The following is a 57,671-nucleotide window of genomic DNA, read 5'->3' on the forward strand; positions in this document are numbered from 1 at the left end:
TATCGGGTGGGATCAAAAACCCTTGATCCAGATTCGAAGGTCGGTAATCGCGCGCCACCACACGATTATCTCAAACCCGCACCCACCAGCACTCGAGCGAAACACCCTCAATTAAGCAACAGGCTCCAGGGGACGTAATTCCACTCACATACCGTACCCCGGCGGCATCAGAACGGACTTGAGCTCGCAGTAGGCGTCGAGACCCTCCGGGCCGCTCTCTCGCCCGATTCCGGAGTTCTTGTATCCACCGAACGGTGATCCCGGGTCGAAGGCATACCAGTTGATCGCGTAGGTGCCCGTACGGATCTGCGCGGCGACCTCCAGGCCGTGCTCGATGTCGGTGGTCCACACCGAGCCGGCCAAGCCGTAATCGGAATCGTTCGCGATCTTGATGGCCTCGTCCTCCGAGTCGTACGGAATGACCACGAGGACCGGGCCGAAAATCTCCTCGCGTGCAATGGTCATCGAGTTGTTCACGTCCGCGAAGATGGTGGGCTCGACGTACCAGCCCTTCTCCGGCCCGTCCGGCCTTCCGCCTCCCAGGATCACCCGGGCGCCCTCTTCGATGCCTTTGGCGATGTATCCCTCCACTCGGGTGCGCTGCTTCTCCGAGATCAATGGACCGAGCTGTGTCGCGGGATCTTTCGGGTCTCCCACGGCCATCGATCCTGCTCCCGTGACCATGGCGTCGAGGATCTCGTCGTAGCGCGAGCGCGGCGCCAGAATGCGAGTCTGCGCGACACACGCTTGGCCGGTGTTCATCAGGCCTGCCAGCAGAAGCATCGGCATCGTGGACGGAATGTCCATGTCCTCGAGCAGGATTGCGGCAGACTTCCCACCGAGTTCGAGAGAGCACCGTTTGAGTTGCTGCGCTGCGATGGTGCCGATCAATCGGCCGACGGCCGTGCTGCCGGTGAAGGTGACCTTGTCGACGAGAGGGTGTGAGACGAGGTATTCGCCGGTCTCGGCGCCCCCCGGCAGGACGGACAGGACGCCTTCCGGGACCCCGGCTTCGGTGAAGATGTCGGCCAGGAGGTTCGCGCCCAATGGGGTCTCCGGCGCAGGCTTGAGCAAAACCGAGCATCCCGCGAGCAGTGCGGGAGCGAGTTTGTTGACGGCGAGGAACAGGGGCACGTTCCAGGCGATCACGGCTGCGACCACGCCGACGGGTTCGCGGGTGACCGTCGTCTGCCCGAAAGCGCCGTTGCGCGTTTCTTTCCAGGGGAACGTCTCGGCGAGTCCGGCGTAGTAGTTCAGAACGGCGAGCGCGGGTGTCTGCTGAAGCATTCCGATCATGGCTCCCGGTGAGCCCATCTCGTCGGAGATCACCGCGGTCAACTCGGCGCTGCGCTTCTCGATCAGCTCCGCCGCGCGCGCGAGAACCTGTGCTCGTTCGGCCGGAGTGGATCGGGCCCACGGGCCGGAGTCGACTGCCGCGCGCGCGGCAGTCGCCGCGGCATCGATGTCGGCGGGAGCAGCGACAGGGGTTACCCCTACGCGCTCTTCGGTGGCAGGTGAGAAGACTTCCAGCGTCTCCTCGGTCGACGGAGCGGTCCAGTGCCCGCCGATGAACAGCGTGTCGAAGTCGGTCATGGAATCGAGACTAGAACACGTTACAGAAATTGGGAAGGTGCCTTCTGCCCCCGTGAGTGTTCGGTGACAGAGGAACGTGCCTGAACGCGCACGGGCGGCGTAGCCGCAAGTACGGCCGCACCCGTCAGCGTCCCGACGGCACCGAGGGTGGCCGGCACGATCCGGAGCCCGTCCAGGAATTTCAGCCGAGCATGCAATGCAGCCGACTCCTGGATCGGGTCCCACAGCGGAGGCCCTGCTTGAGCGAAACCTCCGCCGATGACGACGAGGTTCACGTCCACCAGCGCTGCGGCCGAAGCGATTGCCTGGCCAAGCGCGACCCCCGCTCGCTGGAGTGTGGTGATCGCGACGACGTCTCCGTCGGCCGCGGATTGCGCCAGTTCGGCCCCGGTGGAACCCGTCCAGCCCTGTTCCCGCGCCCACCGAACGGCAGAAGGGCCGCTCGAGACGGTCTCCACGCACCCGAGCCCTCCGCACGTGCAGGGCGTCGTCGATCCCGGCACGACGATGTGGCCGATATGGCCTGCGTTGCCACTGCGGCCGTGCACGATCTGGGCGCCGAGTACCAGACCGCCGCCGATGCCGGTGGACACGACGAGACTCAGTACATCGTCGACGCCTTGGGCGGCACCGAACTTGTGCTCACCGAGGGCCGCGCATCCACCGTCCATTGCCAAAGAGATCGTTGCATCCGGAAACTGATGCTGTATGGATTCGGTGAGATCGAAGCCGTTCTTCCATTCCGGAATGTTGATCGGGGCCACCGCGCCCTTGGTGGTGTCGACCGGGCCCGCGCATGCGACGCCGATCCTGTCGATGTCGGTGCCGACGGACACTGCGTCGAGCAGTTCCGAGCATGCCTTCCAGATGTCGGCCACCGGCGTCGGGACGGTCAGTGGTTCCCCTGGCCTTCCGTCTTCGCCGACGACGGCCGCGGTCATCTTGGTTCCCCCGATATCCAGTGCCAGCGCAGTCATCATTCCAACGTACTGGCTGCCCGAACTCCGTTTGCCCGAAAGACGAGGACGAGGTTGCTCGCGAACACTTCACGGACAATCGGAACTTGGATGATCCACCACGCCCAGCGGGGGTGGTAGCGGGGAAATGCGGCAAGCAGTGATCCATTGGGAGTTGTTCGCGCCCAACGTAATCCGTCACCGGCGCCGACGTCGAACAGTGACTCACCGAACCGGTTCTTGGGTTCGTGGCCGTGTGTGCGGCGGTATCGGCGAGCGGCGTATTCGCCGCCGAGGTAGTGCCACGGTCTGGTCTCGTGGCCACCGAACGGGCCCCACCACAGCGTGTACGAGAGCACCATCATTCCGCCGGGCTTGGTGACCCGCAGCATCTCCTCGGCCATGTTCCACGGCTGCCGGACGTGCTCGGCGACATTCGAGGAGAAGCAGATGTCGACACTGTCGTCGCGGAAGGGCAACGACATCCCGGATCCACGGACGCTGCCGTGAACAGTCAATCCGGCGGCGTGCATCTCGGAGGCGTCGGGTTCGACGGGTACGTATCTCGCTCCACTGTCGTGGAAGACCTCGGCGAAGTAGCCTGGACCGCCGCCGACGTCGAGCACGACGCGATCGCGTAAGGGGTCTCCCGTCATGCCCTCGAACAGGTCGCCGATCAACTCGACGGAGTCACGGGCGAGTGCGCCGTAAAAGATGTCGGGTGCGGTCTGCTCGTGGCCGAAGTCGCGCAGAAGGCTCACGGATCGACGCAGCGTTGCGCGCCGCGCGAACAGTTGTGTGACGGCATGCGTCGGCGCCGAACGACCCCCCTTTGCACTGCGCACGAGGAAGAAGACTAGGCGAGGGTGCCATGTCGGACCTTTGTGGGTCCGGGTGAACCGTTAGGGTGGTCTTCCAGTTCGTGTTGAAATGACACACATACCGAATGCCACATGACCGAATGCCGCGATGGGGGGTCGGAAGCTTGCGCGAGGTGCTGTTGCTCTGCTGGCGCGATACCGGCCACCCTCAGGGTGGTGGGAGTGAGCGCTATCTGGAGCAGGTCGGTGCGGGTCTGGCTGCTCAGGGTATGAAGGTGACGTTGCGGACGGCGTGGTACCCCGGGGCTGCCAAGGAAGAGATGGTCGACGGCATCCGGATCAGTCGCGCCGGCGGCCGGTTGAGCGTGTATCCGCGGGCTCTCGCCGCGATCGTTGCAGGCCGGCTCGGTTTCGGATCCTTGCGCGGCATTCGCCCCGATGCGGTCGTCGACACCCAGAACGGCATTCCTTTCTTCTCCAGGGTTGTCACCGGAGCCCCCGTGACGCTGTTGGTTCACCATTGCCACCGTGAGCAGTGGCCGGTCGCCGGGCCGCTGATGGCCAAGCTCGGATGGTGGCTCGAGAGTGCCGTCTCTCCCCGAGTTCATCGTCGAAACCAATATTTGACGGTATCGCTGCCGTCGGCGGACGAGTTGGTGGCACTCGGCGTGGATCGAGAGCGTGTAGCGGTGGTGCGCAACGGCGCAGATCCGATCCCCGAGTCGACTCCGGTCGACACCAGAACTCCCCATGCGTCGTTGTCGGTGTTGTCGAGGTTGGTTCCGCACAAGCAGATCGAGGACGCCCTCTCCGCCGTCGCTGCGCTGCGGTTCCGGATTCCCGGCCTGCACCTGGACATCATCGGGGGCGGCTGGTGGGAGGAGAACCTGCGCGAGCGGGTCGCCGCCTTGGGCCTCGACAGTGCCGTGACGTTCCACGGGCATGTCGAGGAAGCCCGCAAGCACGAATTGCTCGGCCGATCGTGGGTGCACGTCATGCCCTCACGCAAGGAAGGCTGGGGTCTCGCGGTCATCGAGGCGGCGCAGCACGGCGTCCCGACCGTCGGCTATCGCAGTTCCAAGGGTCTGACCGACTCGGTCATCGACGGGGTGACGGGCGTGCTCGTCGGCTCCGAGGGCGCCGAGCGCGACGTCCAGGCGTTGACGGATGCCGTCGGCGAGCTTCTTCTCGACGACTACATGCGCGCTGAGCTGGGCGAGAAGGCTCGTGTCCGCTCGCGAGAGTTCTCGTGGGAGCAAACCTCCCACGGGGTGCGGAGTGTGCTGGCCGCGTCGGTGGCGGGCACACACATATCGGGGCTCGTGTCAGGGCCCGTTTCTGCGAGATCGCATCGCCCAGCCGAGCCCGCTCATCAGTAAGACCAGCCAGGCGGCGTGCGCGGCGACAACCACTCGCTTGTCCTGCGTGCTCGGCGTAGCACCGGGGATCTCGTAGAGAGCCAGCTCGTCGTCTTCGTAGGTGACCGTCAGCGGATCGAGGGTCTGCGCCGACATCCCCATCTCTCCCGGTGTGTTCTTTTCGACCAGGACCCAGCCGACGCCGAGATCGCTCAGTCGCTCTGCGCTTTCACCGTCGAGAAGGACTGTTTCGACGTCCTCGGCACGCGTCCCTTCGCCGTGTACCGATCCGCCGGCCACGAGCAGCTCGCCGGTCTGCAGTACGTCGAGGGGCAACATCCGCGGCGCCGGATCGAGGACAGGCGCCTTGCCGCTGTACGGGAAGATGCGGAACATGCCTGCCGGCATGACGGCAACGTCGCCTTCCTTGCCGTCGAGCTCGGCGGCAACGGACTCCCACGACGACGGGTACTCGACGGGTTTCAGCTGGTTCCCCACGCCCCACACGAGGTCGGGGAGCGCGATGAGGACAGCAGCGATGGCCACCGCAGCAGGAACCCATCGGTTCCGAAGCCTCGTGCCGGCCCACGCGACGCCCGCGACCGCCGCCAGTGCATAGAACGGCATCGCCAGCGCCACCCACTTCTGGGCGTCGCGCAGCAGTCCGGCGCCCGGCACATCGGTCGCAGCCCATTCGCCGAGGTGCAGACCCGGCCCGGTTGCTCCGAGCGCGGGGGCGAGGACTGCGAACACGGCCGTCGCGGCCAGCGCCACGATCACGGGATTTCTTCGACGACGCCACAGCGGAACAATGCCCAGCGCGACCACCGCGAGCAGCAGGACGGTGCCCATGACCGCGAACACAGATGTACGCGAGGTCGGGACTGCATCGGAGTTCCAGATCCCGCCGAGGCCGGCGAGGCTCCCCAGAGTGCCGAGTCCCGGTTCGGCGCGGGCCGCGAAGGCGGTGACGCCTGCCGGATCGGTTCCGCTCGTGCCTCCGCCGGACATCGCCGTCGCAACGAGCCACGGGAGCGAAGCGACCAGGAACAGTCCAAGCGTGAGCGGCGCCTTTTTCCGCCCTGCGCAGACGAACGCCGTGACAGCGGCCAGAATCGCCCCCGTCGGAGTAAGCCCGGCGACCGTGAGGCAGACCGCAAGCCATCCCCATCGACCGGTGCGGCGAAGCGAGAGCGCAGCGAGGACGGTCCACGGGAGCGCGGCGTATCCGACGAGCAGACTCCAGTGCCCCTGCACCAGGCGCTCGGCGACGTACGGATTCCAGATCGCCACCGTCGACGCAACGAGCAGTGCAGGCGTCCCTGCGGTAGGCAGAAGTGCCTGAGACATCTTCGCCGCACCCCAGCCCGCAAGCCCCAACGCCAGTAGCAGAATCGACTTCACGACGATGCCGCCGTCGACGACCGTGGACAGCGCTGCCATCACTGCGTCCTGCGGAACCGCACGAGCTGCGGCATCGGTGGTGCCCCACGCGGAATCGGTGAAATAGGAACGCGGAGTGCTCACGGCATCGCGCAGCAAAAGATAGCCAGGGCCGAGAAGAGGGCCGAGTACCGAGGCGGAGAGCACCAGACTGTACAGCGGTGGCGCCAACCCGGACCTCGACCACGCCATGATCGGCACCCTATACCGTGGGCGCATGCCTACACGCGCCGTCGCCACGTCCGCGGTGGCGGGCATGACGATGGTGACGATCGGGTCGATGACGGCCAACGCCCTGTCGTATCTTCTGCAACTTCCTGCGAGCCGGATGTTGGGAGTCGAGGGCTACGGCGAATTCGCCTCACTCCTCGCCGCTCAGCTGGTGTTGGCCGTGTCAGCGCTGGCGTTGCAGTCCGTAGTTGCACGTGAGGTGGTGCACGGCCGCAGCCGGGAGTCGTTGCGCGCGCTCGGGTATCGGTGCGCCGCGGTGGTCGCAATGCTTGCCGTGCTGCTTGCCCCGGTAGTGGCATTCGCGCTCGACACGACTGTCCTGGCGGCGACGTCAGCCCTCGTCGTCGCACCTCTGCTGGTACTTCTCGCCGCTGAACAGGGGTTGCTGCAGGGGTCGGGACAGTTCGGCCGGTTGAGCGTCGTCCTGGCCTCCGCGGGTATCGGCAAGGTGGTCCCGGCGGTGCTCGCCTTGCTGTTGGGTGCAGGCCCCGGTGTAACGCTGGCAGCGAGTGCGCTCGGTACGGGAATTGTCGCAGTGGCCGCGCGCCTCCTGGATCGCCGCGTCACCGATTCGGCGAGTGACGGTAGCGCCGGCTCGGTAGGGGTGCGGTTCGGAGTCGGTACCGTGCTTCGGGCGTCCCAGGTGCAGTTGGCGCTCATCGCACTGTCCTCGGTGGACCTGATGCTGGCTCGCGTGCAACTGAGCAGCGAGGCCGCAGGGCTGTACGCGTTGGGCGCTGTCGCGACCAAGGCGGCGTTCTGGCTCCCGCAGGCCGTCGGCGTCGTGCTGTACCCGCGGATGGCCAATCCGGCGCACTCGGCCAAGGCGCTGCGATCCGCAATGGCCGTCGTGGGCGGAATCGGCGTCGTCCTCGTCCTCGGCTCGGTGTTGGCGGCATCGCTGATTCCTGTTGTGATCGGCGACGACTACAGCGCTGTGCAGAGCTACATCTGGATCTTCGCGCTGCAGGGTGCGTGCTTGGCTCTGCTTCAGAGCGTGTTGCTGTGGGCGATCGCCGGTGAGCGGACACGTCTGGCGCTTCTTGCGTGGTTCGGCTTGGCCGTCGAAGTGGTGCTGCTCGTGTTTCTCGCATCGACGTTGGCGCAGTTCGTCGTGGTCGCAGCATCCGTTGCCGCGGCAACCACCGTGGTGGTGAGCGTGGCAGCGCTCAGCAGAAACAACTGGCTCAGCAGAGGTAACTGATCGCCCCAGGCGCGGCCCTCAGTGCACTGAGCGATCTGGATGAGGCGGAAACACGAAAGGCGCGGCCCGTGTGGGCCGCGCCTTTCGTGTTCTGCACATCTCGTGTTTTGCGCAGGTCTTACTCTTTGGAGAGGTTGGTCCTCGGGATGACTTCGGTCTGATCCGTTGTCCAGTCGCGATTACGTGGCTCGGTCGGTGCTGTGGCCGCGCCGCCGCCGGTGCCGCGAGGTCCGCCGGTGTCACGAGGTCCGCCGGCATGCACCGGACGTGTAGTGCCGCCGCGCAGTCCGAGGATGATTCCGGCGATCAAAGCGATGACGCCGAGGATGCCTGCGATGATCGGGATGGTGCGTCCGAACAGCGACAGCTTGTCCTGACCGTCCTTCGCCTGCTGAAGCTGGTACTCGACGGTGTTCTCGTCGAACGTGATCGGTGCGTTCAGTACATCGACCTCGGCAGTTCCTGCTGTGCGCGAGTAGTACTGGTGGATCTGCTCTTCACCCTTGACGACGACGCCGGTCTCAGGTTCCACCCACACCGCGCGAGAGTTCTCGTAGAAGCGAGTCATCGTGACGGGGGCTTCGCCGCCCGCGACGCCCCACGTGGACGCGGGGAGAGTGACCTTGTTGGTCGGCAGGTTCACGACGCCGGAGAGGTCGACCGGGCCGACGGTCTGCTCGTACTTGTAGACCTTCGTGCCGTTGATCTCGGTCTCTTCGACGAAATCGATGTCTTTCGTGGCCCGAGCGTTGATATCGAAGTAGGGGTACGACTTCTGCTCAGCGTTGAACGGGAACTTGTACTGCAAACCGGTGTGCGCAACTTCCTCAGCCGGCTTGTCGCCCTGAATCTGAATGGTGCCGACCGGGTTCTCCACGGGCATCGAGGTGACGCGGTCGATGGTGACGCGGTCGACGCTGGCAGTGAGCAAGCCGGTATCTCCCTGCTTGTCGCTGCGGCGCAACGTCTGACCGGCCTGAAGCGTCATCTCGTCGGAATTCGACGGATCCTCGACCGTGACGAAACGCTGCGACACGAGGTTGACGTTCTTGTCGACGACGGCTTTGCCTGCGGCAAGCGATGCAGCGTTGAGCACGCTGCCGGTGCCGTCGGAGACGGTTGTGACCTCGAGGTCCAGTGGGGTCTTCTCGAGGCGGGAGACCGTATACGTCGGAATGAGGATGGCCGCTACCAGTAGGAATGCGCCTAAACCAACGAGTGCGAGGGCAAGTATCCGACTCGGCCCTGAGCGCTCCGCCATGTGAGAATCTCCTTAGTCGTGTTCTCGGCGTGCCGCTGCTTCCACCCCCGTCAGATGAGCGCTGGGTAACGCATCATCTGGAGTGTCCGATTGGTATCGCCACGTCGCAGGTGACAGTAACAGTGATCACCCTCCGCAGTCGCGGGCACGCCCGACGATGGTCGAGTTTCATGATCGGTATGCGAGTTTCATGATCGGTGTGCGGGAGCGACGGGCCTCGGCGTAGCCCCGAGATGCTTCACTGGTGGTGAGATGAACACACCGACCGAATCGCTGCCACGTGCTGTCGTACCCCTTCACGGGTTCATCCCGTCGCTCGAGGGGATGCGCGCATTCGCGGCCATCGGCATCATCGTCACGCACGTTGCGTTTCAGACGGGCGCGGCGAGTTCACCGGTGGTGGGGCGCATCTGGGGACGTTTCGATCTGACCGTTGCCATTTTCTTTGCGCTGTCAGGATTCCTGCTGTGGCGCCCGCATGCTGCGCAGGCCAGAGGCCAGGGCAGTGCGCAACCAATTCTGAAGTATCTGTTCTCGCGTGCTGTTCGTATTCTTCCCGCGTACTGGGTCGTCGTGACGTTGGTGCTGATGTTCCTGCCGAACACCGGCGGCGGCTGGCGGGTGTGGGCGGCGAATCTGTCGTTGACGCAGGTATTCGTGCCGTTGACGTTGACCGAGGGCATGACTCAGATGTGGAGCCTGTCGGTCGAGGTGTCGTTCTATCTGCTGCTGCCCCTGGCCGGTCTGCTGATGGTGGGATTGCGCGGGGAGGCCGCCCGCTATCGGGTACCGGTGCTGACTTTCGTTGCCGTGGTGACACTGAGTTGGGCGTTCATCCCGGTCTCGACCCCGGAGGCAATCCATCACGACAACTGGCTACCCGGTTACTTCCCGTGGTTCGCGGCCGGAATGTTGCTGGCGGAGTATTCGACCCGCCAGCAGACATGGCTGCATCGACTGGCTGCGCACCGGTTAATCGTCGCTGCAATCGCGTTCTCGGCTTTCGTATTGTCGGCCACGCCGCTTGCAGGCCCTCAGGGGTTGGTGAGGCCGGAGCCCTGGCAGTTCGAGGCGAAGATCGTGCTCGGTGCGGTCCTGGCGATGGCGTTGCTCGCACCTCTTGTGCTGGCCGACCGGCAAAGGCGGCACTCTGTGTTGGAGCACCCGGTCACGCTGGCGCTCGGTCGCTGGTCGTACGGAATCTTCATTTGGCACCTCGTGATCCTGGCAATGGTGTTCCCGGTCTTCGGCGTCATCCCGTTCACGGGGCATTTCGTGCTGGTACTGAGCGTTACTCTGGCGCTGTCGATCCCCGTGGCTGCGGCGAGCTATGCACTCGTCGAGGAGCCTGCGCGGCGGGCAGCGCACTCACCGCGACGGCGGTGAGAGCCACCAGCGCCGCCAACTGAATCAGGTAGGAGTGCCCCACGTATCCATCGGAAGCGCGCCACGGGCCCTTGGAGAGCAGGGCCATCGCAAGCAGAGTCCCGACGCCTGCTGTTGCTGCGAGCGCTCGGGCGGCAACGTCAGGTCCGTAGCGTCGGGCGGTCACGACGGCAGCGAGTGTGATCACTGCCGCCACCGCGGCACCTGCGATTCCCGCGATAACAGTGGTCGCAGCGATCAGGGCAATCCAGCCGAAGACAGTGCTGCGCCAAGGACGCGGCGCGGGGTCCTCGGAGGTACGGCTTCGTCGGAAGGCGAAGAACGTCAACGGAATCAGCAGGAACAACCCGCCGAAAATTCCCAGTCGATACCAGGTGTCGGTGGGGAAGTCGAGAGCAACCGAGGTGATCCCGGCGGGCACAATCCAGCCCTGCTGCCATCCGTTGACCGTGACGGCTTTCAGCTTCGAGCCGTCGGGCGTAGTGGCTCGCCAACCGACATTGTTGCTCTCCGGTACGACGAGCAACTGCTCGGTGTTCTTGCCGCGCAGCGTGATCTCACGATGGTCCGCAGTCCACGCCGTCGTCGAAACGGCGACAGGAGCAGAGCTCGTGGGTTCCACCGCGGGAACGGGCATGGTGCGCAGTCGCATTCCGTCGACGAAGAATGCCGCGCCCGGATCAACGACGATGTCCTGCTTGCCCTCGGGCAGTGGGATTGGATTGAGTGTCGCGTTCGGAACCGGGAACGGTCCCTCGCATATGGTGGCCTGCAGTGGCTCGCCGGAACGAAACCGATCTTCGGTGGCGGTGACCGATGCTCGGATGGTCTGTCCGGCGATGGACATGATCGGCCCGACGTCGCAGCCGACAGTGATCAGACGATCCGTCTCCCGTGGGGTGCCGACTTCGCGGCCGCCGGACAGTACCGACACTTCGGCGAGTCCTGGTGGCTGCGGTAAGACGAACCCGAGCGAGTTCTTGTCGAGGACATCGTCCCAGTCGACGACGGACACGGTGATGCGGTCGGTGACATGAGGGGACAGGGCGATGGTTGTCGGCTTCTGAGGGTCGACCTCTCGGACCTGCGGCCCGGCACCGAGATTCACCGCCACCGACGTCGGATGTGCGGGCAGATTGCCGAGGCTCGGGGCCAGGGTGAGTCCGTCCACCAGCGTTGGTTCGGGGAGCGTGATGGTCAGTGTCGGTGAGGTTCCGGCGCGCTTCTCGATGCTCTTCTCGGGGGCAGTCCACGAGGTTCGATTGTCGCCGTCGGTTGCCGCGAACGCCGAACCCTGCAGGTCTCCGACGTCGGACGCCCCACTCGCTGTCGGTCGACCCTGCTGAGAAACAAAGGCTTCGAGCTCCGGGCTCTGTCGTGTGCGCAACGTCAGCTCGGGGAGCACTGCGGTACCGACCGGCACGGACAGGGTCCGCGAAAACCGGCCCAATTCCTCGGGCGCCATGGAAAGTACACTGCTGCAACGAATTCGGTCGGTGGTGTCGAGGCATCCCGGTCGTCCGGGGAATTCCTGGCTCAGTTCCCATCCTGTCACGTCCGCTCCTGCGGGGGTGGCAGGGAGGACGGCGCGGTGCACGATCGACACCGCCTGCGGCTGATCGCGATTCGAGTACTCGTCGACCGAGAGTTCGCTGATCCCGAACTGGCTACCCCTCGTCCCGTCGACCGTCGATTTGGCGGTGATCCGCACCCAGGAAGTCTCCCCGCCGGGAAGGGACACCGTCAGTGGATCGCCGGGCTTGTCGATGCGGGCGGCCGTGCTCCCGTTCGGAGTGGTCACTTCCAGCCATTTGACCGGATCGCCGATGGTGCCGGAGCTGGTGCGCAGATGCAGCAGTCCACCGCTGATGGGGTTGTCGAAGTCGACCTGAAGCCACTGGCCCACTGCGCTTTCGATGCCATTGCTGACCCAGCTCGTTGCAAGGTCTCCATCGACAACGGCGGCAACGCCGCTACCCGGTTTGGTTCCACCGATCTGCGTCGAATCCGATGCGGAGCTGGACGCAGATATTTTCGCGCCTTCCCATTCCCCGTCGACGGTATCGGCGCCGTAGACCGGATAGTCAGCAGCCAGGTTCATCGATCGACGAGGTTCGTCTGCCGACCGAAGTGCCGAATTGTGGCTGTCGACCTGGCCGAAATCTGTCTCGCGGTTCATCGGAGTGTCGGTGACGGTGACAGCAGGGACCGCAATATCAGCCGCCGCAGCGTCGGACGCGAGGATCACCGGACCCTGCGGCACCGGACCCGGTACACCGTTGCGGCGTTCCTCGTTGAGGCGTTGTACCGATTCCGGGCCGCCTTGGACGAACGGGACGCGATCGAGATCGGTGGCGTAGGGGCCCGCCACTTCTGCAGCGCTGCCGACCGAATAGATTTCGACGGCCGGATACGGCGGACGTAGATCACCGTCGACGGTGATGCCTTCGACGGTGCCCGGCGCGATGTCTTCGCCGAACTCCGCGACCTTCTCGAGTCCCGGCGAGCCGTCGAGGGCCGCGTGGACCTGCACGGGACGGGTCGAACGGGACGTCTCGGGGTCGAGATCGTTACGGACGACGACGTAGTGAATACCCTGTCCCAGTAGGGTATCGGCGAGTCCGGCAGAGGGCCTGCCGTCGGCGATGAGTCGTTGGACCGAGTCCAGTGCGCGGATCGCACCGGGAGGGGTGAGCGGAACCGAGTCGCGCACTGCCCATGGCGTCGTGGCGAGAGCTTGGAGCGGCTCGTCGCGGGTGAGTCCCCACGTCTGAATCGCGAAGGGCGCGCCAGGCACAACAAGTGCACGCTTCGCGTCGGAGCCGTCGGGCGAGGTCCCCGACGCGTGGTCGGTCAGCCAGTCGGCGGCCTCGTGCCAATATGCCGGGATGTCTTCGTACGCGCCGCGAGGTGCGAGCTTGCCGGTCCAGGCGAGTGAAGTGGAAAACGTCAGTGCAACGAGAACCAGTCCGGCGACAGCGACCATCTTGTCGCGTTCGGGATGCGTGATGGCCGGTCGCCATGTTCGCCCGGGAACCGACCCGGGCAGCGGAACCCTGGAGAGTAGATGAGCGATGCCGAGTACCAACGGGATACGAACCAGCGGTTCGAGCTTGTGCACGTTTCGCAGCGGCGCGCCTGCAGAGTCGAGGAAAAGCCGGACGGTATCGGCGACGGGTGATCCCAGCTCGCCGACATATCCTGCAGTCAGGCCGACGACGCCGACTAACAGGACGATCGTCAGACGTCCGCGACCGGGCATCGAGCGCATGGCGAGCCCGACGAGACCTGCAGCAGCGACAGCGCCGGTCGCGATCACGGCAGCGGGCTGTGTCACCAGAACGGCTCCCGCTACGCGCTCGGGGGAGACGAACGGTGTCCAACTGCTGGTGCCGCGCAGGATTTCGGCCAGCGAGGCCCACTGCGTCGTCGTGCCCGAGGATTCGATGTAGTCGAGAAACGGCGGGCTGACCCGGCCCAGCAGCAGTAGTGGAACGATCCACCACAGCGTCGCGAGCACCATGAAGCCTGCCCACCAGCCGGAGAACACGAACCATCGTCGATTCGGGCGATGACACAGCACCCAGATCACGCCGACAAGACAGGCCGCTGCCGTCGCGACGGCATTGACTGCACCCATCAGTGCGACAGCGAGGGCCGACTGAGCGGCGAGTGTGCGGGTCCCCCAGTGGTGCGGGCGAGTGCCATCGGCGGTAGCGGGGCCGAAGGCTCGAACTATCGGAATGAGCACCCACGGCGCAAGCATCATCGGCATCGTCTCGGACGAGATGGATGCCAGCGTGGTGATCACCCGCGGCGAGAGCGCGAAAGCCGCCGCAGCGATGATCGTCGAACTTCTGCTGCCGATGCCGAGAGCTTCGGCGAGCCGGATGATTCCCCAGAAGCCCGCGATCAGCAGGAGCGCCCACCAGATTCGCTGCGAGATCCACGGCGGAATCGACAGCACTTCACCGAGCGCGAAGAATGCCCCATGCGGGAAGAAATATCCGTAGGCCTGATTTTGCACCTGGCCGAGTGGGGCTTGCGAGGTCCATTGATGAGACGCGCGCGCCAGAAAACCCAATGGATTCTGCGTCAGGTCGTACTTGGTGTCCGCGACGATGTAACCGGGAACCTGTAGAAACGACAGTGAGAAAGCCAGAACCGAGACGCCGAGCAACCACCTACGACCGAGTGGTTCGGAAGAGATCGAAGCAGGAGCGTCAGCGGCTGCCGTACTCAACCTGGTTCAGCAGCGAGGAATCGGCGTTGCCCGAGCGGTCGATGTCGGGACGAGTATTGTCCGACGCCGCAGCGGTGACTCCGAACACGACTCCAGCGCCGAGCACCGCGCCGACAACCGCAGCAATTACTCCCGGGACAGCGAACTTCATCTCGGTTCTCCACTTTCGTCGACAGCTACCAGTGCGACGGCCACATTCCCCCGCGCGCGGCTCACGCTATCACCCGGGCGGCGCGATGCCCCGAGGCACGCGCACCTACTTGCCGGGAGGAACGATGAGCACCGGCCGGTGACTGTGGCGGAGCACATGGTCGGCTACCGAACTTTGGAGGAGAGAACGAAGCCCGGTAGTGCCGCGGGTTCCGGTCACGATGATGTCTACGTCGAGGTCGTCGGCCTTCTCGACGATGGCACTCCAGATTGCGGTGGTGCATTCGGCGCAGTGGCCTTCGACGACGAGACCGGCTTCTTCCGCGAGCCGCACGCCCTCGAGATTGGTCACCTTGGCGTCGGTGAGGGCTACGTCCTCGGCGGCGTCGTCGGGAACCCATTCGGGTTGCATGACGCCCGACAGCCCGGACATACGTGCGGCTTGGCGCACCATGGGTTCCCAGGCGGTGACCACTATCGCCCTCGACGTCGTCAGGAATCTTCCGGCGTATTCGATTGCGCGTTTGGCGTTGTCCGAACCGTCGTAGGCGATGAGAATCAGATCTGCAGGCATCTGTGTGTCCTTCCTGATGTCGCTTTTGTCCAAGGTTATCGCGTGAGGGCCGCGATTCGGGGATGGATCGCGTGCATATGCGTGGCTCGGCTACGGTCGGTTCCATGTTGAAGTTCCGCTCGCCTGTATCTGTCGTCGCGTTGGTCGTGGGAGTCGGTTTCGTGGCCGGTTGCAGTGGGAGCGGTACCGAATCGACGACGGCCGCCCCGGCGCCGGTCGCGGAAACGACCACCAAGCCGACGACGACGGCGGTGGCACCTCCTCCTGCTCCGGTGGATGCGTGCGCCACGTTCGTCGGGACGCTGAGCGAGCGGCAGCGTCTCGCGCAGCTACTCACCGTCGGCGTGGCCGGGACGGCCGATGCTGTCGACATCATGGCGCGCGAGCAGGTGGGTGGCATCTTCGTCGGCAGCTGGACGGACACCTCGACGCTCGGTGAGAAGGAAGTGCCGCAGATTGCCGGCGCCGCCGCAGTGCCGCCGATGGTGACGATCGACGAGGAGGGCGGCCGTGTCTCCCGCGTCGAGGATCTCCTCGGTTCCGATCCGTCGGCGCGCGAGACGGCATCGACGATGTCGGTCGACGAGACCTACCAGATGGCATTGGAGCGCGGCCGCGGATTGAAGGGTCTTGGTGTGACCGTCGACTTCGCCCCTGTCGTCGACGTGAGCAGCCAGCCCGACGATTCGGTGATCGGCGATCGGTCCTACTCCGACGACCCTGCGGAAGTTGTCGAGTACGCGGGCGCCTACGCCCAGGGGCTGCGCGACGCCGGGATCCAACCCGTCATCAAGCATTTCCCCGGCCACGGTGCCGGTTCGGGCGATTCGCACACCGGTGCTGTGACAACACCTCCGCTGGACCAGCTGATGCAGTCCGATCTGGTTCCGTTCGCTCAGTTGTCGCAGACCGGGGTCGGCGTCATGGTCGGACATCTCGACGTGCCGGGGCTCACGCAGCCGGGCGAACCCGCCAGCATCAGCCCTGCTGCGATGTCGCTGCTGCGCGAAGGTGTCGGCTACGGCGCAGCACCCTTCACCGGGCCGATCTTCACCGACGACCTGAGCGGAATGGCAGCGATCACCGATCGACTGGGGATCGTCGTTGCCGTCGAGGCAGCATTGGTTGCCGGAGCCGACGTCGCGCTCTGGTTGACGACGGACGACGTCCCTCAGGTTCTCGACAATCTGGAGGAGGCAGTAGCCTCGGGACGGTTGCCGGCTGAGCAGGTCGACCGCTCCGCAGCAACGGTCGCGCGCTTCAAGGGCGCGTGCTGAATGACCGACACGTGACGCATGCCTCCTTACTAGGGAGTAAGGTCATTTGTTCGGCTCGTTCGTGTTCGACGAGTTTGTGTTCGACACTGTTCGGGAGGACTCATGGCTGGCGGTACCAAGCGACTGCCCCGGGCCGTGCGGGAGCAGCAGATGCTCGACGCAGCGGTCGATGTCTTCTCCGACAACGGGTTTCATGAAACGTCGATGGATGCGATCGCCAAGAAGGCGGCCATCTCGAAGCCGATGCTCTATCTGTATTACGGCTCCAAGGACGAGCTGTTCGCGGCGTGTATCCATCGTGAAGGCGTGAAGTTCGTCGAGGCCCTGACTCCGGCTGCGGATCCCAATTTGACCCCGCGTGAGCAGCTACGAAGCGCGCTCCTCGGATTTCTGGGGTTCGTGGGGGAACACCGCAAGTCCTGGATGGTGCTGTACCGGCAGGCAATCGGACAGACGGCGTTTGCATCGCAGGTGCAGAGCAGTCGTGATCGGCTCATCGAGCTGACCGCCGGGTTGCTGGAAATGAGCACCAAGGATCCCGATGCTGGTCAGAACTTCGGGCTGATGGCCGTTGCCCTCGTCGGCGCGGGTGAAGCTGTTGCGGACAGAGTTGCAGGCGGGGAGATCGAGGTCGACGTGGCAGCGGATCTGCTCGAGAACCTTGCGTGGCGTGGTCTGGCGGGAAAGAAGACTGCGCAGACGTTGTAGCTTTGGAGACCGAATGAGGCATTCGCTCACAGTTGGGACCGAAGGCGTCATTCGGTCACTCGAAGTGACCACATGACGCCTTCGGTCCGCAAAACCGAGCTACCGCAAGGTCCCGGTGAGGTGCGGGTACCCCTTCTTCGGGTTCTTGAGGGACAGGTCCCATCCATCACCGACGGCCTCGGCGTACACGTTGACCGTTGCGGGAAGGATGATCGGCTTGCCGAACCGAACGGTGTAGGTGACCTTGTCCGGGATTCGACCTTCGACGATCTGCAGTACCGCTGCCGCGCTCCACATTCCGTGAGCGATGGTCTTCGGGAATCCGAAGGCCTTGGCGCCGAGCGAAGATACGTGGATCGGGTTCCGGTCGCCCGAGATCGACGCGTACCGGCTGATCGTCTTCTGATCGACCCGGAGTGTGCGCGTCGGGGGCGGCGGAACCTGATCGGCGGGCGGTGTCTCCCGCGGACCACCGGACAGCGATGTCTTCTGCAGGCTGAGGAAGGTGGAGGTCTGCTTCCACACCAGTTCACGCCCGACGCTCACTTCGCTGATCACGTCGACCAACAGTCCCTTGCGGTGTTCCCGGAGGTTCTCCGCGTGGACTCGTATGTCCAAGGGCTCGGAGGACGAGATACTCCGCTGCTGTTCGATGACGTTCTCGGCGTGCACGGATCCGATTGCCGCGAACGGAAAGTCCTTCGAGACCATCAGTTTCATCACCGTCGGGAACACGAGCGTGAACGGGTACGTCACCGGCAATGTGTCGCCGAAACGCAATCCCGTTGCACGGCAATATCCCGCGAGATTGTCCGGGTCGACGCGCACGCCGCGCAGTTCGTAGACCGTAGTCGGCACGGACGAAGACTTCGAGGTGAGGAACGGCACCGCGCCGAGCGCAGCCGCTGCATAGATCTCCGACGTCTTGGGCTGCTCCGTGAGCTGTACAACGGTCATGCGCCGAGGAGGCTCTGTCCGCACACGCGGACGATCTGACCGGTGACAGCGTTGGATGCGGGGCTCGCGAAGTAGGAGACCAGCTCGGCGACGTCGACGGTCTGGCCACCCTGCAGGAGTGAGCTCATGCGTCGGCCTGCCTCGCGGGTGGCGAACGGAATCGCGGCTGTCATGGCGGTTTCGATGAATCCCGGTGCGACTGCGTTGATCGTGATATTGCTCTTCGCGAGAACCGGTGCCGATGCCTGCACCAGGCCGATGACGCCTGCTTTGGAGGTGCCGTAGTTGGTCTGGCCGCGGTTGCCTGCGATGCCTGCGATGGAAGACACGTCGACGACGCGGCCGCCTTCTTTCAGAGCACCTGTCTTCACCAGATGGTCGGTGATGCGCTGCGGGGCCGCGAGGTTGACGCCGATCACCGAGTTCCAGCGGCTTTCGTCCATGTTGGCGAGGGTCTTGTCGCGGGTTATGCCGGCGTTGTGGACGATGATGTCCGCGCCGCCGTGACGCTCGAGCAGGTGCTTGGACAGAACCTCGCCCGCGTCCTCGGCGGTGACGTCGAGGGCGAGTGAGGTGCCGCCGACCTTGTTCGCGGTCTGTGAGAGTGCTTCTCCGGCAGCGGGAATGTCCGCGGCGATGACGACCGCGCCGTCACGGGCGAGAACTTCGGCGATGGTGGCTCCGATGCCGCGGGCAGCACCGGTGACGACGGCTACCTTGCCGGCGAGAGGCTTGTCCCAGGATGCGGGTGCCTCGGAGTCGGCGTCGCCGACGGCGATGACCTGGCCGTCGACGAAAGCGGACTTGGCCGAGAGCAGGAATCTCAGGGTGGACTCGAGGCCGGAGAGGCCGGTGGAGGCGTTGGGTGAGACATAGACGAGCTGCGCCGTCGCGCCTCGCTTGACCTCTTTGCCGACGCTGCGGGTGAATCCTTCGAGGGCGCGCTGAGCGATGTGCTCGTCGACGCTGGAGGTCTCGTTCGGCGTGGTTCCGATGACGACGACGCGCGCCGACGGTGCAAGATTTCGGATGACCGGTTGGAAGAACTGGAACAGCTGCTCGAGCTCGGCGACGGTGCCGATGCCGGTGGCGTCGAACACCAGGGCGCCGTACTTGTCGTCGTGCGCCTGCGCCTGGGGGTAATCGGCCAGGAGTGCGCGCAGCGGTTCGACGAGGCGACCGTTTCCGCCGATGAGGACGGGGCCGGCCAGCGGTGGTTCGCCTGCCTTGTAGCGGCGCAGCTTCTCGGGCTGCGGCAGACCGGCCTGCTTGGCGATGAAAGCTCCCGGCGCTGATGCCAGGAACGTCGAATAGAGGTCTGGGGCTCCCTTGGTGGCTGCCACTGTTCTGCCTTTCATGAGGCGCCTACAGCACCCCGTGCGCGTTCGGTTACGGCGGAGCGTAACTGGGCACGCACGGGCGCAAAGCGCGCGACCGGGTGTCGACAACCAACTTACTCGCCAGTAAGATGAAACTCCACCAGGGCCATTCTCCACAATGTTGGAGACCACGATGTTGGGAGACGTCAGTGACAAGCAGGCAGCTACGACCGGTCGCAATCGTCGGTGGCAACCGCATCCCGTTCGCGCGCTCGGACAAGAAGTACGCACTGGCGTCCAACCAGGACATGCTCACCGCCACCATCGATGGGCTGGTCAGCCGGTACGGCCTGCAAGGTGAGCACCTCGGTCTGGTCGTTGCCGGTGCCGTGCTCAAGCACAGCCGCGACTTCAACCTCACCCGCGAGACCGTTCTCGGCAGCGCGCTGAGCCCGTACACCCCGGCCTACGACATCCAGCAGGCCTGCGGCACCGGCCTTCAGTCGATCATTGCTGTCGGCGACGCCATCGCATCGGGCCGCATCGATGCTGGTATCGGCGGCGGCGTCGACACCACGTCCGACGCTCCGATCGGTGTCAACGACGAACTGCGCGAGTTCCTGCTCTCGCTCAACCGCGCGAAGTCGACGACGGACCGCCTCAAGCTGCTCGGCAATGTTCGTCCGTCGATGCTCGGTATCGAGATTCCCCGTAACGGCGAGCCCCGCACCGGTCTGTCGATGGGTGACCATGCCGCCATCACGGCCAAGGAGTTCGGCGTCCGCCGCGAGGACCAGGACGAATTGGCCGCCGCGAGCCACAAGAACATGGCTGCCGCTTACGACCGCGGTTTCTTCGACGACCTGGTGACGCCGTTCCTCGGCCTCACGCGCGACGACAATCTGCGGCCGGGATCGACGGTCGAGAAGCTGTCGACGCTCAAGCCTGTGTTCGGCACCAAGCTGGGCGACGCCACCATGACGGCCGGCAACTCGACGCCTCTGACCGACGGTGCATCGGCTGCGCTGTTGTCCACCGACGAGTGGGCCTCCGAGCGCAACCTGCCGGTTCTCGCGCACCTCGTCGACTCGGAGACCGCCGCCGTCGACTACATCCACGGCAACTCCTCGTTCAAGGACGGACTGTTGATGGCTCCGACCTATGCCATTCCGCGTCTGCTCGCTCGCAATGGGCTTACGCTGCAAGACTTCGATTACTACGAGATCCACGAGGCGTTCGCATCCGTCGTGCTCGCGACGCTGCAGGCATTCGAGAGCGACGAGTACTGCAAGGAGAGGCTCGGCCTCGACGGCGCGCTGGGATCGATCGATCGCAGCAAGCTCAACGTCAACGGATCCTCGCTCGCCGCAGGACATCCGTTCGCTGCGACCGGCGGACGCATCGTCGCCTCGCTCGCCAAGATGCTCGCCGAGAAGGGATCGGGCCGCGGCCTGATCTCCATCTGTGCGGCCGGTGGCCAGGGCGTCACTGCAATCATCGAGCGCTGAACCACCCGAACCACGAGCGCTTCGTGAGAAGCGGCTCGAAACTGGGGGCATACGGTCGGCGGATCCGTCAAACGAGGGGTTTACGGATCTGCCGACCGTGCAGCTTTGTAGTGTTCGATTCGAGTGGTGGGGTCCCTCTATTCCGGAATTCCGCTCGCAGGCGGCGTCGATTCCTCTCCCGTGTATTCCTCTACGGCCGAGTCGCCGATATCGGTCTGCAGCACCGGCGTCAGGTACTCAGGCTTACCGTTCTCGATCTGGAAGACGCTGGCTCCGGAGATTCCGAGGTGGCTGGTGTCGGAGTAGCGGAACGGCGCCAATTGTGGTCCGGCGAAGTCCATTCCGCCGTCCGCGATAGCAGTGACGATGCCTTCACGCGTGGGATTCTCGCCTGCGGCCTGTAGGGCTTGAACGAACGCGTAGGCCTGACTCATTCCATAGATTCTGTAGTTGGTGAGTGGTTCGCCGGTCCCGTTCTGGGCCCATACTTTCTGCCACAGCTGCGTCCATGCGTTGTCCGGCGAGTCGGCGCCGGGAATGTACTCGAGCGAGATCATTCCTTCCAGCGACTGCGCCCCGTCGGTGACAGCGCCCTGGGAGAACCGTCCGAGTAGCGATCCGACGAGGTCGACGTCGGATCCGATGGAGCTGTAGAACCATTCGGGCTTGTAGTTGAGACGCATCGACGTCAGCTGGCTCAGTGCGGTGTACGAGGGCACGTTGAACCCGAGCACCAGGTCCGCTCCTGCGCCCTGAAGTGCAGCGATCTGCGGTGCGACGTCGGTGTTACCGGAGGTGTAGCGCACCACTTCGACGATCTGGTCGTCGAGATATTGGCGTACGGCTTCTTCGCTGTCCCGGCCGAGGTCGTCGTCCTGAAGGAACAGGCCAACCTTGGCGTCGGGACGATTCTTCGTCACCCAGTCGCCGATGATTTTTCCTTCGACCTGATAGTCGGGCTGCCATCCGAAGGTGTTGGGGTACTTGTCCGGATCGTTGCCCCACATAGTGGCCCCGGACGAGACGAAGAGGTCGGGTACACCTTCTTCGTTGAGGAAATCGATGACGGCGCTGTGGGTTGCGGTGCCGAGCCCGCCGACGACGGCGAACACCTCGTCCTGGAGAACGAGTTCGTTGACGACCTGGGTCGTGGTCGTCGGGTCGTAGGAATCATCGCGTACGAGGTAGTCGATCTTTCGGCCGTTGATCCCGCCTGCGGCGTTGACGTAGTCGAAGTACGCCTGTGCGCCGGTGGGGATCTCGCTGTATCCGGGGGCTGCGACGCCCGTCAGCGGGAAGTGCGCGCCGATCTTCACCGAGGAGTCGGTGATGCCGACGGTCGATCCTTCCGTCGACTCGGTCGCCTCGTCACGGCCGCCTGCCCCGCAGGAGGCCACCAGTGCGACCGCGGCTGCCAGGGCAGTGATTCTGAGCGCCGGTGATCCGAACCTTGTCATTTTTCCCCTTTTCTTGTGATGCGCCATGTGGAAAAAGTGCCGACCAATCCCGACGGAGCGAACAGGATGACCAGAACCGTGAAAATTCCGGTGACGAGTGGTGCAAGCTCGGCCGACTGCAGGCTTGTCAGTCCTGCGTCGAGGCCGAGGTTGGTGACGATCGGCGGAATGTATGTCAGCAGCGCTGCGCCGATGAGAGCTCCTGTCAGCGAGCCCAATCCGCCGATCACTACCGCCGAGAGCAGCGTCAGTGACAGCGTCAGTGTGAAACCGCTCGGCGCTGCGATTCTGGCGGCCATGGCCAGGACGGCCCCGGCCGCGCCGGCACATGCAGCGCTGACCACGAAGGCGAGGATCCGGGCGCGTGCCAGATCGATACCGGCCAACTCCGCGGCGATCTCGTCATCGCGCACGGCGCGCCATTGCCTGCCTGTTCGGCTCGATGACACACCGGCCAGTAGAAAGAAGACCAGTATCAGCAGTATCCAACTCGTGTACGACACGAATTTCGTTGTGCTGAAGTCATTTCCGGTGATGAAATACATGATGTCGTCGAGAATGGGCGGCACAGTCGGTGCGGGTACGACGAGTCCCTGCTCGCCGCCGAGGTAGTCGGAGAAGTACAGCGCGAGACCCGGCACGGCGACGGCCAACGCGAGTGTGGCGCCGGCGAGGTAGGGTCCGCGCAATCGAGCTGCCGCGACTCCGACGATGATGCCGACGATGCTGGTGGTGATCACCGCGGCCAGGATGGTCAGCGGCACAATCCATCCGGCATTCTGTGAGCGCAATATCAGCGCTGCTGTATAGGCGCCGACTGCCATGAAGGCTCCGTGACCGAGAGAGAGCTGCCCGTTGATGCCGGTGAGGATTGTCAATCCGCCCGCGGCGATGGCGAGGTAAGCCACCGAGGTCAACTGGCTCTGACGGAACGTGCCAACACTTTCGAGAACCAGAATCACGACAACGAGTCCGATGAGGGCGCCGAGGAGATGGCGCCGTACGGGTGTTCGTGTCAGCCTCGATATCGACGACGGCTTGGGCGTGGGAGCGGCGGGTCGATCGGTGACGGATGCGCTCATGTCAGACCTTCCTCGCCACGGCGGCGGCGAACAATCCACTGGGTTTGGACAGCAACACCACGATGAGAATGAGGAGTGCAGCGAACGAGACGAGGTCCTGGCCGAGGTATCCGCTGACGAAGCTGAGACCGATACCCATCATCAGACCCCCCACGACTGCTCCACCCGGTGAATCGAGACCACCGAGAACTGCTGCGACGAAACCGAACACGACGATCGAGTCCATGTAACCTGGATGCACCAGCGAGCCGCCGGCAATCAAAATGCCGGCGAGAGATCCGACTGCGGCGGCCAACGCCCATCCGAGAGTCAGCATGCGCCCGACCCGTACCCCGAGCAGTTTGGCAACCTCCGGCTCGAACGCGCTTGCGCGCATCTTCAATCCGAGATCGGTGAACCGGAACAGCAGTACCAACAGGCCGAGCACGACGAGAACGGCCACCACTTTGAACACGTCGTAGCCGGTGAGTGCGATGTTCAAGTCGCCGATCGTCTGCCCGGTCAGACCGAAAGGGGCAGGGAAGGATCGGAATTGACTTCCGAAGATGATCGCCGCCAGCGCATGGATGACGATGAACAGCCCGAGCGTGAGGATCACCGGATTGATGTGCGAGGAACTGTCGACGAATCGAACGACGAGCCGTTCGATGACAGCGCCCAGGACAAGGCCGCTGACCAAAGCTGCAGCAAAGCCGATCCAGTAGGAGTAGCCGGCGTCGATGACCACGAGTGCGATGTACGTGGTGATCATCGCCATCGGTGCCTGGGCGAAGTTGACGATGCGGGTGGAGCGCCAGATGAGAACGAGGGCGAGCGCGAAGGCTGCATAGATCATGCCGGTCGTCACGCCGTTGAGAAGGATGGTGAGCAATTGCTGCACGTGAATCGGCTTCCTTTCTGCTCTTGTCAGAATCCGAGGTAGGCGTGTCGGAGGGCGTCGTCGTCGGCGAGGGTCTCGGCGGGGCCTTCCACGGCGACCTTTCCGAGGTCGAGAACGACTGCGTGTTCGGCGATGGACAGGGCGCTTCGGGCATTCTGTTCGACGAGTACGACAGTCATGGACTCGGTTTCGACCAAACCGCGCAGGGTGTCGAATATCTGCGCGACCACTTTCGGTGCCAGGCCGAGCGAAGGTTCGTCCAACAGGAGTACCGACGGCGTCGCCATGAGTGCGCGTCCGATGACGAGCATTTGACGTTCTCCTCCGGAGAGGGTGTGCGCCGAGGATGCGCGTCGTCCGTTCAGTGGCGGGAACATGTCGTAGATCCGGTCGAGCGTGACGGCGTCGTGACCCCGGTGGCGGCCGAGTGAGCCCAGCCGCAGGTTCTCCTCGACGGTCAGTTCGGCGATGACACCGCGTCCCTCGGGCACGTGTGAAAGCCCGTGGCGCGACATTCGATCAGGTGGTACTCCGACCAGTTCTCGGCCGCCGAGCATGATGCTTCCGGAGGAAGGGCGCAGTAGACCGGAGATTGCGCGGAGCAGCGTCGTCTTGCCTGCTCCGTTGGCTCCCAGTACGGCGGTGACTGCGCCTGCTCCGATGTGCATCGACACTGCGTCGAGTGCTGTGACCGGCCCGTAGCGAACAGTGAGGTCTCGAATCTCCAGCTGCGCCGTATCAATTGTCATGTGTTACTTCGTTTCCCAGGTAAGCGGCCAGAACTGCGGGGTTCTCGCGAATTTCGGCGGGTGCGCCTTGCGCGATGACCTTGCCGAAGTCCAGCACCACGATTCGGTCGCACACACTCATGACGAGGTCCATGTGGTGTTCGACGAGCATCACCGAAGCAGGTTTCAGTGAACGAATGAGGTCCGCGAGTTCGTCCATCTCGTCCGAGGACAGACCGGATGCAGGTTCGTCGAGCAGGATCAGGGACGGCTCGCTCACGAGGGCGCGAGCGAGCGCGACTCGCTTGCGCACCGCGTAGGGCAGGGAAGGTGGATACCGGTGGGCACAGTCGTCGATGCGCAATTCTTGCAATGTCGACATCGCCCGCGCTCGGACCGCTGCGTCATCCGCGGAACTACTCGGCAGTCCCAGCAGACCGGCGAAAAAGCCCGAGCGTGCGGTTCGGTCTGCGCCGACCATCACGTTGTCCAGGACGGTCATCCGGTCGAACAGTCCCAGGCCCTGCAGGGTCCGGCTCATGCCGAGGCGCGGCAGATGGTCGGGTTTCAACCGATCCAGCGACGTGCCGTTCCTGGTGATGGTGCCTTCCTGCGGATGAACCAGCCCGCACGCGACGTTGAACAAAGTTGTCTTTCCTGCCCCGTTCGGCCCGATAACGCCGAGGACTTCCCCGGCGCGCACGTCGAGACCGACATCCGAGAGCGCGATTATCCCGCCGAAGGAGACGTCGATCGCGGTCATGCCGAAAACCGTTGACGAGGCTTCTGTCGTTGTTGCCAAAGTGACCCACCTCACGTTCTGTGTGCGTTCACTATGGTTGCTCCGCACAACACGCGATATGGACGCAGTGCACAAGATATTTGGGTCGCGGGATACCAGGACCAGTCAAATCACCCACAAAAGTGGGCGAAGTGCGCAAAGCTGGGCGAGTGAGTGGGCCTGAGGTGAGCGCGCGTCGAGCCGATCGGCAGACCATCCAACAGGCGTGGGCGACACTGCTGTGCCGCGCCGATGCGATCGCAGACTCCATCACCCTCGCATTGATCGAGCAGGAGCCTGCCTATCTGGCGTCGTCCGCCCCCGATATCGCAGCCGAGATCAGGCGCAGCACCCGCGACCACATCCGTCAGGGCCTGCGTACGTTGGCCGGTGCCCCTGCGGCGACGGATTCCACGCATGAGGTGTGGCGCCGCACGGGCCGTGAGCGTGCACGCCAGGGAATCCCGATGGAACTGGTCCTCAAGGCCTACACCCTCGGCAGCCGAACGCTGTGGGAAGAGCTGATCCGCGAACGTGAACGGCACCGAACGGTGATCGACGAGCGGCTTCTTCTCGTTGCGGGTCAGCAACTCTGGCGTGCTCTCGACGCGCAGTACGAGACGCTCGTCGATGCCTATCGGCGAGAGAGCGCCCGAATGCAACAGCGTGATCTCGCGAATGTGCTGGCAGTTCTGGACGGCCTGCGATCGGGACGCGGCGGCGATCCCGCCTTCGAGGGCGAGGTGCGATCCACCCTCGGACTGTCAGCATCGCAGGACATCGGTTGTGTCGTCGGAATCGTCGACGATCAGGGGAAGCCGCCGCTACCGGCTCCCGAGGATGCGCTCGATCAGATCGGTGCTCTCTCGCACTGGAACATTCGCGACGGCTACCAGTTCGGCTTGGTGGCACTGACCTCCGCGACGTGGCACGCCGTCGTCGACGCCCTGACGCCGCGAGCCGCGGGCAAGGTGGGCGTCGCGCATTCTCCCGATGGCGTGTCCTCTTTCGCGGCAGCGTATCGGCTGGCGTCACTCACCGCGGAGACCTTTCCCGACGGGTGTGTCGGGGTGGCATTGGCGACGGACCGACTGCCTCGCGTCATCATGGCTGCTGACGATCGATCGTCGGATCTGCTTGTCCATCACGCGCTGGGGTCGATGTGGACGCACCCGGAACCGCAGAGAAATACGCTGCTGAGCACGCTTGCTCACGTGCTGGCCAGTGATGGTTCCCCGACCAACGCAGCCAAGGTTCTCTACTGTCACCGCAATACCGTGATCTATCGGATCCGTCAGATCGAGGACCTCACCGGCCGGAGTCTCACTGATCCTCGAGATCGGCTTTTGCTGACCTTGGCCCTGGTCAAGACCGGCCATTGGGAGAAGGCCGTCGGCACCGATTCATTCGGCTGAATGAATTCGCGCGACTTCCAACGACCGGTTGTAACGCATCACAATTGTCGGCGATAGTCGTAGTGGCTCCACACTGCTGCCCGACCCCCGACCCGGCAGCAGTGTGGAGCCACCTTTGTTTTCGTCGCAGCTCGGGTCTGGAGTCGGTATCCGGCACAGTCTTTGCGTAAGCTCGGCCCGAAAGTGATGCAGAAGGAATGTCGGGGGTTGGGGAGGGCTGGAACGTGAGCGTCGGTGGAGACGGCATAGGTAAGCACGAGAAGGAGCCGGATCCGCCGGAAGGCGTCACTTCGTCCACCGAGGATTCCGTCACCGAGCATGTTGCGCCGTACGAGGCGGTCACCGAGGTCATGCGTGCGATCGATCCGAACGGGCCGCCTCCGGGCGAGCACACAGACATTGTCGCTGGTCCGGACTCCGATGGCCACGGCGTAGATGCTGACGGCGTGGATGTTGCTGACGGCGTGGATGTTGCTGACGGTGAAGTCCCGGCGGACGAGCCTGCTGTCGAGGATTCGGTCGGCGGCGACGTTGCTGCCGAAGAACCGAGTCCCGACGGGAATGCCATTGCCTCAGCTCCCGGACATGTCGAGCCCGAAGGTGGCGAGCCTGCCGCACGGGACGCAGGCGAATCGGTGGTCGACCCAACGGCGCCGACCGTCGCGATGCAGGCTGTGCCGCTCGGCCCCGCTGCGGTACCGCCGTCTGTTGGTGCCGAATCTGGCGAGCAGCCTCCGGCTGTGTCGTCACAACCTCCGGCTGTGTCGTCGAGGATGAAGATTGCAGTGCTCGCGGGCGCTGCGGTGGCGATCCTCGGTGTTTTCTATGCAGCCGACATGCTGTCCTCCAGTGGTTCGGTTCCGCGAGGCGTCACTGTCGCCGGCATTGCGGTCGGAGGCCTGAGCCACGACGACGCCGAGGCACGGCTGCGGTCGGAGCTCGGCCTTCGCTTCGAGCAGTCGGTGGAAGTCGATGCAGGCGAGCAAAAACTCGAGCTCGTTCCTGCTGCAGCGGGTCTCGGTGTGGATTGGACGACAACACTGGACCGGGCGGGGACCCAACCGATCAATCCGTTCAGTCGAATCGCATCGTTCTTCTCCGACTCCGAGATCGGCGTGCAGTCGACGGTCGACGAAGCGGCTCTCGATAGGAGTGTCGAATCCCTACGCGCGCAGACGGATCGACAGCCGTCGGAGGGGGATGTCGTCTTCGAGGGCGCGCGTCCGGTGGGCGTGACGCCTACTCCGGGCCAGACGATGGACGTCGCCGGTGCGCGTACCGAGATCGAGTCGAATTGGGCTTTCGGCGCCGTCGATGTGCCCGTCGAGACCGTCGATGTCACCGTCCATCAGGACGAAGTGGATCGTGTGCTGGCCGAGGTCGCGTCTCCTGCAGTGGCCTCGCCCGTGGTGTTCACCGGTCGCAGCGGCGCCGACGCGGCGCTGACGCCCGAGAACATCGCGGGGATCATGTCCTTCGAACCCGAGCGCGACGGTGCGCTCGCAACTCGGATCGATACTGCCGCTGCCACAGGGATTCTCGCGCCGCAACTCGCCTCGACCGAGATTCCACCGAAGGATGCATCGTTTGCACTGGGCGGTGGAGCTCCGAAGGTGGTGCCCGGTGTTGTCGGTGAGTTGGTTCAATGGCCCCGGACGCTGGAGCAACTGCCGACGTTGCTCGCCTCCGCCGACGTCAGGACGATGGAGGCCGTCTACGACCAGGTTCAGCCTGCGCTGACCACCGAAGGCGCGCAGGCGCTCGGCGTCGAGGAAGTGATCGGCGAATATACAACGGGTGGTTTCGAATACGCGTCCGGTGTCAACATCGGGCTCACCGCGGACATCGTGAACGGTGCGCTCGTGAAGCCGGGAGAAACATTCTCGCTCAACGACTACACCGGGCCTCGTGGCACAGCTCAAGGCTTCGTGGAGTCGGGAATCATCGACAACGGTCGGCCCGATCGGGCGGTGGGCGGAGGCATCAGCCAATTCGCGACGACCCTCTACAACGCCTCCTACTTCGGCGGCATGGACGACGCCGGGCACACCGAGCACAGTTACTACATCAGCCGGTACCCGGAAGCGCGTGAGGCGACGGTCTTCGAGGGCGCGATCGACTTGAAGTTCACCAATCCCGCCAAGACTGGCGTGGTGATCGAATCGTTCGCTACGAGTTCCGATGTGACGGTTCGGCTCTGGGGCACCAAGACGGTTGACGTCGAGTCCTCCACCGGCGCCAGAACCAACCCGACGAGTCCCAACACCATCACGCTCCCCGCGGGGGCAGGGTGTATCGCATCGGGCGGAGGACCTGGCTTCACCGCCAGTAACACCCGGGTGATCACGGACATCGCTTCGGGCAACGAGGTGTCCCGAAACACCCGAACAGTCAAGTACGACCCGATTCCGATCGTCAAATGCGAGTCGCCCGAGCCGGCACCCAAGCCTGCCGACGACGCACCGGGCGCTGACCCGCCTGCTGGGGGAGAGTAGTCACGATCTTCGTGATTCTGAACCTGGACCGATCGGTGTCGGAAGTGTTGGCTGGTTGGAGCAAGAAATACTCTGATCGAAGGCAGGCACATCATTCCGGCACCAGGGCTGTACTCGATCGGTACCACTTTCGCCGTGGACACTCGTATCGTTGATTATGCGCGGCGATGGGGATCCGTCATCACAGTCGCAGCGGACGCACGAAAGGTAGCCTCGGCATGACGCTCACACACACCGATCTCGATCAGGCGACGCTTCGGCAGGCCTACGGTCAGTTCCCGAGTGGTGTCGTAGCCATCGCCGCCGAGATCGACGGAGTTCCTGTCGGGCTGGCCGCCAGTAGTTTCGTTGCCGTGTCGATCGAGCCTCCCCTCGTAGCCGTCTGCATTCAGAACACGTCCACCACCTGGCCCAAGCTCGAAGGTGTCGAGCGAATCGGTGTCAGCGTTCTCGGCGAGGCGCACAACGACGCAGCTCGCACCCTCGCGGCGAAGACCGGCGATCGCTTCGCCGGACTCGAGCTGCAGACCACCGAGCAAGGCGCGGTGTTCATCGAAGGTGCGACCACGTGGCTGGAGACCACTGTCGATCAGCAGGTGCCTGCCGGAGATCACTTGATCGTGCTGCTGCGCATCCATTCGCTCGAAGTGACGAGTGAAATAGACCCCATCATTTTTCACGGAAGCAAGTTCCGCAGGCTGCAGGCGTAGGAGGGACCGTTGTGGCTGGCACGTGAAGGCGAACGACGACGGCCGCACCCGATGGGTGCGGCCGTCGTCGTTACCGAAGCAGAATCAGAATGCTGCTTCGTCGAGCTCCATGACGTCGAGATCGACGCCTGCCAGGATGTGGCGCGTTGCAGTGAGCTCGGGCAGCACGTTCTTGGCGAAGAACGACGCCACAGCGACCTTGCCTTCGTAGAACGACTTGTCCTTGCCCTGCGCGCCGTTGTCGAGTGCCTTGATGGCGATTTCGGACTGACGCAGCAGCAGCCAACCGATGAGCAGGTCGCCGAATCCCATGAGGAAACGCACGGATGCCAGACCGATCTTGTACAGCTCGGTCGGCTGCTCCTGCGCCGCCATGAGCTGCTGGGTCATCGTGGTGACGATGGCCTGCACGTCTTCGAGTGCCGTCGCGAGCAATGCACGCTCAGCCTTGAGGCGTCCGTTGCCTGCCTCGCTGTCGATGAACGACTTGATCTGTCCTGCAACGTGAGCAAGTGCAACACCACGGTCGCGAGCGATCTTGCGGAAGAAGAAGTCCTGCGCCTGAATGGCGGTGGTGCCCTCGTACAGCGAGTCGATCTTGGAGTCGCGGATGTACTGCTCGATGGGGTAGTCCTGCAGGAAGCCGGACCCGCCGAGCGTCTGCAGCGATTCTGCGAGCTGACGGTACGCGATCTCGGAACCGACACCCTTGACGATCGGAAGCAGCAGGTCGTTGACGCGGTAGGCGATGTCCTCGTCGGCGTCGGAGACCTGCTTTGCGGTAATCGCGTTCTGATGAGCAGCGGTGAACAGGTACACCGCGCGCAGGCCCTCGGCGTAAGCCTTCTGAGTCATGAGGCTGCGGCGCACGTCGGGGTGGTGCGTGATGGTGACGCGGGGTGCGGCCTTGTCGGTCATCTGCGTCAGATCGGCGCCCTGGACGCGTTCCTTGGCGTACGCGAGAGCGTTGAGGTAGCCGGTGGACAGTGTGGCGATTGCTTTGGTGCCGACCATCATTCGAGCGTGTTCGATGACGTCGAACATCTGCGCGATGCCCTTGTGGACCTCGCCGACGAGCCAGCCCTGTGCCGGAACATCGTGGCCGCCGAAGGTGAGCTCACATGTGGTCGACGCCTTCAGGCCCATCTTGTGCTCGACGCCGGTGACGAACACGCCGTTGCGTTCGCCGAGTTCACCGGTCTTGAAGTCGAAGTGGGTGTCGGGGACGTAGAACAGGCTCAGGCCCTTGGTTCCCGGTCCGGCGCCCTCCGGGCGCGCGAGTACGAGATGCATGGTGTTCTCGAACAGGTCGTCCGAGACCGCTGAGGTGATGAAGCGCTTGACGCCTTCGATGTGCCAGGAGCCATCCTCCTGCTTGATCGCCTTCGTGCGTCCCGCGCCGACGTCGGATCCGGCGTCGGGCTCGGTGAGAACCATGGTGGCGCCCCACTGGCGCTCGACGATGACCTTGGCCCATTCCTTCTGCTCGTCGGTGCCGTTGTGGAATAGCACGTTGGCAAAACCCGGGCCGGCCGAATACAGGAACGCTGCTGGGTTGGCTCCGAGGAGAAGCTCGTTGAGTGCCCAACCGAGAGTCCGCGGGGCAGGGATGCCGCCGACCTCTTCATCGAGGCCGACACGCCACCATTCACCGTCGTAGAGCGCCTTGAACGACTTCTTGAAGGCGTCGTTCAGCTTGACGGTGTGGTTTTCGGGGTCGAATACCGGCGGGTTACGGTCCGAATCGGCGAACGATTCGGCCAGCGGGCCTTCGGCCAGGCGTACCACCTCGCGCAGCATGTCTCGGGCCGTCTCTGCGTCCAAGTCGCCGAACTTGTCACCCGAAAGGGACTCTTCGAGCCCGAACAGCTCGAAGAGGTTGAACTCGAGATCCCGAAGGTTGCTCTTGTAATGGCCCATTGCTCGTTCGCTCTCCAGTCGGTGTGGTGCGGTCTCAAAAAAAGTACCGCCCAAGTTCTAGCTACTCGTCGGTAACATAGCGCTATATTACTCCCGATCTTTCCCGGTGCCAAGGCCGGACTTACTGGCGAGTAGCAACGCGTCGATGGCGGTACCGCTGTCGGTGGTTCGGTGGCGATTCTCGCAGAGGTGTACGACGGCTTCGCTCCCGACATCTACTGCCAAATCCTCTGGCGCATAAAATATTTCGGGATCCTGCGGGCCTCCCACTCCGTCGTCGATGTTCATCGAATGATGGCCCAGAATCATGAGGATTCCATCAGGTTTCAATGCTCTGATCGCGTTCCGGATTACTTTCAGGCGTTGCTGATGGGGCAAATGTAGATACAGAACGAGAACCAAGTCATATTCGGGTTCCGGTGTCACCGATGTCACGTCCGCAAGTACCCACGTGAGCCGTTCGCGAACAGATTTCGGTGACGATCGAGCAATGCGATGCCCCTTGGTCAGCCCGACGGCCGAAAAGTCGACGGCCGTCACTTCCCAGCCACGGGTGGCGAGCCAGAGTGCGTTCCGGCCCTCGCCGCACGCGAGATCGAGAGCGCGACCACGCGGACGCGACGTCGCGATTTCCACGAGAGTCGGATTCGGCGGAGCGCCGTAGACGAGGTCCTTGGCCGAGTACTTTGCATCCCACGCGGCGGCATCCATGTGAGCGATGATGCCGCGTCGCGGCCCGCGCGCGCGAAGGAGGTGCCCGCTACTGCCGCGGGAGGCAAGTCAGAGCGTCGCGCGCAACAGAAGGACGTTGTAGTTCTGGTGGACGGTCGCAAGGAAGTACAGGTCCCGTCCCGACGACCAGGGATGGATGTACGGTGCGTACGCGCTCGGTATCTGGCGGGTGTCGACCAGCACCTCGGGTGCGCTCCACGGGCCCACCGGCGACGGCGAGCGACGCATCACGATGGAGTCGAACGGATCCGTGGTGAGCATGAGGTATTGACCGAAGTACTGGTTGTACGCAACGGATAGTTCCCCGACACCGTCGACGATCGGCGCAGCGACGTTCGGGTCGTTCCTGATCCACTCGTGGCCGTTCCAGTACTCGTACTCGGCGAGGTTGAGAATGTCCTTCTCGGGGACCCGCGAGACGTGGCCGAAGTTGTTGCGACCTGCCGGTGTTCCGTACTCGTAGACGAAGCCGCCGACCTTCAGGAACGCGTTCTGTTGGAAGTTGCGGTTCCCGTCTGCGCTCGGACGTTGCGTCTGGGGTGCGGGTGCCCAGCTCTCGCCGTTGTCACCCGACACCGCCAGCCCCGAGTAGTTGGTTTCCCACTTGCCCGCAGCGCCCCAGTTGTTCACCGACATCAGGCTCATGAACTGGTTGGGTCCGATTCCGACGCCTGCCGTCGGAATCCTGCTGATCTCGACAAATGGGATCTTGGGGCTCGGGACGACCTCTTTGGACTGACCGATCGGGTCTCTGACGATGCTGTCGAAGTTCATGCCGTCGGCAAGGTTGGTGTCTCGGCTGCGAACGATTGCGTTGCTCCTCCACGACCAGAGGCTGCCCTGCAGCAGGTTGGGGAAGCCGAGTCCGGCGGTGTCTCCGAAGGCCGTGAGGATCTCGCCGTTGCCGTTGTCCCACATGATGCCCAGATCGGTGCCGAGCATGTTGTAGGTCTCGGTCCTGTTCGGACTTCCCATTCCCGTGGCCTGGGCAACGGCGACGGTGCGGCCGCCGAGTTGTGGAATTCCGAAGACGCCGTTGAGTCCGGGGATGGGGTTGACGGCATTCGGGTTTGCCGCGGCGGGACCGGCCACCACCAATGACGTGGCAAGAACAGCAATGAACACCGATGTCGAACGTTTCACGAAGCCCCATGACTTTCCGGACGTGCGGTCTCGAACCGCCGGAATCATAGCCCACGCGTGCTGTTTGGAGGGTATTTCAACGGCCTTGAGTTTTGTTCTGGAGTGGGCGGCGTCCAGCGTTGATTTTCTGGGGCGCTAATCTGGTCTCGTGAGCGCAGAATCGGACACGTACCTGGCCAGGGACCTGTCGGTCTCGGCGATGCGCTTGAATCGCAGGCTCAGACTGCGTCACGTCAACGACCGGATTCCCGTCGCGCAGTTGTCGATTCTGACCACGATTTTTCGTGAGGGCTCGCTTACCGCCGGTGAGTTGGCAGTGCGGGAGCGCATCAAACCACCGTCGATCTCTCGGTCGTCACACGCTTTGGTGGAGATGGGCTTGCTGAAGCGGGTTCCGCACGCCACCGATCGTCGTCAGGTGGTGTTGACACTCACCGACGAGGGTCGACGTGTTGCCGGTGAGGACGTGGCCGCACGTGAAAAGGTCTTGGCCGACCAACTGGGTTTCCTGACTCCGCAGCAGCGCACCACGCTTGCCGAGGCGTCGAACATCTTGATCGGGATCGTCGAACGGGTCCAGTGAACCGTTGTCAGTCGTGCTGAACGGCTTCGTCGAGTTCGCTGGAGTCCCAGTTCAGCGTGGATCCCAGTTCTTCGCGGTCGGCACGCCTGGACACACGACCCAGTACGACGGCCACCATCAGTGCCACCGCCAGCCAGATCGCCGCGCCTATCAGTACCCCGCTCACACGTTGTTTCTAGCACCTGGTTCTGTGAAAAAGCGGAGAAAGCGACTAATGGATTGTTGCAATACGGTCCTGGAGCGATAACCGATTGGAAACGAACCATATGTGTCGTCCCCGATTGGACTCGGCTACGAATGCGACAAGGGACTCGCTGACCTCGGTGAACCGGGTGATGACACCGTCGATGATGAGCTGTAGCCGGTAGTCCGTCGGCTTCGAAGCCTGGTGCCGGTTCTGACCTGTCAAGAACAAAGCACCTTCATCGGCTTCCCTCGACGAAGGTCGCGACGAGGCGGAGGACTTCTGCGACATCCTCGGGCCCGCCGATGGCGACGACTTTGAGCGCGGACGATGCTTCGTCGTAGGCAGTGTCTATTTTGAGGCGCCTGGCGCCGGGACTTCGGCCCATCGCCGACGCGGACAGGAACGTCGCGAGTCGAGATGCCGCAGGTGGATCGATGTGTGCGACGTCGACGATGCTGGTGACATCGATTTTTATCGTGTCGGCGGGAGCTTCGCCGCCGGTCAGGGCTTTGAGTCCCTCGGGGGTGATGCGATATTGCTTGCCGATGCGGACTGCGGGTAGCCGCCCGTCCTGGATGTAGTTGCGGACAGTGCGGACATGCAACCCGAGCAGTTCGGCGACCTGCTCGGCGGTATAGAAGTCATTCCCCATAGTTCCCCAAATTACTTTGTTCAGGGCCCAATTGCTTTGTTCAGAGAGTCGTGCGGAGCCTTCAGCGTCCCGTGACGCCGTCGATACTCTCGCGGAGCAGATCTGCATGACCGTTGTGGCGCGAATATTCACCGATGACATGGACGTACACCATGCGCAGCGACATGGGCTCCCCGCGCCAGAGGAACTCGAGGTCCAGCGGAAGCGTGCGAACGGCGTCGCGGCACAACTCCCATTCGGAGCGCAGTTGATCTACCTCGTCCGCCGCTCGCGCGGGATCGAGATCCTCGAAATCCGTCGGGTCGCCGGGGCCGCCGTACAGGTTCGGTACATCTTCGCCAGCCGACCGGATACGAAACCAGATGCGCTCCACTTTCGCGGCATGTCGGACAAGTCCCTGTAGTGACAGCCGGGACGGCGGAAGCGCACGGCCGGACAGTTGCTCGGCCGTCAAGCCGGCGCAGATGTTGAGCAGGGAGTGCCGTTGAGCCTCCAGATACGGGATCAGAATGTCGCGATCGCTGCCGGTCATGGGGCCGTCCGGCACATCGACAGCCGGTGATGTCCACGTCATGGACCCATCATGAACCACGCTTGTCTGCAGGTCCATGCTCACGAACCCGAGGACGCGCTCCGCAGCGCAGCAACCCGGAAACGACTCTGTGGCGCGCACAGTTGGGCCACCGCGTTCATGTCGTCCTCATGGTCGACGTCACGCAGTACGGGAAGTGATGCCACTCGTGCTCCCAGCGCGTGTAACGCCGCCAGGGTGTTGGCGCCCGTATCCGGGTGCGACATCGGCACATCGAGCAACCCCTGCGCCAGCGCGGGGTCGGGAATGCCGAGTGCCCACCACCCGCCGTCCTCGGCCATGCCGAGGACGGATCGGCCCGGCTCGGTCAGCAACCGAGCGGACGAGTTCAGCAGGGCCGCGCTGACCTGCGGTGTATCCATACCGATCTGAAAGACCGGATTGCCCGCGGCATCCTCGTGCGCGTGGACCAATCTCTCGGCGAAGCCGTCGCCGCGTTGTCTCACGACCGTATACGAGGCCAGGACCGACTCCAGTTCGCCGCGGCGACTTGCCAGTTCGAGATCGCCGGTCAGCGCAACGACACGGATCTCGAAGTCGGCGGCGATCACAGCGTCGAGGGTGTCGAGCAGTGCGGCCGCGGCGATATCGGCGGCGGCGGCGTCACCGAGGGTCTTGGCCAGACGTGTCTTGGCGAGTCCAGGGACAGGCGCCTTCGCGACGACGAGTGCGGTGACCTTCACGAGAGGACCTTCCAGAAGTCGCGGACAGCAACGATGGTGCCTTTGACCGAGCCCGAAACCTTGGATGTTCCCGCAGTTCGGGGGCTGTAGGTGACCGGCAATTCGACGACGGTCCACCCGGCCTCGGAGGCGAGGACCAGCAGTTGCAACGGGTAGCCGGAGCGGCGGTCGGTGACGTCGAGGTCCAGAAGTGCCTGTCGGCGCACCGCCCGCACTGCACCCAGATCATGCACCGGCAACTTGTATTTCGTGCGCAGGCGCAGGGAGAGAATTGCATTACCCAGGCGTGCGTGGAGCGGTGAGTTACCGGAACCTCGGCGGCCAACCGCGAGATCTGCATTGTCGAGTGCGGCGACCAGCGGGGGCAGATCCTGCGGGTCCATGGATCCGTCGCCGTCGAGCACACAGAGTATCTCGGTGCCGGCGGCGAGAACTCCGGCGTGGACGGCAGACCCGTAACCGGGCACGGTCTCTCCAATGACCGTGGCACCATGGTCTTTCGCGACCTGGGCAGTCATGTCGGTCGAGTTGTTGTCGACGACGATCACTCGGTATCCGTCGGGTATTCGAGCCAGTACGCCGGGAAGTGACCCCGCCTCGTTCATGCAGGGAATGATCACCGTCACCTCAGACACGCGGCGCACCCGTGCCTTCGGCGTCGCGCAGAGGTGCCGTCGCGAACTCGCGTAGTCCGTCCGACGGCGAGATCGACGCGGTGAACCCGATCTTGGTCCGCGCGAGTTCTGGGCTCGCGACGATATGCCGTACATCGCCGGAGCGGTACCTGCCCGTGATCTCCGGATCCGGCCCGCTGCAGGCATCGGACAGGACGCCCGCGACCTCGCCGATGGTGATCGGCTGTCCCGAGGACACATTCAGTGCGGTGAATCCGGGGAGCGCGGCATCGATGGAGAGAACGTTCGCGGCAGCGACGTCGCTGACATGGACGAAATCTCGTGCTTGGTTTCCGTCTTCGTACACCTGGGGCGCTTTCCCGGCTTCGAGTGAGGACCGGAACATCGCTGCCACACCCGAGTACGGGGTGTTCCGTGGCATGTGTGGGCCGTACACGTTGTGGTAACGCAGCGCGGTCACCGAGCCGCCGGTAGCGAGAGACCATGCGAGGGCGTAGTTCTCCTGAGCAAGTTTGCTGGCCGCATACGTGCTGCGCGGCTGCAATCTCGAATCCTCTTCCACGAGCGCCCAATCGAGGATCTCGCCCGTGACCGGGTCGGTGTTGTCGAAAATGCCGGTGTCCAGCGAAGTTCGTGGTCCGGGAATCACGATGTCGCCGGCCGAGTTGCGGTACTTGCCCTCGCCGTAGACCACCATCGACGATGCCAGCACCAACCGCGTGCATCCTGCTACGGCCATGGCGGCGAGCAGTACCGCGGTGCCGTAGTCGTTGTGACTCGCGTAAGCAGGGGCATCGGCCGAGTCGACACCTGCACCGACGACAGCAGCCTGATGACAGACGACGTCGACGCCCTTCAACAACTCCACAAGCGATTCGTGGTCGCGAACATCGGCACGCGATATGCCGCCGACTTGGCCGGAGGAGCCATGGGCAGAGGTGCCATGGGCAGAGGCGAGCATCGCGTCGACGGCCACGACGTCGTAACCCTCCAACGCGGACATGATGTGTCCGCCGATGAATCCGGCTGCGCCGGTGAGAAGTACGCGGGTCATGGTAGCCCGATCGGAAGGTCGACACCCGCATGGACGTTGCACGATTCGCACGGACCCATCAGCGCGGACCCGATCGCCCCTCGCACCAGTGTCTTGAGCGGTTCGATGTTCTTCTTGAATTCTGCGAACACATCGATGGCTCGAACGCCCTGTCCTGCTTCGATTCCGGCGTCGAGATCGGTGACCAAAGCAATCGGGGTGTAACAGAGTTCGAGTTCGCGAGCCAGCACTGCCTCGGGATGGCCGGTCATGTTCACCAGCGTCCAGCCCTGTCGGGCGAACCACTGACTCTCGGCCCGGGTGGAGAATCGGGGGCCTTCGACCACGACCATCGTTCCGCCGTCGACGACGCCGTCCTGAACAGCGGCGGTGCGCAGATCCGCGCAGTAAGGATCGGCGAACTCGACGTGAACGCCGCCCTTGTCGAAATACGTCTGCGCGCGGCCACTCGTGCGGTCCACCAGTTGGTCGGGCACGACGATGGTTCCCGGTCCGAATTCCGGGACCAGGCTACCGACGGCACACGGCGCAAACACGCGCTGCACGCCGAGCATTCGCAGAGCCCACATGTTCGCCCGGTACGGCAACGTGTGCGGCGCGTACTCGTGGTTCGCCCCGTGCCTCGGCAGGAATGCGACAGACCTGCCGCCGACATCGCCGATGGTGATGGGCCCGCTCGTCGAGCCGTACGGAGTCTCCACTTCGACCGTGTCCGCGTCGTCGCCGAAGAACGAATAGAAGCCGCTGCCGCCGATCACGGCAATATCGGCTCGGTGATGCGTTGTCATGGTTCCATCCTCTTGCTCTGGTCATTGCGCAGGCTCCACTCTCGCCCACTGAGTGATTCCGCGGTCTTCACTCTTCTATGCTGAGTGTGAGTAGAACGCACAACGTTAGGTGAACGCTATCCGGTACTGGAGAGAAGCCGTTGCAGCTGTGCTTGCTGTAGCGCTCGTGGCGGTGGCGTTTGTAGTCCCGTACATGGGAAACGAACTGATCACCCCGATCATCGACCGCACTCCGCAGCAGGTGCGCGATTTTGCGGACGCGGCACCGCTTTTCGGGTTTCGTGAGATCCACTTCGGCTGGGGCACACCGTTCGCGATACTGATCGCGGTCGCCGGGGTTCTGTGGGGTCCCGAGGTTGCGCGTCGATTGTCCTGGCGTCGGTTGCTGCTGGCGACGTGGGCGACGTCGGGTGCGTGGACGATGTCGTTGGCGATGATCGACGGTTGGAACCGTGGATTCGTCTCCAAGCTGGCCTCCACCGACGAATACCTGCACGAGGTTCCCGGGATCACGGACATCCCGTCGACGTTGCGAGGTTTTTCCGATCGCATCCTCGATTTCCAGGCCGACTCGTGGACGACTCACGTATCCGGACACCCGCCAGGGGCGCTGCTGACGTTCGTGTGGCTGGATCGGCTCGGATTGAGCGGCGGTGCGTGGGCCGCGGCGCTGTGCGTGTTCGTCGGGACCAGCGCAGCCGTCGCCGTCATCGTGGCTGTGCGCGCCCTGGGCGACGAGACGATGGCGCGTCGGGCAGCGCCGTTCGCCGCGTTGGCACCGGCAGCGATCTGGCTGGCCGTATCGGCGGACGCCTTCTACACCGGCGTGGTGGGGTGGGGCGTCGCTCTCCTGGCGATCTCGACGAAGAAACATCGGTGGCCTGCGTCGATCGCAGCGGGAGTGTTGCTGGGGTTCGGGATCTACCTCAATTACGGACTGGTGTTGATGGGGCTGCCTGCCCTGGCCGTCCTCATCGCGGCACGGACGGTGTGGCCGCTCGTCGGTGCCGTCGTGGGCGCGCTCGTCGTCGCGGCGATCTTTACCGCCTACGGCTTCTGGTGGTTCGACGGTTACGAGTTGGTCCAGGAGCGTTACTACCAGGGCATCGCAATGGATCGGCCGTTCGAGTACTGGGGATGGGCCAACATCGCGGCACTGTTCTGCGCACTGGGTGTCGCTGTGCCCGCGGCGTTCCCTCGCATCTTCACACGGGTGCAGCCGATCAACTTGCTGGTGATCGCCGGGCTCGCGGCCGTGGTCATGGCGGACCTCAGTCAGCTGAGCAAGGCGGAGACCGAAAGGATCTGGTTGCCGTTCGCGCTGTGGATGTTGCTCGCACCTGCTGTGTTGCCGCGGCGGACGCACAAGTTCTGGCTTGCGCTGCAGGTGCTCGCGGCGCTCGCGATCAATCATCTGCTATTCACCAACTGGTAAGTGCGGCTTCGCCCCCCGTGCGCGGAAAAGCACGCTCCGTCGTCACTGTTCACGCACGGGGGCGGAGCGCATGTACGCGAAATAGCGGCCGTGGATGGGCGCGATGTCGACGACGGTCAACCCTGCGGCCCGCGCGAGCCCTGCTGTCGCGGTGGCGCTCACACTCGCCCACGCGAACCAGTCGCCGACAGTCGTATCGGTCTCCCAGCGCACGGTTTGTGCCTGCACCTTGTCCGATCCCGGCGAGTCGACTTCGGCGATCACCGCTCCATCGGGACGAATCAATTCTGCCGCCCGGCGCAACAGACGCACCGGATCCCCGCCGATGCCGATGTTGCCGTCAGCCAGCAGAACGCACTCCCATTCACCGGCATTCGGCAGCGGGTCGAAAAGGTCTCGAAGTACTGCGTGCCCACCGCGGTTGAGCGTCAGGTCGACGGCTTCACGCGAGGTGTCGACTCCGAGGGCCGAAATGCCGCGTCGGGCGAGTCCTTCGGTGAGTCGACCGGGCCCGCACCCCAGGTCGAGCGTTGGCCCCGAGCATTGACTGATCATTCGGCTATCGGCGTCACGATCTTCGGTGCTCGACGCCTCGCCACCCATCCAGCGGGCTGTGGGTAGAGGATCGCGCGTTCCGTCGGATCGGCCGATCCAACAGGGAAGGCCGGTTGATGCCCGGCGAAACAGCTCGTCAGCCGTCACGGTCACATTGATCTCCTGTGGTTCGTGGAAGACTCAGCGCCCGAACCGACGGAGAGCGCAAGGCGGAGCGCATATGCGAGTGCGCTGACGCCGAAGAAGCATGCGATGAGAGCCAGCCAGCGGCCGAGATACGGATCCTGCGTCAATCCAGTTGCACTGGTGAAGCTTTCCGAGCCCTGCGCGATGATCCCGGGGAAGAAAACGACGAATGTCAGCGCGGTGCCCATCAACGGGATCCGAATGTAGTTGAGCGGCGACACCGTCCACGCAATCCGGGGTGAACGTCCGCGGAGCGCGTTCATGCCCGACGTCAGGGATCGGTCGGCGAGCGAGTACAGGGGAAAGAGAACCAGATCATGGGCGACGACGGCGCCGGCGAACCAGACTGCGATGGACTGCCACCAGACATTGCGGTTCCAGAAGGTTTCGATGCCGGCCACGTACACGACATATCCCACGAGGGCCGCGGCGAAACACATGGCAAGCAAGTGCAGGGGATGCGCGCCGTAGAAACGGGTGAAGAGGAGGCGGGTTCGCTGAACTGTGTGCATCATCGCGCACTCCTGTGCTCGGACTCGTTTTGGTGCGAACCTGTCCTGGCGTGAGTGGAGAAGCTGGCTGGACGAGGGGAAGACACTCGACAAGGCAACGAAACGGGGAGGTTCGGGATAGTTCCGGTGGTTGGTGGATCAAGGGGCCGGGCGCAACGCAACCGACCGCGCGAGGCCACCTCGGAAGGTGACCCCGCGCGGACGACTGCGTTCATCACACAGCTGCGATCATCAAGCAGTGGCGACGGTGATGGTCGCAACACCTACGAGTAGGCCGGGGGTGACAGCGTCAGTCTTGAACGTGTCGTTCAGCAGGCCAGCGGCGGTCTCCGAGATCTTGACCTGGGTTCCCTGCAGGATGGCCGTGCTGTTCGGGCCGGTTGCCAGCGGGTTCAGGGTGCGGCCGTCGAGGTCGAAGAGAACTGCGTCTTCGGCGGCGACGGCGCCGTTGACGGTGACCGTTCCGGTGAGTACCGAGGTGCCGGGATCGATGTCGAAGTCGGTCAACTCGACGACGGTCTCACCTGCGGTAAGGGACAGACCGCTTCCGTTGTGCATGATTTCACCCTGGACGTAAGGGTCGACCGTGCCGGGCTCCCAGTACTTGACGTTGCCGCCGGTGATCGGGAAGCTGATGGAACCGTCTGCGAGAGTAGCGGTTCCGACGACGCCGGGGGTGAGGCCGAGGGTGGTCAGCGCGCCGGTGAATCCGGGATCGAGGGCAACAGCGGTGCTTACGCCCTTGCTGAGATCGGCGACCTCGGCGGCAGGCTCCGGCATCGATTCTGTTGTCTCGGCCGCTGCTGCCGAAGTGGTGCTGCTTTCGGTGCTGGACGAGTCGTCGCTGGAGCATGCGGCGAGAGGAACGAGTGTCATCGCACCAATTGCGGTGGCGGCCATAACTTTACGGATAGAGATCATGTCGGATCTACCTTTCGTTGCTCATGTCTTGAGCGTTGATGGTGATTCGCCACCAGTCCGGTTCCGGATGGGTCCGATCCTGGACTGTTCGGCGGGGGGCGAATCTTTCGGCGTGAAACGCATGCAATTTCCCGTCGTCCCCCGAGGTTGTGGAGGAAATCGCATTGGTAGACAAAGAGTCTCACGCTGCGAGGTCGACCGGTGAGCATTTTGGCAAAGGTAGTAGGCCCGTGATCGGTCCGAGACCGTTCGGTGACAGTGCTGTTACCTTTGGTGTTCGGGCGGCCCTTAACCGGACATCCGGTTTTGTTCGTGGGTATCGGCTATTCGGGACCGAATGCCCCATGTGGTCACTCCGGGTGACCGAAGGGGGCATTCGCCCACTTCGGGCGGCAGAATGAGGCATTCACCCACTCTGAGTGCCTGAATGAGTCATTCACTCACTAGCAGTGACCGAATGAGGCATTCGGTACGCCCCAAGCGACCGAATGAGACATTCGGTAGGGACCCGGGCACGAAAAGTTGGCCCAGGCGCGGCGGCCTCTGTGGCGCGGCGCGATCGAGGATGTCGATCCCGGCGCCGAGAGTCGTCCGCCGTCGAATCGGGCTCGAGTCAAGGTTTAGCCACCTGCGGATAGATTCCTCGTCGGCCGAGCAATCCTCGGTCGGCCATGTCGCGTTTGGCGACGAAAGCCATTGTGATACTGCAGGAGCAGACCGAAAACCGGTCTGGAGGGTCTTTCATTTTGACGACGGGCGACCGCGACACAACTGACTCCACAGGGTGTTTCCACTGCGATTCTTCCGGCAGCGGGCACGATGTACGGATCTGCTTGCAGATGCGCTGGCGCCCGTGGTTCTGGTCTGTATCGACACCGGTGCGATGGAGGCACTCGACCTGGTGCAGAACGTAGGTGCGCTTGCCGGACACCGGCGTTCTCACACTGCGCGGGTAGGACGACGCGGGCTGCCCGCTGACTTCGGCTAGGCGTCGTTACCCTGGTGCACGCAATGCCCGCGTGCCGTGGGTGGCGCAGGGGAGATACGACGTACTTGACCAGGAGAGTGCCGAATGACCGTCACACGGACCGTTGCCGATCTGAAGTCCGCCCTGGGCAGCCTGGTTCCCCCTGTTCTCCTCGACGTCCGCTGGGCGCTGGGAGACTCCGAGGGGCACCAGCATTACCTCGATGCGCACATTCCCGGTGCGGTGTTCGTCGACCTCGACACCGAACTCGCCGAGCACGGCGCTCCCGGGCTGGGGCGCCACCCGTTGCCGTCGATCGAGAACCTGCAAGCAGCAGCGCATCGGTGGGGCATCACCGCTGGAGTACCCGTTGTGGTCTACGACAACACCGGCAACCTGGCCGCCGCGCGGGCGTGGTGGCTGCTGAAGTGGGCGGGCATCGAGCAGGTCGCGCTGCTCGACGGCGGACTGAATGCATGGACCGAGGCGGGGTACGACACCGCTTCGGGCGAGGAAACCGCAACCGCTGCCGGGGACATCGAACTCAGCGCAGGTCATCTTCCTACTCTGACAGCGGATGAGGCTGCAGCGCTGGCTGATTCCGGCACTCTACTCGATGCCCGTGCGGCCGAACGGTACTCGGGTGAGACCGAGCCGGTGGACCCGAAAGCGGGACACATCCCGGGGTCCGTCAGTGCGCCTACGGCGCAGAACATCGACGAGAAAGGAAAGTTCCTGTCTGCCGAAGTATTGAAGGAGCGATTCGGCGATGTGGGTGCGGTGGGCGTCTACTGCGGTTCGGGTGTGACGGCGGCGCACCAGGTTGCGGCGTTGGCGATCGCCGGTATCGACGCAGCACTGTTCCCCGGCTCGTGGTCGCAGTGGTCCAACGATCCGTCTCGTCCGGTGGCGACAGGTACCTCGCCCCGATGACGGTGTTCGCCGAAGAGTTGGACGCGACTTCCGGTATCGGGCCTTCTTCGACCCCGAAATGCTTGCGGCACAGACCATCGACCGTTCCGGGCGGGAACCGGAGGGCGCGCCTGCCGATGGCCGACGCGCTCCCCGGCAAGGCAATCTAGCGCTTCTGAAGAATCAGATCCGCCGCTTTCTCACCGATGAGCACGCTCGGCGCGTGGGTGTGCCCGCGAATAATGGTCGGCATGATCGACGCGTCGGCCACCCGTAGGTTGTCGACGCCTCGTACCCGGAGGTCAGGAGCGACGACGCTGGTGGCATCGTTGCCCATGCGGCAGGTGCTGACCGGGTGGTACAGCGTGTGCGCGTTTCGTTCGAGCGCTTCGGTGAGAAGGTCGTCGGGGTTGCCGCGCGGTCGAACAATGTCCCCGAGGTGACCCTTCAAAGCGGGCTGCTGGGCGATCTCGGTGCAGACCCGTAGACCTTCGATCATCGCCGCTCGGTCGATACCGCCCGGATCGCTGAGGTAACGCGGTTCGATAATCGGCTTGGCCAACGGATCGGCGGACTTCAGGCTGATCTCGCCGCGACTTCTGGGTCGGAGTAACACCGACCCGATGACGGCTGCGTGTGCATCGGGAGCGATGAGTCCCTCGTCGAAGAACGGTGCGGGAGCGTAGATGAGCTCGAGATCGGGGTAGTCGAGTGTGTCGTTGCTCTTGATGAATCCGTACGCCTCCGCGACGTTCGAGGTGAGCATTCCGCGTCGACGGGCGAGGTAGTTGATCAGTTCGGGGATCTTCTCGGCGAAGAAGAGCGAGTCGTTCTCGACGCTCCAGCCGATCAGTGCCGACAAGTGGTCGGTCAAGTTCTTGCCGACCTCGGGGGAGTGATGCTGCACGTCGATTCCGTGCGACGCCAGCTGCGTGCTGTCTCCGATTCCTGAAACCATGAGAAGTTGAGGCGAATTGATTGCGCCGCCGGCGAGGACGACTTCCCGTGCAGCACGGACGGTGTGCGTCGAACCGTCCTTGACGTACTCGACTCCCACGGCCGCGGAACCCTCGAAGACGATCCGGACTGCCTGTGACTCGGTCAGTACGGTCAAGTTCGCACGTTTTCTGATGGGCTTCAGATATGCGTCCGCTGTACTCCAACGCGCACCACGTTTCTGGTTCACCATTGTCTGCGAAAAACCCTTGGGTTCAGCAAGGTTCGCGGTCTCGACTGGGTAACCGGCTTCGCGGACGGCGTCCAGGAACGCAGAGGTGAGCGCCCTCGGGCTCCGCTGATGGGAGACCACCAGCGGACCCGCTGTGCCGGCGTCGAGAGCTGTCGTCCCCTCGATGCTTTCGATCTTGCGAAAGTACGGGACGATATTCTCGAACGACCACGACGAATCGGACAGTGATGCCCATTCGTCGTAGTCGGCAGCGAAACCGCGGACCCACATCATCGCGTTCATCGACGAGGACCCGCCGAGCATCTTGCCGCGAGGCCAAAAGATGCTGCGGCCCTTCAGCTCCGGCTGAGGTTCGGAGTCGTAGTTCCAGTCCACTTCGCTGCGGAAGAGTTTGGAGAACGCGGCAGGGATGTGCGCGAACTTGTTCTTGTCCGCCGGACCCGCTTCGAGTAGTACGACGGTGTTGCGTGGGTCCGCGCTGAGACGGTTGGCAAGGACAGCGCCAGACGAGCCGGCGCCGACGACGACATAGTCAGCGATCGATGTTTGCGACATCGGATCATCCTCGCAGTGCAGAGGCGAAAATGGCAGGAAGTTTGAACCATGAAGGATTTCCGGCGAAAGCCGTCAGCAGTCGTCCCGTGGTCGCAGCAGTCTTGTTGGTGACGAACCACGGCGGCTTCGGCGAGATCGACAGCTCGCCTTTGACGAGCGAGCGCGGTGACGGTCGGAACGGTCCTCTCACCACCGTGCGTTCGGCACCGTCGATGAGCAGTGCGTTGTGGACGATTCCGATGCCACTCTGGACATCGTCGACAGTGTGGCCGGGGAACGCGCCCCAGGTGGCGGCGGGACTGAGGAATCCGAGGCCGGTCCAGGCATTGATCGCCACGGTTCCGTAGCGCAGGTCGGCGACGAGATCGTCGAACGTCGAACCAAGCGAGCGGAGGGATCCGGGGTGCGCGACGATGTTGACTCCGAGCGTTCCGACGAACGTGTCGTTGACCGTGTCCACCGCTCGGCGAAGGAATTGTTCCCCCGTGTAGGGAAGTTCGACGATTCCCAACACCGGTGCGAAGTACTCGGTGTTCAGCAGCGCGGTCTCGTCACCGGGGTCTATGTCTTCGATGAGGACGCGGCCACCGCCCACCTTGCTCGCCTTCGGATAGCTGCGGAGCGCGGCCTCGACGCGGGTGTCGCTGCCCGGGTAGTAGGCACGGCGGGTGGGTGCGGCGGCAAGCGCGGCCTTCACGGCAGCGACGAACTCGTCGCGTTGCTTCCATTCCGAGGACACAACGAGGACCTGCGAGGCGACACAATTGTAGCCGCCGTTGTGAAGGCGTTGTGTGGCAACGTGTTCGGCTTGGAACTCGATGTCGGCGCGGCTCCAGTCGCCGGGCACCACGATGGTGGGCGATACTCCGCCGAGCTCACTCGTCATCGGCTTGCGCAGGATCGGATCGTTCGCGGCCTTCCGTTCGGCCCCACCCTCTCCCGGTCCGAACACGATGGTGTCGTGGGTGAGTGCGCTTCCGGTCATGTGCACATGGTCGACGAGGTGATGCCCGGTCAGGTAGGTGCCGGTCTCGGCGCCGCCGGTGAACACGCGGACAGCCCCGATGGTGATGAGCGGCTCGAGCACCTTCCTCAGTACCGGCAGCATCGGATCGGTGATCGGATTGAGCTTGAGCGCGACGACGCGGTTGTTGGCGATCAACTCGTACAGGGTGTCGAGCGGCGCGATCGACATGATGTTGCCTGCGCCGAGGACGACGCCGATCCCGCCCGTCTTTCTCGGGGACAGCTGAGCGAGGCCCGCTGTGCGTTTTGCCGTCGCCTCGTCGATGCCGGGTTTCAGCCACACCTGAGCGCTGAACCCGCTGAGCAGCAGGTGATCGAAGATTCCGTGGGGGAGAACCTGAACTGTGGTTCTACCGCCGGGAGCGTGGCCGAAGTGGGCGTCGTCGAGCGGTCCGGCGCCTGCCTGAAGTCGGTTGAGGGTCTCCGCGAGAACATTGAGGCCGCCGGCGAAAGCGTACGGGCCGGAGATCCACTCTTCCCCGACGAGTGGTGACTTCGGGTCGAGCCCTTTGATCGACGACGCGGCGTCGACCCACTCATCGGCATGCGTCACCGTCAGGTCTCGGACGCGTTCGATCAACGCACGGCGATCGCCGACGGTGATCTGCGCCCATGTCTTCTCGCCGGCTTTCAGCTCGGCCAGCGCAGAATCGACGGCTGTGCGAGCAGCGGCGTCGGTGGTGTCGGCTACGTGCAGGTGCTGGGATGCGATGTGCTCGGTCAACTCGGCTTCGCCCCTTCATGTAGATCGGCGACTTCCTGTAAATCAGTGTCGTGTGCTGTGATTGTCGTCCCGCAACCGGTGTCGACGCCATGGGCCGGTGCTGTGGATGTGATGTCGCGTCTTGTGCGGCCGCACACTGCAGACTGTGGCGTGAGCAACATGCAGGGGTTTAGTCTCGTGGGATGGTGACGACCACTCCAGCTACCGCAACCAGTGCTTTCGAGCTGGCCGCTCCTCTATTGGACGAAGTGCCTGCACTCGGGGAGGAATTGGTTCGCCGCATACTGTCGGCCGAACACGACTATCTGGAATCGACCCGGCTCAGCCCCGAGCAGTTGCACGACGCCTGCACCTCGAATCTCGCCGAGATGATCGCCGATCTTGCCGGCGTTCGTCCCATTCGGCTCGACGCCGCCAGGGAAGCGGGCCGGCTGAAAGCCGAGCAGGGTGTGCCGCTCGCGGCGCTCCTGCATGCGTTTCGGTTGGGTGGCCGACTTGTGTGGGAAGCGCTGGTGGAGCGTGCCGAGCGGGATGCGACTCATGCATTGCTCGAGATGGCGGCACAGGTGTGGGCGCTGGTCGACGTCTCGTCCGATGCGGCAGCCGAGGCATACCGGATAGGGGTCGATGCTCGCGCCGCTCATGACACCGATGCGCGGAGGCGGTTGGTTCGGGCGCTGTTCGCAGATCATGACTCGAATCCCGGTGCCGTGGCCGACGCACTGCGTACCTTTCGAATCCCCGATCGAGGGAGCTTCGTCGTCGTATCCGCAGACACGCGGTGCGGGGATATGGCAACCCCCGGGGTCGATTCGGTATGGGACGGCGCGGTCGACGGCGTGTTCGGATTGCTCTTCGCGCAATCCGCGTCTTCGTTGTCCGTCGCCCTCGACGGTATCGCTGCCGAACGCGACAACATCGGCGTCAGCGCGATGTTCTCGGCGGCGTCGGGCACGCCGGCGGCCGTCGAGCAGGCCCGTATGGCGCGTGTATGTGCGAGTGTCGACGATGCAGCCCTCACCCGTTACGAGAACGTGCCCGTTCCTGTGCTCATCGCGCGAAGCCCCGGTGCGAGCACTATTGCTGCCCAGCAGATCCTGGGTCCGATCCTCGACCTACCGGAGGAGGAGCGCGGCAGTCTTCTCGGCACGTTGGATGCGTGGTTCCGAGCGAAGGGGTCTACAAGCGAGGCCGCGGCGGCGCTGCACTATCACCGCAATACCGTGCTGCATCGGCTCCGGAGAATCGGTGAGCTCACCGGCCGCGACTTTCTCGATCCCGCGGCGGCGTCGGAATTGTTCGTCGGACTTCGTGCGTATCAATTGGGCAAGGTCGGGGTACCCCTGTCGGCATGACGCATCGACAAGGCACAACAGTGAAGTGGAACTGGGGTCAGGGCACCGGCGAGGGCAAGATCGTCGAGGTGCACACCGAGAAGGTGACGCGAACGATCTCGGGCAGTGAGATCACCCGGAACGGTACGAAGGACACGCCCGCGTATCTCATCGAGCAAGAGGGCGGCCAGAAGGTTCTGAAGTTGGACAGCGAGGTCGAACCCGTGAGTGGTTAGTGCCCCTCCGACGTAACTGAACGCGCACGGGCAGCGCAGCTGCACTCAATGGCTGGCCATGACGACATCGAGTATTCCCGCGCCCAACGGGACGGGGCCGCACGGTGGGCGGATGCTCGCCGATGGATCGAGTGCACCGAGCACCAGACCGATGGTGGTCGGATCGTAGGTGAACGTGAAGTGTGCGACGTTGTCCATCGGGCAGACATCCTGGACGACGATATTGTGCGCACCTGGGTCGCGCAGCAGCGCATTGGTGTACGGCTGAATGGTTTCATCGACGTTCGTTGCGATGCTGGTGTATTCGACGTCGGGGACGGTGTCGCCGCCCGAATTCAGGTCCGCCAAGAACGTCGAGCCCTGCATGAGTTGGACCAATGCCGGTCCGAACTCGTGTGACACCGCGCTGGTGGCGACCGGAACGGCTTGCACTGCCGGGGAGAAGCCGTACGCGTTGCCACCGTACGTCGGGGACGCGATGCCGATCCACTTGTCCACCACCGCTGCCCCATCCAACCGGTTGGTGTAGTAGCGGGTCACTGCAGCGCCCTGCGAGTACCCCACCAGGTCGACGGCGCCTGCTCCGGTGGTCGCCAGAACCGAGTCGACGAAATCGCGCAGCTCGGCGGCGCTGTCACGAATATCGTTGTACCCGTAGCTCGTTCCGTCCGGTGACAGTCCGTAGTCCAGCGCGTACGCACAGTAGCCTGCTGCGGCCAGGACCGGTGACAATCCTGCCCAGTCCGCGTATGCCGATGCATCGGTGCCGTGCACGAGGACCGCCGGATTCGGGTGATCTTCCGACGGAACGCACCCGGGATCGTTGACACCAGGTGGTGTGGCGGCTGGATTGGCCTTCGAGTATCGGATCGCATCACCGTGGCTGGTTTGGCCAGGTCCCGGAACATCGGGAACGACGGGTGCTGCCAGAGCCAGGGGCAATCCGATGAAAGAGGAAAGGCACACTGCGGCGAGGACGAGCGGCAATCGGATCTTCACGCGGCACCTCTGATACTCGAGTTGGTGATCCGATATCAGAATAGGCGTTCCGCTGTGGAATATCCCAGTTTAACCAAGAAGAAGTAGTGATCAATCACAGATGCAAGCGCTCCCCGACGTTCGCTTGCCTCTTCTGTGTCTACGAGATACGCGAAGCTTTGACCCAGTCGACACTCATGGTCTGCGGAAATGGCGTCGACGACGGCACTTTTCCTACCCAATTGTTGCCGACGGCGATATTGAACAGCACGTAGTGAGGCCAGGCGCCAGAGAATGCGGTCCAGTTCCCACCCTTGGCCTCGTAATCGGCCTTGGTGACGGTGTACCGAGAAACGCCATCGACAAACCAAGTGATGCGGTCGGCCAGCCAGTCGATTCGGTAGTTGTGGAAGCCGTCCGAGAGTGGACTCATGCCGCTACCGGTTTTTACATCGGTACTCGAATTGTTCATTGCTGGTCCGTGCAAATTGAAGGACGGTCCGTTTGTTCCTGGAATTTCCACGGCATCAATTTCGCCTTGGCTGGGCCAACTGTATTCATTGCCCGGTTGTAAACCTAATAACCAGAATGCTGGTAGCAATCCAGCCGCCCTGGGCATCTTGATGGATGCTTCGATGCGAACGGGCGGGGCTACGGATTGTTTTCCGAAGCTTACGACTCGGGCGCTCGTGATGTTGTCGGGCGCCGCCTTGCCGTCGGGAGCATTTTCTCTCCGCGCTGTAATCTGCAGGGCTCCTCCAGCAACCGTGGCGTTGCTCTGACTGTTGGTGTAATACTGCTGCTCGCCGGAAGATGCTCCCCACCTGCCGGTTTGGAAGCCCCACTTGCCTGGGTCGACTGCGCCGGTGCCGTTGAACTGGTCCTCCCAGAGCAGCGCGGCAGGTGCTGGCTGCGTGCTGGCCAGTGTTGTGGTGGTCGGCGCCGCGGTGGTGGTGATCGGCGGCTGGGTCGTCGTGGGCGGCTTGGTGGGCGGCTTTGTTGCATACGTGAAAGTTGGATACGTGAACTTCGGGACTGTCGGGTACGTGAACGAAGGGACAGTGGGTCGCGGTAGTGGCGGATTGTATGGATATGTATAAGGCGCCGCCAGCACTATCGGGGCCAAGGCGAGGGCAAACCATTTCATGATTTCTGTCCTGTCATGTCAATTGTTGGGGGAAACAAATGCACGAGGAGAGGTTTAGCACATGATTAGCGGAGTTCAGGTTATGAATGTTGAAGACAAATAATTCTGCGTCTTGTCCTGGGATTCGGACAGATATTTACGGTCAGAATTGTTAATTTGCCGGTCGTCAACCATGTTTTGGTTTGTTTCGGACCGTCCAACGAGGGAGAGCCGGTGACGGGAATCGAACCCGCCTCTCAACCTTGGGAAGGTCGCATTCTACCAATGAACTACACCGGCGCAGCCGACCCGCGAACGGAACGGCGCTGGATCACTCTAGCAGTCGATCGGGTGGTCGGCGGCTTCGCCGCCTGTGAGCGAAAATACCTACCAGGGTGTGTATTCGCACTCACGTGCGGCGAAGCCGCACCGGCGGGTTAATCTTCCGCTGTGCTGCTTTCCGACCGCGATATCCGTGCAGAAGTGTCCACCGGCAACCTGGGAATCGACCCGTTCGACGCCTCGATGGTTCAGCCCTCGAGTGTCGACGTGCGTCTCGACAAACTGTTTCGGGTGTTCAACAACACTCGGTACACTCACATCGATCCTTCCAAGCAGCAGGACGAGCTGACGACGCTCGTCGAGCCTGCGGAGGGTGAACCGTTCGTTCTGCACCCCGGCGAGTTCGTGCTCGGGTCGACGCTCGAGCTGACGACGCTTCCCGATTACCTGGCCGGTCGTCTGGAAGGCAAGAGTTCGCTGGGGCGCCTCGGGCTACTGACGCACTCCACCGCTGGGTTCATCGATCCCGGTTTCAGCGGTCACATCACGCTCGAGTTGTCCAATGTGGCGAACCTGCCGATCACGCTGTGGCCAGGGATGAAGATCGGGCAGCTGTGTCTGTTCAGGCTTTCCAGCCCGTCCGAGCATCCGTACGGCAGTGCCGCGGTCGGTTCGAAATATCAGGGGCAGCGGGGCCCGACGCCGTCGAAGGCGTACCTGAATTTCGTCCGGTCTCCGCTCGACTGACTGGTCTTTCGGTCTGTTTCAAGCCTTTTCGCTGAGCGCATGTTTGGTTTTGTAGTTACACTGAACACTTGCCGACGTGGGTTGGGGCTTACCGGAGCGAGGTCTTCTTGTGTCAGCCGTACTCGGCGCATCACTCGGTGTGGGCGGAATACGTGCAGTATCACTCGATCTGTCCGTTGACCCACCCCTGAGCACCGATTCCTCTGCGCGCATCCCTGATTCCGCGGACGATCCGTGGGGTTCGGTGACATCGGCCGTTCACCGGCTTGCTCGTGAGCAGAATGCGGAGTCCGGCCCCCCTGTTCTGGCTCTTCGCGACAAGAATCCCATCGAGTCGTATGGAGTCGAGCGGTCCGACGGTCTGGTCCTTGTCTCCGACCTCGGTGCGCAGATCGGAGCGCTCCAGGAAGCCGGCGACATCACATGCGAGCAGACTGTCGCCCTGTTCGACGTGGGCGCAGGTGGGGTAACCATGTCCATCGTCGACGTCGGCACGGGGAGCGTGCATTCCTCCAGGCGCAGTACGGTGCTGTCCGGCGACGGGTGTGATGCTGCGTTGTCGACGTTCCTGCTGGAGAACCACGGTCTGCGACCCAGGCTCGACCACGATGAACTCGACCACGATGCACTCGATCTGATGGTCGAGAGGGTCTGTTCGGCGAAGGAAACGTTGTCCTCGCTCACCGCCGTCGACATTCACGGCCCGTTTCACACCGGCAATGTCGTCCTGCATCGATCCGAGCTCGACGCTCTGATTCGTGACGCCGTGTTCGACGCAGTGACCATGGCCGCCGCGATGATCGACGCAGCGCCCCGCGTCGACGCGCTGTACGCGGTCGGCGGCGGCGCAAACATGCAGATCGTCCGCCAATCGCTGCTCGACGCCCTGACCGTGCCCGTCTTCGTGCCGCACGAGCCGGAAATGTTGGCTACGCGCGGAGCAGCTGGAATGGCTCGTCGGTATGCGGCGACCGAGGCAGTCGGCACCGCGGCCGGGCGCCCACGGCACAGCGACACGTCGTCGAGGCGTCTCACGCGTCTGCGGAGTTCTCGCTATCTTGGTGGTGCCGTCGCGATACTGGTTGCGGGTGGGGTCGCGTTGTCCCTCGCAGCTGCATCGAGCAGGCAGGACGACCCCGAGGTCGAGTACACACAGGTCATCACCTCGTCTCCGGTGATGCCGTCGGCGTCGGGAGGGGAGATGTCGGTGCCGCCGGTCGAATCGGAGGATGTCGGGGCCGCCGAGACCACCACCACGATCTCGGACGCGACCACCGAACGAACGAAAATCGCGCGAACCACCCCTCCAGAGGGGCTTGCCGATACCGGTCGCCGGCGGACAACCACCGTTATGGATCCGTCGCCAACCACGGTCACGGAGGCGTCGCCGACCACGGTCACGGAGGCGTCGCCGACCACGGTCACGGAGGCGTCGCCGACCACCGTTACGGCGCCGTCGCCGACCACCGTTACGGTGGCGCCCCCGGCACCACCGACGAGCACGAAGGTCAGCACTGCGACATCGCCGACACGCACGACGTCGCCCGCACCGACTACCCGTAGACCTCGACAGCAGTAGATATCAACACCAGTGATTTATTCACCTGGTTCCGGCAGACTCGCCTCATGGATTCGATACAGACCGAGCGCGAGGACAAATTCGACGTGGACGCAGGTTTCGTCCTGCCTCCACTGGAACAGGTGACCTCCGAGGGCGGCTCGGCGCAGACGTCGGAAGTGCAGCTGATCAGTAGTTACTACGACACCGACGATCTCGATCTACTTCGCCGCGGTATCACCGTCCGCAGGCGACGCGGCGACGCGGATACTGGCTGGCACGCGAAGGTCCCGGCGGAGAAAGCGCGTACCGAGATTCGACTCCCGCTCGGCCAGGGAGACGACGAATCGGTGCCCGACGAGTTGGCGAGCCTTCTTCGGGGAGCGTCCCTCGGTAAGCCGTTGAGCCAGGTCGCGACTCTGGTCTCGTTGCGCACGGTGCATGTGCTGACCGATTCCGATGGTGGTGTGGTTGCCGAGCTCGCCGACGACTCTGTCAGCGTCGACCTGGCAGGAACGGACGGGCATGCATGGCGCGAGCTGGAAGTCGAGCTCGGACCTTCGGGTTCGGAAGGGGATCTCAAGCGCGTCGGCAAGGTGCTGAAGGCAGCAGGGGCGACGCGCGGGGTGCACCCGTCGAAACTTCACCGCGCACTTCGATCCGATGAAGTTCCGGCCCACACGGGCGCACTCGGGACCGTCGCCGATTACCTGCAGCAGCAGAGTCAGGCCGTGTTCGCCGGTGATGTGTATTTGCGCCGCGGACTCGATTCGATCCATTCCACCCGCGTCGCTATTCGCCGCTACCGAAGCGCCCTTCGTGTGTTCGCGGACTTGTTCGACGAGGCAAGGGCAACTGGGTTGGACGCCGAACTGTCATGGTACGCAAGCATTCTCGGTGAAGTGAGGGACCGTCAGGTCCAGCGTGCCAGATTCGCAGAGGTGGTACACGAGCTCCCCGACCACCTCGTGCTCGGCCCCGTTGCTGCCCGTATCGAGAACGATCTCCTTGCCGAGCAGATCCGGTTCCGTGCGGTCGTCGCCGCGGAACTGGACGGCGACCGCTACCGGGCTCTGCTGGCCGAAATGGCGGCCTGGTCACGCGAGCTACCTGCCTCCGAGGGAGCGACGAAGATCGGCGAGGACGATCTCGACCGCATGGCGCGCAAGGCTGGGAAGAAGGCAGGCAAGCGCGTCGCCGCGGCAATCGACGGAGGCAACGACGAAGCGTTGCACCGGGCGCGCAAAGCAGCGAAACGGGCGCGGTATGCCGCGGAACTGGTCAAACCCATTGTTGGCAAGAAAGAGGCGAAGCTGCGGATTGCTCGGTACAAGGGCATCCAGGAGATTCTCGGTGAGCATCAGGATTCGGTGGTGGCAGCGCACACACTGCTCTTGCTGGGCATGAAGGCCGGCATCGCGGGCGCCGAGAACGGCTTCACCTTCGGGTTGATGTACGCCCGGGAAATGCAGGCCTCTGTTGCCGCGCGAGACGAAATATCCAGATACACACTCTGAATGCGCGGGTAGCGCGGGATGCGGGTAATCTGACCGCCGAACAATCCGACTGATCGCCCGCACTCCGCGCCGAATTCGGATGTCCGACGTCAGGGGTGTCCAAGCATGCGGGTAGCTGTGGGCGTACACGTCAGTACAAACAACGTCACGGCGTCGCTCGTGGACACGACACTGCCGGAGTTGGGGCCGATCGCGAGCAGAACCGTCGCTGTCGCAACGACGCCCGGTGGGATCGGCGGCGCCGTCGCCACCGCGCTCGGATTCATGCGAGTGCAGGCGTTGCAGAATGGTCTGCACGTCGTCGGGGCTGCAGTGGTGTGCGAGAACGCGCTGCAGCGGGAGATCGTCGCGGATACCCTCGCGGAGTCCGAAGCGACGCCCGTGGTGGACATCTTCGACGACCGTCTGTCCGACGTCCACGCCCCGGATGTGAGTGCGGCACTTCTCGTCGGTCAGACGGAAGTGGTGGCAGCACCGGCGCCGATTCGCGCGGAGCACCGCGGAATCTGGCCTGTTGCTGCGGTGGGCGCGTGTGTGCTTGCCGCGCTCGGTGGCGTCACGGCATGGGCGATGACGGCAGAGACGGTACCCACGTCCGAGAAACCTCCCTCGGTCGAGATAACCGTTCCGACGACGATGCCTGGATCGTCCTCGCCGGTGCGTACATCGATCGCCGTGACTCCGGGGGAGCCGGCGCCCGAGTACCTCGATCCGGAGTTGGTGCCTGACGTCGGGCAGGTCGTGGTGGAGCCGTCCGTGCCGGAAATCGCCTCGCCCGCCGAGTCGACGCAGGCGGAAAGATTGCGGCCTCCCGCCAGACCAAGCAGGTCGACGCCGCCGCCGACCCGGACTGCCGAGCCCTCCCCCAGTGACGGAGGCAATGGCGGTGGGTCGGTTCCGAGCGAACCGGAAACGCCGACATCGACGACGTCCACACCATCCGCCACCAGCACCACCGAGACGCCTCCCGCCGCTCCGGTGGACCCCGTCGGGTAGAGCGTAGTTCTGCCCCAGCCCCACTCGAGCGCACGTGCGTGGGCGCCGAGGGTAGGCGTTCGGCGATAGTGACCGCAGGGCCGAGCGGCCTCGCCGACTCCAGTTCGAGGCCGTCGTGCTTACGGCACAATTCCTTTGTGTGACACACATGTGAATTATTCTGGACCAGTCACTTTCCGTCGAACATCGGTGGCCGATAGAGGGGCTGTCGGGCTACCATCGGTTTATGAATTCCCGCGACGATCAGGTCGGGTCCACACCCGTTCATTCGTCGTTCATGTGTTGTATGCGCTGTTCGTAACTCGAGCTTCGTTCTCATGGCACATCTCGAAGTGGTTGTTACCGAGTCAGATTCGCATCTCATGGAATGTAGGTAAACTCGATGAACGATTCTCGGACCAGTATCGAC

General features: G+C 63.7%; 52 protein-coding genes and 1 tRNA gene (1 of these 53 running past the window's edge). 19 read left to right on the plus strand and 34 right to left on the minus strand.

All coding sequences use genetic code 11. The features are described from left to right. Positions 1–144: 144 nt before the first annotated feature. The 3 genes from QMK17_RS19755 to QMK17_RS19765 are packed head-to-tail and all read right to left on the minus strand — an operon-like array spanning position 145 to position 3,394. A complete protein-coding gene (locus tag QMK17_RS19755) occupies positions 145–1,593 on the minus strand; it encodes an aldehyde dehydrogenase (RefSeq protein ID WP_283510997.1) in 1,449 nt (482 codons plus the stop codon). A gap of 20 nt (positions 1,594–1,613) precedes the next feature. Continuing rightward, positions 1,614–2,570, minus strand: a complete 957-nt coding sequence (locus QMK17_RS19760) for an ROK family protein (RefSeq protein WP_283510998.1) — start codon at positions 2,568–2,570, stop codon at positions 1,614–1,616. Further along, a complete protein-coding gene (locus tag QMK17_RS19765) occupies positions 2,570–3,394 on the minus strand; it encodes a class I SAM-dependent methyltransferase (RefSeq protein ID WP_283510999.1) in 825 nt (274 codons plus the stop codon). Before QMK17_RS19765 ends, QMK17_RS19760 begins: the two co-directional genes overlap by 1 nt. 140 nt (positions 3,395–3,534) lie before the next feature. Here QMK17_RS19765 and QMK17_RS19770 point away from each other — a divergent pair, with 140 nt between their 5' ends. After that, the gene (locus QMK17_RS19770; RefSeq protein WP_283511100.1) at positions 3,535–4,749 is read left to right on the plus strand and encodes a glycosyltransferase family 4 protein; all 1,215 of its coding nucleotides are present in this window, start codon (positions 3,535–3,537) and stop codon (positions 4,747–4,749) included. On the opposite strand, the gene QMK17_RS19775 is transcribed toward QMK17_RS19770, so the two are convergent. Beyond that, the gene (locus QMK17_RS19775) at positions 4,696–6,363 is read right to left on the minus strand and encodes a hypothetical protein (RefSeq protein WP_283511000.1); all 1,668 of its coding nucleotides are present in this window, start codon (positions 6,361–6,363) and stop codon (positions 4,696–4,698) included. The genes QMK17_RS19770 and QMK17_RS19775 overlap by 54 nt on opposite strands. 25 nt (positions 6,364–6,388) lie before the next feature. On the opposite strand from QMK17_RS19775, the gene QMK17_RS19780 reads away from it, so the two are divergent. After that, the gene (locus QMK17_RS19780) at positions 6,389–7,606 is read left to right on the plus strand and encodes a polysaccharide biosynthesis protein (RefSeq protein ID WP_283511001.1); all 1,218 of its coding nucleotides are present in this window, start codon (positions 6,389–6,391) and stop codon (positions 7,604–7,606) included. 118 nt (positions 7,607–7,724) lie between these two features. Here the strand turns inward: QMK17_RS19780 and QMK17_RS19785 are convergent, their stop codons facing one another. Then, a complete protein-coding gene (locus QMK17_RS19785) occupies positions 7,725–8,867 on the minus strand; it encodes a DUF3068 domain-containing protein (RefSeq protein ID WP_283511002.1) in 1,143 nt (380 codons plus the stop codon). A gap of 252 nt (positions 8,868–9,119) precedes the next feature. On the opposite strand from QMK17_RS19785, the gene QMK17_RS19790 reads away from it, so the two are divergent. Continuing rightward, positions 9,120–10,253 carry an acyltransferase family protein gene (locus tag QMK17_RS19790; RefSeq protein ID WP_283511003.1) on the plus strand — a complete coding sequence of 378 codons (1,134 nt, stop codon included), beginning with the start codon at positions 9,120–9,122 and terminating at the stop codon, positions 10,251–10,253. Here QMK17_RS19790 and QMK17_RS19795 read toward each other — a convergent pair. The 3 genes from QMK17_RS19795 to QMK17_RS19805 form a co-directional block, all read right to left on the minus strand. Next, positions 10,159–14,496: an alpha-(1->3)-arabinofuranosyltransferase gene (locus QMK17_RS19795; protein WP_283511004.1), complete on the minus strand. Its 4,338-nt coding sequence runs from the start codon at positions 14,494–14,496 to the stop codon at positions 10,159–10,161. The genes QMK17_RS19790 and QMK17_RS19795 overlap by 95 nt on opposite strands. Beyond that, on the minus strand, positions 14,477–14,647 hold the full coding sequence (locus QMK17_RS19800) for a DUF2613 domain-containing protein (RefSeq protein WP_283511005.1): 171 nt from the start codon (positions 14,645–14,647) through the stop codon (positions 14,477–14,479). Before QMK17_RS19800 ends, QMK17_RS19795 begins: the two co-directional genes overlap by 20 nt. Before the next feature lie 105 nt (positions 14,648–14,752). Beyond that, entirely contained in the window at positions 14,753–15,220 is a 468-nt protein-coding gene (locus tag QMK17_RS19805; protein WP_283511006.1) for a universal stress protein, read from the minus strand. Positions 15,221–15,324: 104 nt separating this feature from the next. On the opposite strand from QMK17_RS19805, the gene QMK17_RS19810 reads away from it, so the two are divergent. Together QMK17_RS19810 and QMK17_RS19815 are read left to right on the plus strand one after the other, a co-directional pair. After that, positions 15,325–16,497 carry a glycoside hydrolase family 3 N-terminal domain-containing protein gene (locus tag QMK17_RS19810; protein WP_283511007.1) on the plus strand — a complete coding sequence of 391 codons (1,173 nt, stop codon included), beginning with the start codon at positions 15,325–15,327 and terminating at the stop codon, positions 16,495–16,497. Between the two features lie 102 nt (positions 16,498–16,599). Beyond that, positions 16,600–17,205, plus strand: coding sequence for a TetR/AcrR family transcriptional regulator (locus tag QMK17_RS19815; protein ID WP_283511008.1), 606 nt, complete (start codon positions 16,600–16,602; stop codon positions 17,203–17,205). 99 nt (positions 17,206–17,304) lie between these two features. Here the strand turns inward: QMK17_RS19815 and QMK17_RS19820 are convergent, their stop codons facing one another. Both QMK17_RS19820 and QMK17_RS19825 read right to left on the minus strand, forming a co-directional pair. Next, positions 17,305–18,162 carry a MaoC/PaaZ C-terminal domain-containing protein gene (locus QMK17_RS19820; protein ID WP_283511009.1) on the minus strand — a complete coding sequence of 286 codons (858 nt, stop codon included), beginning with the start codon at positions 18,160–18,162 and terminating at the stop codon, positions 17,305–17,307. Beyond that, positions 18,159–19,505 carry a 3-oxoacyl-ACP reductase gene (locus QMK17_RS19825; RefSeq protein WP_283511010.1) on the minus strand — a complete coding sequence of 449 codons (1,347 nt, stop codon included), beginning with the start codon at positions 19,503–19,505 and terminating at the stop codon, positions 18,159–18,161. The genes QMK17_RS19820 and QMK17_RS19825 overlap by 4 nt, the downstream gene beginning before the upstream one ends. Before the next feature lie 185 nt (positions 19,506–19,690). Between QMK17_RS19825 and QMK17_RS19830 the strand changes: the two genes are divergently transcribed. Continuing rightward, positions 19,691–20,989 (plus strand): acetyl-CoA C-acetyltransferase, encoded by a 1,299-nt coding sequence (locus QMK17_RS19830; protein ID WP_336620171.1) that lies wholly within the window; start codon positions 19,691–19,693, stop codon positions 20,987–20,989. A gap of 137 nt (positions 20,990–21,126) precedes the next feature. On the opposite strand, the gene QMK17_RS19835 is transcribed toward QMK17_RS19830, so the two are convergent. The 5 genes from QMK17_RS19835 to QMK17_RS19855 are packed head-to-tail and all read right to left on the minus strand — an operon-like array spanning position 21,127 to position 25,899. Further along, positions 21,127–22,446 carry an ABC transporter substrate-binding protein gene (locus QMK17_RS19835; RefSeq protein ID WP_283511012.1) on the minus strand — a complete coding sequence of 440 codons (1,320 nt, stop codon included), beginning with the start codon at positions 22,444–22,446 and terminating at the stop codon, positions 21,127–21,129. Beyond that, on the minus strand, positions 22,443–23,528 hold the full coding sequence (locus tag QMK17_RS19840) for a branched-chain amino acid ABC transporter permease (RefSeq protein ID WP_283511013.1): 1,086 nt from the start codon (positions 23,526–23,528) through the stop codon (positions 22,443–22,445). Before QMK17_RS19840 ends, QMK17_RS19835 begins: the two co-directional genes overlap by 4 nt. 1 nt (position 23,529) lies before the next feature. After that, the gene (locus QMK17_RS19845; RefSeq protein WP_283511014.1) at positions 23,530–24,408 is read right to left on the minus strand and encodes a branched-chain amino acid ABC transporter permease; all 879 of its coding nucleotides are present in this window, start codon (positions 24,406–24,408) and stop codon (positions 23,530–23,532) included. Positions 24,409–24,434: 26 nt separating this feature from the next. After that, positions 24,435–25,157: an ABC transporter ATP-binding protein gene (locus QMK17_RS19850; protein WP_283511015.1), complete on the minus strand. Its 723-nt coding sequence runs from the start codon at positions 25,155–25,157 to the stop codon at positions 24,435–24,437. Next, positions 25,147–25,899, minus strand: a complete 753-nt coding sequence (locus tag QMK17_RS19855) for an ABC transporter ATP-binding protein (RefSeq protein ID WP_283511016.1) — start codon at positions 25,897–25,899, stop codon at positions 25,147–25,149. The genes QMK17_RS19850 and QMK17_RS19855 overlap by 11 nt, the downstream gene beginning before the upstream one ends. A gap of 203 nt (positions 25,900–26,102) precedes the next feature. Here QMK17_RS19855 and QMK17_RS19860 point away from each other — a divergent pair, with 203 nt between their 5' ends. From QMK17_RS19860 to QMK17_RS19870, 3 genes are all read left to right on the plus strand, one after another. Continuing rightward, the gene (locus QMK17_RS19860; RefSeq protein ID WP_283511017.1) at positions 26,103–27,332 is read left to right on the plus strand and encodes a helix-turn-helix domain-containing protein; all 1,230 of its coding nucleotides are present in this window, start codon (positions 26,103–26,105) and stop codon (positions 27,330–27,332) included. 224 nt (positions 27,333–27,556) lie between these two features. Beyond that, positions 27,557–29,827: a VanW family protein gene (locus QMK17_RS19865; RefSeq protein ID WP_442972803.1), complete on the plus strand. Its 2,271-nt coding sequence runs from the start codon at positions 27,557–27,559 to the stop codon at positions 29,825–29,827. A gap of 218 nt (positions 29,828–30,045) precedes the next feature. Continuing rightward, positions 30,046–30,537 (plus strand): flavin reductase family protein, encoded by a 492-nt coding sequence (locus QMK17_RS19870; RefSeq protein WP_283511019.1) that lies wholly within the window; start codon positions 30,046–30,048, stop codon positions 30,535–30,537. A gap of 84 nt (positions 30,538–30,621) precedes the next feature. Here QMK17_RS19870 and QMK17_RS19875 read toward each other — a convergent pair whose 3' ends face one another. From QMK17_RS19875 to QMK17_RS19885, 3 genes are all read right to left on the minus strand, one after another. Continuing rightward, positions 30,622–32,457, minus strand: coding sequence for an acyl-CoA dehydrogenase (locus QMK17_RS19875; RefSeq protein ID WP_283511020.1), 1,836 nt, complete (start codon positions 32,455–32,457; stop codon positions 30,622–30,624). An 87-nt stretch (positions 32,458–32,544) separates the two neighbouring features. Next, positions 32,545–33,168, minus strand: coding sequence for a class I SAM-dependent methyltransferase (locus tag QMK17_RS19880; RefSeq protein WP_283511021.1), 624 nt, complete (start codon positions 33,166–33,168; stop codon positions 32,545–32,547). Between the two features lie 69 nt (positions 33,169–33,237). Beyond that, on the minus strand, positions 33,238–34,380 hold the full coding sequence (locus QMK17_RS19885) for a DUF4185 domain-containing protein (RefSeq protein ID WP_442972804.1): 1,143 nt from the start codon (positions 34,378–34,380) through the stop codon (positions 33,238–33,240). Between the two features lie 100 nt (positions 34,381–34,480). Between QMK17_RS19885 and QMK17_RS19890 the strand changes: the two genes are divergently transcribed. After that, positions 34,481–34,915: a MarR family transcriptional regulator gene (locus QMK17_RS19890; protein WP_283511023.1), complete on the plus strand. Its 435-nt coding sequence runs from the start codon at positions 34,481–34,483 to the stop codon at positions 34,913–34,915. Positions 34,916–34,922: 7 nt separating this feature from the next. Here QMK17_RS19890 and QMK17_RS19895 read toward each other — a convergent pair whose 3' ends face one another. The 8 genes from QMK17_RS19895 to QMK17_RS19930 all read right to left on the minus strand — a co-directional run bounded on the left by QMK17_RS19895 (position 34,923) and on the right by QMK17_RS19930 (position 39,506). After that, the gene (locus tag QMK17_RS19895; RefSeq protein WP_283511024.1) at positions 34,923–35,081 is read right to left on the minus strand and encodes a hypothetical protein; all 159 of its coding nucleotides are present in this window, start codon (positions 35,079–35,081) and stop codon (positions 34,923–34,925) included. 45 nt (positions 35,082–35,126) lie between these two features. Further along, the gene (locus QMK17_RS19900) at positions 35,127–35,390 is read right to left on the minus strand and encodes a DUF4180 domain-containing protein (protein WP_283511025.1); all 264 of its coding nucleotides are present in this window, start codon (positions 35,388–35,390) and stop codon (positions 35,127–35,129) included. After that, the gene (locus QMK17_RS19905; RefSeq protein WP_283511026.1) at positions 35,338–35,754 is read right to left on the minus strand and encodes a helix-turn-helix domain-containing protein; all 417 of its coding nucleotides are present in this window, start codon (positions 35,752–35,754) and stop codon (positions 35,338–35,340) included. The genes QMK17_RS19900 and QMK17_RS19905 overlap by 53 nt, the downstream gene beginning before the upstream one ends. 61 nt (positions 35,755–35,815) lie before the next feature. Continuing rightward, positions 35,816–36,328, minus strand: coding sequence for a DinB family protein (locus tag QMK17_RS19910; protein WP_283511027.1), 513 nt, complete (start codon positions 36,326–36,328; stop codon positions 35,816–35,818). Between the two features lie 38 nt (positions 36,329–36,366). Beyond that, complete coding sequence (locus QMK17_RS19915) at positions 36,367–37,029, minus strand: TIGR04282 family arsenosugar biosynthesis glycosyltransferase (RefSeq protein ID WP_283511028.1); 663 nt, start codon at positions 37,027–37,029, stop codon at positions 36,367–36,369. Continuing rightward, positions 37,026–37,673, minus strand: a complete 648-nt coding sequence (locus tag QMK17_RS19920) for a glycosyltransferase family 2 protein (RefSeq protein ID WP_283511029.1) — start codon at positions 37,671–37,673, stop codon at positions 37,026–37,028. Before QMK17_RS19920 ends, QMK17_RS19915 begins: the two co-directional genes overlap by 4 nt. Further along, positions 37,657–38,718, minus strand: a complete 1,062-nt coding sequence (locus QMK17_RS19925) for an NAD-dependent epimerase/dehydratase family protein (RefSeq protein WP_283511030.1) — start codon at positions 38,716–38,718, stop codon at positions 37,657–37,659. Before QMK17_RS19925 ends, QMK17_RS19920 begins: the two co-directional genes overlap by 17 nt. Then, positions 38,715–39,506 carry an S-methyl-5'-thioadenosine phosphorylase gene (locus QMK17_RS19930; RefSeq protein ID WP_283511031.1) on the minus strand — a complete coding sequence of 264 codons (792 nt, stop codon included), beginning with the start codon at positions 39,504–39,506 and terminating at the stop codon, positions 38,715–38,717. Before QMK17_RS19930 ends, QMK17_RS19925 begins: the two co-directional genes overlap by 4 nt. A 109-nt stretch (positions 39,507–39,615) precedes the next feature. On the opposite strand from QMK17_RS19930, the gene QMK17_RS19935 reads away from it, so the two are divergent. Then, entirely contained in the window at positions 39,616–40,941 is a 1,326-nt protein-coding gene (locus QMK17_RS19935) for a hypothetical protein (RefSeq protein ID WP_283511032.1), read from the plus strand. A gap of 42 nt (positions 40,942–40,983) precedes the next feature. On the opposite strand, the gene QMK17_RS19940 is transcribed toward QMK17_RS19935, so the two are convergent. The 3 genes from QMK17_RS19940 to QMK17_RS19950 all read right to left on the minus strand — a co-directional run bounded on the left by QMK17_RS19940 (position 40,984) and on the right by QMK17_RS19950 (position 43,115). Beyond that, the gene (locus tag QMK17_RS19940; protein WP_283511033.1) at positions 40,984–41,649 is read right to left on the minus strand and encodes a class I SAM-dependent DNA methyltransferase; all 666 of its coding nucleotides are present in this window, start codon (positions 41,647–41,649) and stop codon (positions 40,984–40,986) included. After that, the gene (locus QMK17_RS19945) at positions 41,646–42,197 is read right to left on the minus strand and encodes a hypothetical protein (RefSeq protein ID WP_283511034.1); all 552 of its coding nucleotides are present in this window, start codon (positions 42,195–42,197) and stop codon (positions 41,646–41,648) included. The genes QMK17_RS19940 and QMK17_RS19945 overlap by 4 nt, the downstream gene beginning before the upstream one ends. A gap of 228 nt (positions 42,198–42,425) precedes the next feature. Then, on the minus strand, positions 42,426–43,115 hold the full coding sequence (locus QMK17_RS19950) for a hypothetical protein (protein ID WP_283511035.1): 690 nt from the start codon (positions 43,113–43,115) through the stop codon (positions 42,426–42,428). 1,072 nt (positions 43,116–44,187) lie between these two features. Here QMK17_RS19950 and QMK17_RS19955 point away from each other — a divergent pair. Continuing rightward, positions 44,188–45,015, plus strand: a complete 828-nt coding sequence (locus tag QMK17_RS19955; RefSeq protein ID WP_283511036.1) for a sulfurtransferase — start codon at positions 44,188–44,190, stop codon at positions 45,013–45,015. 145 nt (positions 45,016–45,160) lie between these two features. On the opposite strand, the gene QMK17_RS19960 is transcribed toward QMK17_RS19955, so the two are convergent. Then, positions 45,161–46,738 carry a GMC family oxidoreductase gene (locus QMK17_RS19960; protein ID WP_283511037.1) on the minus strand — a complete coding sequence of 526 codons (1,578 nt, stop codon included), beginning with the start codon at positions 46,736–46,738 and terminating at the stop codon, positions 45,161–45,163. Positions 46,739–46,742: 4 nt separating this feature from the next. Further along, the gene (locus tag QMK17_RS19965) at positions 46,743–48,461 is read right to left on the minus strand and encodes an aldehyde dehydrogenase family protein (RefSeq protein WP_283511101.1); all 1,719 of its coding nucleotides are present in this window, start codon (positions 48,459–48,461) and stop codon (positions 46,743–46,745) included. A 209-nt stretch (positions 48,462–48,670) separates the two neighbouring features. On the opposite strand from QMK17_RS19965, the gene QMK17_RS19970 reads away from it, so the two are divergent. Together QMK17_RS19970 and QMK17_RS19975 are read left to right on the plus strand one after the other, a co-directional pair. Beyond that, entirely contained in the window at positions 48,671–49,843 is a 1,173-nt protein-coding gene (locus QMK17_RS19970) for a PucR family transcriptional regulator (RefSeq protein WP_283511038.1), read from the plus strand. Further along, positions 49,840–50,058, plus strand: coding sequence for a DUF2945 domain-containing protein (locus tag QMK17_RS19975; protein WP_283511039.1), 219 nt, complete (start codon positions 49,840–49,842; stop codon positions 50,056–50,058). Before QMK17_RS19970 ends, QMK17_RS19975 begins: the two co-directional genes overlap by 4 nt. 45 nt (positions 50,059–50,103) lie before the next feature. Here QMK17_RS19975 and QMK17_RS19980 read toward each other — a convergent pair whose 3' ends face one another. The 3 genes from QMK17_RS19980 to QMK17_RS19990 form a co-directional block, all read right to left on the minus strand. Continuing rightward, positions 50,104–51,057 (minus strand): esterase/lipase family protein, encoded by a 954-nt coding sequence (locus QMK17_RS19980; protein WP_283511040.1) that lies wholly within the window; start codon positions 51,055–51,057, stop codon positions 50,104–50,106. A gap of 139 nt (positions 51,058–51,196) precedes the next feature. After that, positions 51,197–52,183 (minus strand): glycoside hydrolase family 16 protein, encoded by a 987-nt coding sequence (locus QMK17_RS19985; protein WP_283511041.1) that lies wholly within the window; start codon positions 52,181–52,183, stop codon positions 51,197–51,199. 208 nt (positions 52,184–52,391) lie between these two features. Next, a tRNA-Gly gene (locus QMK17_RS19990) sits at positions 52,392–52,462 on the minus strand. Between the two features lie 150 nt (positions 52,463–52,612). Between QMK17_RS19990 and dcd the strand changes: the two genes are divergently transcribed. From dcd to QMK17_RS20015, 5 genes are all read left to right on the plus strand, one after another. Next, positions 52,613–53,191 (plus strand): dCTP deaminase, encoded by a 579-nt coding sequence (gene dcd / locus QMK17_RS19995; protein ID WP_283511042.1) that lies wholly within the window; start codon positions 52,613–52,615, stop codon positions 53,189–53,191. Positions 53,192–53,300: 109 nt separating this feature from the next. Beyond that, entirely contained in the window at positions 53,301–54,770 is a 1,470-nt protein-coding gene (locus tag QMK17_RS20000; RefSeq protein ID WP_283511043.1) for an Hsp70 family protein, read from the plus strand. Between the two features lie 47 nt (positions 54,771–54,817). Beyond that, a complete protein-coding gene (locus tag QMK17_RS20005) occupies positions 54,818–56,266 on the plus strand; it encodes a CYTH and CHAD domain-containing protein (RefSeq protein ID WP_283511044.1) in 1,449 nt (482 codons plus the stop codon). Positions 56,267–56,371: 105 nt separating this feature from the next. Next, positions 56,372–57,262 (plus strand): hypothetical protein, encoded by an 891-nt coding sequence (locus tag QMK17_RS20010; RefSeq protein WP_283511045.1) that lies wholly within the window; start codon positions 56,372–56,374, stop codon positions 57,260–57,262. Positions 57,263–57,644: 382 nt separating this feature from the next. Beyond that, positions 57,645–57,671 carry the 5' end (the start) of an ANTAR domain-containing protein gene (locus QMK17_RS20015; RefSeq protein ID WP_283511046.1) on the plus strand. 237 nt of this gene lie beyond the right edge of the window, so 27 of the gene's 264 nt are visible here — the first part of the coding sequence; the start codon lies at positions 57,645–57,647; the stop codon falls past the right edge of the window.

The organism is Rhodococcus sp. G-MC3, from assembly GCF_030063335.1.
GTDB lineage: Bacteria > Actinomycetota > Actinomycetes > Mycobacteriales > Mycobacteriaceae > Rhodococcoides.

Bases quoted from the DNA above. Each gene is read 5' to 3' on its own strand.
- QMK17_RS19820 (WP_283511009.1), bottom strand. From the start codon at position 18,162: ATGACCGTTGTACAGCTCACGGAGCAGCCCAAGACGTCGGAGATCTAT.
- QMK17_RS19870 (WP_283511019.1), top strand. From the start codon at position 30,046: ATGACGCTCACACACACCGATCTCGATCAGGCGACGCTTCGGCAGGCC.
- QMK17_RS19975 (WP_283511039.1), top strand. From the start codon at position 49,840: ATGACGCATCGACAAGGCACAACAGTGAAGTGGAACTGGGGTCAGGGC.
- QMK17_RS19800 (WP_283511005.1), bottom strand. From the start codon at position 14,647: ATGAAGTTCGCTGTCCCGGGAGTAATTGCTGCGGTTGTCGGCGCGGTG.
- QMK17_RS19835 (WP_283511012.1), bottom strand. From the start codon at position 22,446: ATGACAAGGTTCGGATCACCGGCGCTCAGAATCACTGCCCTGGCAGCC.
- QMK17_RS19900 (WP_283511025.1), bottom strand. From the start codon at position 35,390: ATGTCGCAGAAGTCCTCCGCCTCGTCGCGACCTTCGTCGAGGGAAGCC.
- QMK17_RS19760 (WP_283510998.1), bottom strand. From the start codon at position 2,570: ATGACTGCGCTGGCACTGGATATCGGGGGAACCAAGATGACCGCGGCC.
- QMK17_RS19815 (WP_283511008.1), top strand. From the start codon at position 16,600: ATGGCTGGCGGTACCAAGCGACTGCCCCGGGCCGTGCGGGAGCAGCAG.
- QMK17_RS20005 (WP_283511044.1), top strand. From the start codon at position 54,818: ATGGATTCGATACAGACCGAGCGCGAGGACAAATTCGACGTGGACGCA.
- QMK17_RS19925 (WP_283511030.1), bottom strand. From the start codon at position 38,718: ATGACCCGCGTACTTCTCACCGGCGCAGCCGGATTCATCGGCGGACAC.
- QMK17_RS19910 (WP_283511027.1), bottom strand. From the start codon at position 36,328: ATGACGTGGACATCACCGGCTGTCGATGTGCCGGACGGCCCCATGACC.
- QMK17_RS19785 (WP_283511002.1), bottom strand. From the start codon at position 8,867: ATGGCGGAGCGCTCAGGGCCGAGTCGGATACTTGCCCTCGCACTCGTT.
- QMK17_RS19790 (WP_283511003.1), top strand. From the start codon at position 9,120: ATGAACACACCGACCGAATCGCTGCCACGTGCTGTCGTACCCCTTCAC.
- QMK17_RS19840 (WP_283511013.1), bottom strand. From the start codon at position 23,528: ATGAGCGCATCCGTCACCGATCGACCCGCCGCTCCCACGCCCAAGCCG.
- QMK17_RS19930 (WP_283511031.1), bottom strand. From the start codon at position 39,506: ATGACAACGCATCACCGAGCCGATATTGCCGTGATCGGCGGCAGCGGC.
- QMK17_RS19985 (WP_283511041.1), bottom strand. From the start codon at position 52,183: ATGAAATGGTTTGCCCTCGCCTTGGCCCCGATAGTGCTGGCGGCGCCT.
- QMK17_RS19775 (WP_283511000.1), bottom strand. From the start codon at position 6,363: ATGGCGTGGTCGAGGTCCGGGTTGGCGCCACCGCTGTACAGTCTGGTG.
- QMK17_RS19810 (WP_283511007.1), top strand. From the start codon at position 15,325: ATGTTGAAGTTCCGCTCGCCTGTATCTGTCGTCGCGTTGGTCGTGGGA.
- QMK17_RS19855 (WP_283511016.1), bottom strand. From the start codon at position 25,899: ATGACCGCGATCGACGTCTCCTTCGGCGGGATAATCGCGCTCTCGGAT.
- QMK17_RS19885 (WP_442972804.1), bottom strand. From the start codon at position 34,380: ATGATTCCGGCGGTTCGAGACCGCACGTCCGGAAAGTCATGGGGCTTC.
- QMK17_RS19955 (WP_283511036.1), top strand. From the start codon at position 44,188: ATGACCGTCACACGGACCGTTGCCGATCTGAAGTCCGCCCTGGGCAGC.
- QMK17_RS19905 (WP_283511026.1), bottom strand. From the start codon at position 35,754: ATGGGGAATGACTTCTATACCGCCGAGCAGGTCGCCGAACTGCTCGGG.
- QMK17_RS19755 (WP_283510997.1), bottom strand. From the start codon at position 1,593: ATGACCGACTTCGACACGCTGTTCATCGGCGGGCACTGGACCGCTCCG.
- QMK17_RS19805 (WP_283511006.1), bottom strand. From the start codon at position 15,220: ATGCCTGCAGATCTGATTCTCATCGCCTACGACGGTTCGGACAACGCC.
- QMK17_RS19880 (WP_283511021.1), bottom strand. From the start codon at position 33,168: ATGGATGCCGCCGCGTGGGATGCAAAGTACTCGGCCAAGGACCTCGTC.
- QMK17_RS19850 (WP_283511015.1), bottom strand. From the start codon at position 25,157: ATGACAATTGATACGGCGCAGCTGGAGATTCGAGACCTCACTGTTCGC.
- QMK17_RS19875 (WP_283511020.1), bottom strand. From the start codon at position 32,457: ATGGGCCATTACAAGAGCAACCTTCGGGATCTCGAGTTCAACCTCTTC.
- QMK17_RS19945 (WP_283511034.1), bottom strand. From the start codon at position 42,197: ATGATGCACACAGTTCAGCGAACCCGCCTCCTCTTCACCCGTTTCTAC.
- QMK17_RS19780 (WP_283511001.1), top strand. From the start codon at position 6,389: ATGCCTACACGCGCCGTCGCCACGTCCGCGGTGGCGGGCATGACGATG.
- QMK17_RS19950 (WP_283511035.1), bottom strand. From the start codon at position 43,115: ATGATCTCTATCCGTAAAGTTATGGCCGCCACCGCAATTGGTGCGATG.
- QMK17_RS19960 (WP_283511037.1), bottom strand. From the start codon at position 46,738: ATGTCGCAAACATCGATCGCTGACTATGTCGTCGTCGGCGCCGGCTCG.
- QMK17_RS20010 (WP_283511045.1), top strand. From the start codon at position 56,372: ATGCGGGTAGCTGTGGGCGTACACGTCAGTACAAACAACGTCACGGCG.
- QMK17_RS19970 (WP_283511038.1), top strand. From the start codon at position 48,671: ATGGTGACGACCACTCCAGCTACCGCAACCAGTGCTTTCGAGCTGGCC.